The organism is Curtobacterium sp. 18060 (assembly GCF_902706105.1).
Taxonomy (GTDB): Bacteria; Actinomycetota; Actinomycetes; order Actinomycetales; family Microbacteriaceae; genus Curtobacterium.
In genome coordinates, this window is sequence record NZ_CACSJV010000019.1 from 1 (window position 1) to 57671 (window position 57671).

The following is a 57671-nucleotide window of genomic DNA, read 5'->3' on the forward strand; positions in this document are numbered from 1 at the left end:
CTACATCACCTGGTGGAACACCGACCGCTCCCAGGCACGACTCGAGGCATGAGCCCGGTTCAATACCGAGCTCACGCCCTCGCGGCCTAATCTGACTTCACGGTCCAACAAACCGGGACCAGTTCACCCGCACCGCGCCTCCAGACCGGTGTTTGGTCTCGCCCACGGCATCTGCTACTGTTCTCGAAGCCAAAGACCGCCGGATGTCGTGCTGCTCGCAACGTGGTTGTGAACACCGTGACCGAAGGTCCTCACTCGTGAGGCATCCCGCGCAGGTGTTCCGAACCACTCCCACCATCTGGTGAGAGCAGCTCCGAGCCTCTGCGCCGGAGCTTTTTTCGTTCGTGGACCTGGGGCTACCGGCAAGAAACCCCAAGGAGAACCATGGCGAACAAGGAAGCTGCGGTCGCCGAGCTCACGGAGTCCTTCCGTAGCTCGAACGCCGTTCTGCTCACCGAGTACCGCGGTCTCACGGTCGCGCAGCTCAAGGAGCTCCGCAACTCGATCCGTGAGCACGCCACGTACGCCGTGGTGAAGAACACGCTGACCAAGATCGCGGCGAACAACGCCGGCATCTCCTCGTTCGACGAGGAACTCGCCGGTCCGTCCGCTCTCGCCTTCGTCCACGGTGACACCGTCGCCGTCGCGAAGTCGCTGCGTGCATTCGCCAAGGCGAACCCCGAGCTCGTGGTGAAGGGCGGTTACTTCGACGGTAACCCGCTCACCGCGACCGAGGTGGACAAGCTCGCCGACCTCGAGTCCCGTGAAGTTCTGCTCGGCAAGCTCGCCGGCGCCTTCAAGGCCTCGCTGTTCGGTGCTGCGTACCTGTTCCAGGCCCCCCTCTCGCAGGCCGTCCGCACCGTGGACGCCCTTCGCGAGAAGCAGGAGTCCGCGGCCTGATCAGGCTCGCGTTCCACAACCACACGTATTACTGAGTAGTAGGAGAAAATCATGGCGAAGCTTTCGCAGGACGAGCTCATCGAGGCCTTCAAGGAGCTCACGCTCATCGAGCTCTCGGACTTCGTGAAGAAGTTCGAAGAGGTCTTCGAGGTCACCGCTGCTGCCCCGGCCGCTGCTGCCGCTCCGGCCGCCGCTGCCCCGGCCGAGGCCGCTGAGGAGAAGACCGAGTTCGACGTCATCCTCAAGTCCGCTGGTGACAAGAAGATCCAGGTCATCAAGGAGGTCCGTGGCCTGACGTCGCTCGGCCTCGGTGAGGCCAAGGCGCTCGTCGAGACCGCCGACGCCAAGATCCTCGAGGGTGCGAACAAGGAGACCGCCGACAAGGCGAAGGCGACCCTCGAGGCCGCTGGCGCCACGATCGAGCTCGCGTAGTCTCGACCGTTCGGTTCACGAAGGCCGCTGCCCCTCGGGGTGGCGGCCTTCGTCGTTGCCGGGGGTGTGGTGCGTGCGTGCGTGGCCCGAGACTCGGGGTGAGCGACACTTCTCGCGACGAAGAAGCCGAGATCGGTCGCTCACCCCGAGTCTCGATCTGCCGGGCCCGAGACTCGGGGGATCAGACGATGATCCTGTGCTGGCGGAACAGGGCGCGGAGTCGGTCAGGATCGACGAGATGCCACCAGGTCGGACGGACGACACTCCGGACCCCGGGTACCGAACGGATCCGGTCCTCTCGGACCTTCTCGTGCCAGACGGCATCACCCGGGGCGCGGCCAGCGAGCATTCCCCGATCGGTGTACTTTTGCTTGCCGTCGAACTCGACGACGACGCCGGTGTCCTCGAACCAGAAGTCGACCCGGTCCACTGCGCCGCTCGTGTGCCGGAACTCGTGCTGCGCGGCCGGACGAGGGAACCCGAGTTCGACCATCCGTACCGCCGCGTACGACTCTCCGACCGACTCGTGCAGCGGGTCGAGCGCCTCGTAGACCGTTCGGCACCTGACGGATCCGCGTCTGGGGCGCATCGGGAGTGCTGCCTCGAAGTCTTCGACCGAGAGCGTTCCTCGGCGAACCGCGTCGTCGATCGCCACCGCCGCCACGGACGGCTCGAGGGTCGTGGCGAGGTCGACAGCGGTGCGCAGCGCACTGGTGAGCCGCACGCCGGCGAACGAGGACGGCCTCGTGCCGGTCTCCGGAGGACCAGCGTGCCGCACGAGGTGGGCTCGGTGTTCCGTCTTGCGCGTTGCACCGTCGGTCACGTGGACGCGTTGCGGGGGAGAACCGATGAGTGGCCAGCCGTACGCGATCGCGGCCGTCAGGTGGGAGAAGGCAGCGTCGTCACGGAGCTGCGGCACCAGAGCGCGTGCGATCAGGAGGTGTTGTTCGGTGCTGCTGACCTCCCGCCAGACCTGCGCGTCGACGTAGACGCCATCGGTGATCCGGACGAGCTGGCCCGCGCGGTGTCGCCGCTGGAGCAAGCGGGATCCGGTCGGGTCGAGACTCGTCGCTCGGAGAAGGCGCGTTCGTTCGGTCGTCATGGCTGGAGCCTCGCGGCCCGACGTGCGTCAGGTGCTCCGCGCGAGCCGGCCTGTGGAGAGTTCTTCGTGGCGGGGGAATGTGGACGAGACTCGGTGCTGCCCCCGCGATACTCGCGGTGAACGACACTTCTCGCTTGCCTGAGCGCGAGAAGTGTCGCTCAAACCGAGTCTCGGGGCTGGGCCGGGCGGTCAGCGCAAGGTGCTGTGACGGCGGCCGTAGGCCAGGTAGAGCACGGCGCCGACGACCATCCAGATGCCGAAGGCGATCCACGTCGTTGCGCCGAGGAACACCGCCAGGAGGACGCAGCTCAGGGCACCGAGGATCGGCACGACGGGGAACAGCGGGACGCGGTACGAGCGCTCGAGGTCGGGCTGCGAGCGACGGAGCACGATGACCGACACGTTGACGAGCGCGAACGCCACGAGGGTGCCGATGCTGGTGGCGTCGGCGAGCTCGCCCAGGGGGACCAGGGCGGCGACGATCGTGACCGCGATGCCGATGATCAACGTGTTCGCGATGGGGGTGCCGGTGCGCCGCGAGACCCGACCGAAGACCTTCGGGACCAGGCCGTCGCGGGCCATGGTGAGCAGGATCCGGGTCTGGCCGTAGAGCACCGTCAGCACGACGCTCGCGATCGCGACGACCGCGCCGATCGAGAACACCAGCGCGACGAGGGGCTGACCCGTGACGTCCACCACGATGCGGACGAGCGAGGCCTCGGAGGACGAGAAGTCGGTCCACGAACGGGCACCGATCGCGGCGATGGCGACGAGGATGTACAGCGCCGTGATGAGCGCGATCGAACCGATGATCGCCCGGGGGAGGTCGCGGCGGGGGTCCTTCGCCTCTTCGCCGGCGGTGGAGGCGGCGTCGAAACCGATGTACGAGAAGAAGAGCCTGGAGGCCGCAGCGGTCACCCCGGCGGCACCCATCGGTGCGAGCGGTTCGAAGTTCTGCGCCTGGAAGGCCGTGAAGGCGACGACCACGAAGAACACGAGGAGTGCGATCTTCACGACGACCATGACGGTGTTCACCCAGGCGCTCTCGCGGGCTCCGGGGATCAGGACCACGGTGGCGAGCAGGACCAGGACGGCCGCCGGCAGGTTCACGACGCCGCCGTCCCCCGGAGGCGCGGACAGTGCCGTCGGCAGGTGCAACCCGAACACGCGCAGGGTCTCGTCGACGTACTCGCTCGCGCCGACCGCGACCGCGGCCACCGAGACGGCGTACTCGAGGACGAGGCACCATCCGCAGACCCACGCGATGCCCTCGCCCATCGTGGCGTAGGTGTACGAGTAGCTCGACCCCGAGGTCGGGACGGCTCCGGCCATCTCGGCGTAGGACAGTGCCGAGAGCAGGGCCGCGATCCCGGCGACGACGAAGGAGATCCACACGGCGGGACCCGCGAGCGGCACGGCCGTGCCGAGCACCACGAGGATGCCGGTCCCGAGGGTCGCGCCGACGCTGATCATCGTCAGGTGCCAGACACCGAGCGACCGGCGGAGCGGTTCGCCGTTGACGCCGACGGCCGCCTCGGACTGCAGTTGCTCGATCGGCTTGCGGCGGGCGAGCTGCTGGCGGAGGGACGTGGGACGGGACGGCGCGGACGTCATGGGACCTCGGTGGTGCGGGGGCGGGGACGGCACATGCTCGCACGCCCCCTGAACGGGGTCAAATACGGCCGGCGGACTGCACCGCGGAACGGCGGTCGTCGAGCGCGCGCCGATGTCCGACCGCGGGGATACGGTTGCTGCATGAGCATGGGCGGCGGGATGCGCGGGGGCGGCGGTGGCGGTGGTCCGCGCGGCGGCGGCCGGATCTCCAGCGGTGACTTCCGTGCGCAGAAGGCCGCCAACGCCGAAGCGCCGAAGATCCCGCACCTGGTGAAGCGGATCGCCGGGCTGTTCGTCCCGCACCGGCGGTCGATCGTCCTGACGGTCGTCCTCGTGCTGATCGGCGCGGCGATCTCGGTGATCCCGCCGCTGTTGACGCAGCAGGCGTTCGACCGGGGCCTGTTCCCACCCTCCGGCAGCCCCGACGTCCCGGTGCTGGTCGAGCTCGTTTCGGCGATGGTGTTCCTCTGGATCGCGAGCGCCGGGGTGGGCGTCTGGCAGACCTACCTGACGGCGACGGTCGGCAACAAGGTCATGGGTGCCATGCGGATGCGCCTGTTCGGGCACCTGCAGCGCATGGAACTCGCGTTCTTCACGCGCACGAAGACCGGTGTCATCCAGTCCCGCCTGCAGAACGACGTCGGCGGCGTCGCGAGCGTGCTGAACAACACGATCTCGTCGGTGCTCGGCAACACCGTCACGGTCATCGCCGCCATCGTCGCCATGCTGTTGCTGAGCTGGCAGATGACCCTGGTCGCGGTCGTGCTGCTGCCGTTGCTCGTCATCGCGCAGCGTCGGGTCGGGCAGGTCCGTGCCCGCATCGCCGGGCAGACGCAGGAGTCGCTGTCCGACATGACGGCGATCACGCAAGAAGCACTGAGCGTCTCCGGCATCCTGCTGGCCAAGAGCTTCAACCAGCAGCGCAGTGAGACCCGCCGCTACGGAGACGAGAACCGCAACCAGATCCAGTTGCAGGTCCGCCAGCAGATGTCCGGGCAGTGGTTCTTCGCGATCGTGCAGATCTTCCTGTCGATCATCCCGGCGATCATCTACCTCGTCGCGGCCTGGCTGATCATCGGCGACGTCCCGATCACCGCCGGCACCATCGTCGCGTTCACGACGGTGCAGTCGCGCTTGCTGTTCCCGACGGTCGGACTGCTCCGGGTGGTGCTCGACCTGCAGACCTCCGGAGCGCTGTTCGCTCGGATCTTCGAGTACTTCGACCTGAAGCCCGCGATCACCGACTCGCCCACGGCGAAGCCCGTCGACGACACCATGGTCGGTCACGTCGCGTTCGACGACGTGACGTTCACGTACCCGGACGGCGAGGCCGACAAGCCGACGCTCCGCGGGGTCTCGTTCGACCTCCGACCCGGGCAGTTCGCCGCCTTCGTCGGGCCGTCGGGCGCGGGCAAGACCACCGTGTCGTACTTGGTGCCACGGTTGTACGAGGCGACCAAGGGTTCCGTGCGGTTCGCCGGACAGGACGTCCGCGACCTCGTGCACGAGGACCTCATGCGCCACGTGGGGATCGTCAGCCAGGAGACGTACCTGTTCCACGCGACGATCGGCGACAACCTGCGCTACGCCAAGCCGGACGCGACCGACGACGAGGTCGAACGGGCGGCACGCGCGGCGAACATCCACGACACGATCGCCTCGTTCCCGGACGGCTACGACACGGTCGTGGGGGAACGTGGTTACCGACTGTCCGGCGGCGAGAAGCAGCGGATCGCGATCGCGCGGGTGCTCCTGAAGGACCCTCCCGTGCTCGTGCTCGACGAGGCCACGAGCGCGCTCGACTCGATCTCGGAGCGCGTGGTGCAGACCGCGCTCGACACCGCAGCCGCGGGGCGCACCACCATCTCGATCGCGCACCGGCTGTCGACGATCCGGGACGCCGACGTCATCTTCGTGCTCGACCACGGGCGGATCGTCGAGCAGGGGACGCACGACGAACTCCTCGCGCTGGACGGCACCTACGCGCTCCTGCACCGGCAGCAGAACACCCCGGCGGACGCCGTCGGCCGCTGAACCCGCCGATCACGGCCACCGACCTGCGGGCGGGCGCGCCGATCGGACACGCGCCCCCAGACCGGGCGGGAGGCCCGTGGCGGCCCCGCCACGGGCCTCCCGTCCGACACGGGGCACGACCAGGGCGAGGCGCACGTCACGACCCAGCAGAACGCGGTGTCGGCGTCCTAGACTCGGGCCCGTGCGTTACGCGAACTCCGTGGTCGACCTCGTCGGTGACACCCCGCTCGTCAAGCTCAACCGGGTCACCGAGGGGGTGCGCGCGACCGTCCTGGTGAAGGTGGAGTACCTCAACCCCGGCGGGTCGTCGAAGGACCGCATCGCCACGCGCATCATCGATGCTGCCGAGGCCTCTGGTGACCTCCGGCCAGGCGGGACGATCGTCGAACCCACGTCGGGCAACACCGGGGTCGGGCTGGCCCTCGTCGCCCAGCAGCGCGGTTACCGGTGCGTGTTCGTGCTGCCGGACAAGGTCGGCGAGGACAAGCGCAACGTCCTGACGGCGTACGGCGCCGAGATCGTCGTCACGCCGACCGCGGTGCCGCCCGAGCACCCGGAGTCGTACTACTCGGTGTCCGACCGGCTCGTCCGCGAGATCCCCGGCGCTTACAAGCCGAACCAGTACGCGAACCCGAACGGCCCCCGCAGCCACTACGAGACCACCGGTCCGGAGATCTGGCGCGACACCGAGCAGCAGATCACCCACTTCGTCGCGGGCGTCGGGACCGGCGGCACCATCTCGGGCACCGGGCGCTTCCTGAAGGAGGCGTCCGACGGCCGTGTCCGCATCGTGGGGGCCGACCCCGAGGGCTCGGTCTACTCCGGCGGCACCGGCCGGCCGTACCTGGTCGAGGGTGTGGGCGAGGACTTCTGGCCGACCGCGTACGACCCCGAGGTGCCGGACGAGATCATCGCGGTGTCGGACGCCGACTCGTTCGGGATGACCCGCCGCCTGGCGCGGGAAGAGGGCTTGCTCGTGGGCGGGTCCAGCGGGATGGCGGTCGTCGCAGCGCTGCGGGCCGCCCGCGACCTGACCGAGGACGACGTCGTCGTGGTGCTGCTGCCCGACGGCGGTCGCGGCTACCTCGGCAAGATCTTCAACGACCGGTGGATGCGCTCGTACGGCTTCGCCGAGACCGACGAGGCGCGCACCGTCGGGTCGCTCATCGCCGGCAAGGACGGCCGTCTGCCCGACCTGGTGCACGCGCACCCGGCGGACACCGTGCGCGAGGTCGTCGACATCATGACCAAGTACGGGGTGTCCCAGATGCCCGTGCTCAGCGCGGAACCGCCGGTCGTCATCGGCGAGGTCATCGGGGCCGTCGCCGAGAAGGACCTGCTCGAACAGGTCTTCACCGGTGCCGCGAAGATGACGGACGCCCTGACCGGTTTCGTGGGCGAACCGCTCCCGTTGATCGGCGTGGGCGAGTCCGTGTCCGCAGCGCGTCGAGCCCTCGAGACGGTGGACGCCCTGCTCGTCGTCGAGGACGGCAAGCCGGTCACGGTCCTGACCCGCCACGACCTCCTGACCTACCTCTCCGAGTAAGGAACGCAGCCAGCATGACCGAGTTCAGCACCCGCGCCGTCCACGCCGGCCAGGAGCCCGACGGCCCCACCGGCGCCGTCATCCCGCCGATCCACCTGACGTCCACCTACGTGCAGGACGGCATCGGCGGGATGCGGAACGGCTACGAGTACTCCCGTGCCGGCAATCCGACGCGCGACTCCCTGCAGACGCTGCTCGCCGACCTGGACGGCGGCGTGGCCGCGTACTCGTTCGCATCAGGTCTCGCCGCCGAGGACGCCCTGCTCCGGGCGGCGCTCCGTCCCGGGGCCCGCGTCGTGATGGGGAACGACGTGTACGGCGGGACCCACCGTCTGGTCAGCCGACTGCACGTGCCGTGGGGCGTCGAGCTCGTCGTCGTCGACATGAGCGAGCTCGACCAGGTCCGGGCCGCGCTGCAGGGCGCCCCCGAGGACACCGTGCTCTGGGTCGAGACGCCGACCAACCCGCTCATGAAGATCGCCGACATCGCCGGACTCGCGACCCTCGGGCACGAGGCCGGTGCACTCGTCGTCGTGGACAACACCTTCGCGTCGCCGTACCTGCAGCAGCCGCTGTCGCTCGGTGCCGACGTCGTCGTGTACTCGACGACGAAGTACCTGGGTGGCCACTCCGACGTCGTCGGTGGGGCCGTCGTGCTCGCCGACCAGGAGCTCGCGGCGAAGGTGCAGTTCCTGCAGTTCGGCGCCGGTGCGATCTCGTCGCCGTTCGACGCCTTCCTGACCACCCGCGGCATCAAGACCCTGGCGGTCCGGATGGAGCGGCACTCCACGAACGCGCAGGCCGTCGCCGAGGCGCTCGTCGCAGCGCCGGGCATCGAGCGCGTCTACTACCCGGGGCTCGCCGACCACCCGGGGCACGACATCGCCGCCCGCCAGATGCGCGGGTTCGGCGGGATGCTGTCCGTCGCACTGTCCGGCGGCCCGGACGCTGCCCGGCGCTTCGCGGAGTCCACGGAGCTGTTCGCGCTGGCCGAGTCGCTCGGGGGAGTGGAGTCGCTCATCGGGTACCCGAGCGAGATGACGCACGCCTCGGTGAAGGGCACGGAGCTCGCGGTGCCCGAGAACGTGGTGCGCCTGTCCGTCGGCATCGAGGACGCGGGCGACCTGATCGCGGACCTGCAGCAGGCGCTGACGCGCTGACGCGGACCTGCAGCACGCGCTGACGCGCATCGCGCGTGGTCCGCGCCCCGCGACGTCGGCGGTGTCGCCCCTCGCCCCTACGATGAGCGGGTGAGCACCACGGCGACGAGGACGGGCCTGCTGAGCGGGCGGTACGCCCTCGCGACGATCGGCATGGTCGCCATCGTGGGCGTCGCGGCGTTCCAGAACCTGGCGATGACGACGATCATGCCGGTGATCAGTCGCGACCTGGACGGCGAGGCCCTGTACGCCCTGGCCTTCGCGGCACCGCTCGCGGCCGGGGTGCCCGGCATGGTGCTCGCCGGCAACTGGACCGACCGCGCCGGCGGCCGGATCGTCGCCTGGGTCTCCGCGCTGCTGTTCGCCGTCGGGACCGCCGTGGTCATGCTCGCGCCGACGATGGAGGTCTTCCTCGTCGGTCGACTGGTCGAGGGCTTCGGTGCCGGCGCGATCGACGTCGTGCTGTACGTGCTCGTCGCCCGGATCTTCCCCGCCGAGCTGCACGGACCGGTGTTCGCCGGGTTCGCGGCCGCGTGGGTGGTCCCGGCGCTGATCGGCCCGGCGATCGCCGGCATCGTCACCGACACGTGGAACTGGCACTGGGTCTTCGCGGGGGCGCTCGTGATCGCCGTGGGTGCGTTCAGCGTGCTCGTGCCGACGCTCGGACGGCTGCAGGCACCGGCGGTCGAGCTGCGGCCGCCGTGGCAGCGGATCCGGATCGGGTGGTCGGTCGCCGCGGCCGTGTCGATCCTGCTGCTGAACGTCGCGCCGGACCTGACCCCGTGGGGGATGGTGGCCGCGGTCGTGGTCGGCCTGGTCGGGACGTGGTTCGCGCTGCGCCCGCTGCTGCCGACCGGCACCTTCCGCGCCGCCGCGGGCCTGCCCTCGGTGGTGCTGCTGCGCGGGCTCGTGGCGGCGTCGTTCTTCGGCAGCGAGGCGTACGTGCCGTTCCTGCTGCAGGCGAAGCACGGACTGTCCGCATCGGCAGCGGGGCTCGCGCTGACCGTCGCCGCGCTCAGCTGGGCGGCGTCGAGTTGGGCGCACGGTCGGCTGGGGGAGCAGCGCCTGACCGCACGTCGGACCTTCGGTGTCGGACTCGTGCTCGTCCTGGTGAGCCTGCTGGCGGCCTTCGCGGTGGCGACGCTCGACCTGCCGTGGTGGGTGCTCGTCGCCGGCTGGTTCGTCGGCGGCGCGGGCATGGGGGCGATCTACCCGCGGACGTCGATGCTCACCCTGCGGTTCTCGGGCGAGGGCGACGACGGCTTCGCGAGCTCGGCGCTCACCATCGCCGACGCCGCGGGCAGCGTCATCGGCCTGGCGGTCACCGGGCTGCTGTTCACCGCGACCGGCGGCGCCGAGGGCACGGTGTCCTTCCCGCTGGTCTTCGCGGCGATGATCTGCTTCGCCGCACTGGCGATCGCCGCGGTCCGGCGGCTCGGACCCGTCCCCGCGCCGGTGTCGTCGGCGTCGCCGGACCGCGCAGCCGGGTAGCGTGGCAGACCGGACCGAAGAGGAGACACCCGTGGTGCGCATCGTCGCTGCAGCCGTCGTCCTGACGGCCGCCCTCGCGTTGGCCGGCTGCCAGGGCACGACCTCCGCTGCGCCCACGCCGGTGCAGAGCACGGACCTGACCAGCTCCGACGGCGGGTTCGACAAACAGGCCGTCATCGGCGTCGTGCTGGTCGACGACGACGCGGCCCTGGGCGAGGACCTGCGGACCGGCCTGTCCGATGCCGGGTTCCGTCCCGACGTCCGGGTCGCACCCGCGTCCGGCGCGGCGGCGTCCCAGCGGACCGCGGTCGCCCAGCTCGTCCGCAAGGGCGCCAAGGCCCTGCTCGTGCACGCGGCTCGGCCGTCCGCGCTCACCGGGGTGATCCAGACCGCGCACGACGCCGGTGTCGTGGTGGTGTCCCTGGGCGATCCGCTGCCGGCGAGCGGTACCGGCGGCGACGGTGTGTCGGCCGACTACCGGGTGCCCGCAGCGGCGGACGACGCAGACCTGGCGGCCACCGCGGTCGAGGTCGTGCAGTCGTTGCAGCGCGGCGAGAAGCCGGAGACCGAACCGAGCGACGGCGAGTCGACCGACGCCGAGTGAGCCGAGGCGAGCCGCGTCACCAGGCCGGTCAGCGCCGCGCCAGCAGGCCGGTCAGCGCCGCGTCAGCATCCCGGTCAGTGCCGTGCCACCAGGCGGCTCAGCTCAGCTCCACCAGGCCGGGAACGACAGCGTGATCGTCTCGACCAGCGCCTTCCGCGACCGTCGGGGCCCGGCGAGCCACGCTTCGATCGCCCCGACGAAGCCCTGCGCGACGTAGCCGGCGGCCACGTCGTCGAGGAGCTCCGGGCGGCGGTCGGCGTCGAGTTCGCGGATGTGCAGGGCACTCGACTCGGTGAAGTGGCCCACGAGCAGCCGGTGCAGTGACGCGTCGTTCGGGTCCGGCAGTGCCTTGGCGTAGATGTCGCGGTGGGTGGTCACGTGCTCGACGACCGCGTTGATGCCCCGCCGTGTGATGGTCGCGAGCTCGGCCGCGTCGGCTCCGCGGGCGGCTGCGGCCCGTCGGTCGTCGGCGTCGTCCTGCCGGATGCGGTCGAGCTCCGGCGTCAGCACGTCGGCGAGCAGCGATCCGGGGGAGACCGCGTGCGAGTAGAACGTCGCGCGGTTGATGCCGGCGGCACGGGTGACGTCCGCGACGGTGATCTCGGAGACGGGGCGGTCGGCCGCCAGTCGCAGGATCGCTTCGCGCAGGGCGGCGGTCGTGTGCAGGATCCGGGCATCCACCATGACGCCCACCCCCTTCTGATCCGGTTCACCCGGAGGCCCCCGAGCAGTCCGACGGTACCGCATGGCACGGGATCGGCACGCTGACGGCGGGTGGCAACACGCGGGCAATCCGAGCCGACCGCGTCGGGAGCGCTCCTGCTGCCCGTAGGATGGTTCCGCGGACGAATCGATTCGATCGACGCCGCGATCACCTCCCCGCCCCTCACCGCCGAAGGACTCCTGCTCGTGACCGCGCCCGCCACCACCGGTTCGCTCCGGGTCGTCCTGCACCCCGGAGACTCCCTCTCCCGTGGGCAGCGACTCGTCTACGTCTTCGTCCTGGGCGCCCTGACGGCGCTCGGGCCGTTCACGATCGACCTGTACCTGCCGGCGTTCCCGGCGATCAAGGAGCAGTTCGGCGTCACCGACGGCGCCGTGCAGCTGACGCTCACGGCGACGACGCTCGGGTTCGCGTTCGGGCAGCTGCTCGTCGGTCCGTGGAGCGACAAGGTCGGCCGCCGGCTGCCGCTCATCATCGCGACGACGGTGCACATCGCCGCGTCGATCGGCGCGGCGACCGCTCCCGACATCGAGCTCCTCGCGGTGTTCCGCGTGCTCCAGGGCATGGGCGCGGCCGCCGGCGGTGTCGTCGCGATGGCCACCGTCCGCGACCTGTTCGGCGGCAAGCCGCTCGTCCGGATGCTGTCCCGCTTGGCGATGGTGAACGGGCTGGCGCCGATCCTCGCGCCGCTCATCGGCTCGCAGATGCTCCAGTTCACCAGCTGGCGTGGCATCTTCGTCTTCCTCGCCTGCTACGGCCTGGCCGTGGTGATCGCGTCGATCCTGCTCATCGTCGAGACCCTGCCCCCGGCCCGTCGTCGCGAGGCCGGGCACTCGACGATCGGTCAGCGGTACAAGGCGCTGTTCTCCGACCGGATCTTCGTGGGGGTCGCGCTCATCGGGGCGATGGTGTTCAGCGGGTTGTTCTCGTACCTCAGCTCGTCGCCGTTCCTGTTCCAGGGCGTCTACGGACTCGACGCCCAGCAGTACGGGCTGCTCTTCGCGGTGAACTCGGTGGGCGTCGTGCTCGGTGTGCAGATCTCCGCGCGGTTGGCGCAGCGCGTCGGGCCGCAGTGGATCCTGGCGTGCTCGACGGCGACGCTGTTCCTGGCGTCGATCGCGATCATCGTGCTCGACCAGCTCGGTGCGGGGCTCGTGGGCGTGCTCGTGCCCCTGTGGTTCTTCATCGCGGCGTGCGGGTTCTCGTTCCCCCTCGTCCAGGTCATCGGCCTGGCTGCGCACGGCAAGGAGGCCGGAACGGCGGCGTCGCTGCTCGGCGCCCTGAACTTCGGCGTCGCCGGCCTGATCTCGCCGATCGTCGGTTGGCTCGGCATCACCACCGCGACCCCGATGGCGATCGTGATGGCCTCGACCTCGGTGATGGCCATCCTGATCCTGTGGTTCGTGGTGCGGCCCCGGACGGTCCCCGAGCTCACGCACTGACGCGTTCTCCACAGCTGCCCGGATCAGCCGGACAGCGGCCCCCGCGCGTCCATAGGCTGTGCCCATGAGCGACGCGGTGGAGCAGGCACGGGCAGCGGCCGAGGCCGCCAGGCAGGCAGCGGACGAGGCACGCCGGCTGGCCGACGAAGCCGTGCAGCGGGCCGAGGAGCTCGCCGCCGCACTCGCCGGACAGGAGGCCCGGCTCGCCCCCGACGCGGAGCCCGCCTCCGCCACCCCACCGGCTCCAGAGCCCACCACCGCAGGACCCACCGCAGCCGTCCCGGACGACGCGACGGCGGCTCCCGACGCGGCCGTCCCGGCACCGGCGGACGCCCCGGCGGCCGGCACCGCGCCTCCCGGCAGTGGCGCAGCCCCGCTCGGGCCGGACGCCGTCGCCGCGATCCGCACCGGCTACACCGTCGAGGGGCAGGCGCTCGAACTCGGTGCCCTGGTGAACGGCGAGGCGCAGCCCGACGTCCAGGTCCGCATCCCGCTCGGCATGCTGAACCGGCACGGGCTGGTCGCCGGTGCGACCGGCACCGGCAAGACCCGCACGCTGCAGGTCCTCGCCGAACAGATCGCGGCGAACGGCGTGCCGGTCTTCGCGGCCGACATCAAGGGCGACCTGTCCGGGCTCGCGGTGGTCGGGCAGGGGAACGAGAAGCTGCTCGCGCGCACCGCGGGCATCGGCCAGCAGTGGCAGGGCGTCGCGAGCCAGGCGGAGCTCTTCTCGCTCGGTGGCCAGGGCACGGGCGTGCCGATCCGCGCGACGGTGTCCGGGTTCGGGCCGTTGCTGCTGTCGAAGGTGCTCGGCCTGAACGACACCCAGGAGTCCTCGCTCGGACTGGTGTTCCACTACGCGGAGCAGGCCGGGTTGCCGCTCGTCGACCTGGCCGACCTGCGGAGCGTGCTGACGTTCTTGGTGGGCGACCAGGGCAAGGGCGAGCTCGCCGAGCTCGGTGGTCTGTCGAAGCAGACCGCCGGGGTGATCCTGCGCGAGCTCATCACGTTCGCCGACAAGGGTGCCGACCAGTTCTTCGGCGAGCCCGAGATCGACACGCAAGTGTTCCTGCGCACGGCGGCGGACGGCCGGGGGATCGTGAGCCTGCTCGAGGTCCCGGGCGTGCAGGACCAGCCCGAGGTCTTCTCGACGTTCCTGATGTGGCTCTTGGCCGACCTGTTCAACGAACTGCCAGAGGTGGGCGACCAGGACAAGCCGAAGCTCGTGTTCTTCTTCGACGAGGCGCACCTGCTGTTCAGCGGGGCGTCGAAGGACTTCACGGACCAGATCGTGCGGACCGTGCGGTTGATCCGGTCGAAGGGCGTCGGGATCTTCTTCGTGACCCAGACCCCGAAGGACGTGCCGAACGACGTCCTGGCGCAGCTCGGGTCGCGCATCCAGCACCAGCTGCGGGCGCACACCCCCGACGACGCGAAGGCGCTCCGGGCGACGGTGTCGACCTACCCGTCGAGCGACTACGACCTGGGCGAGGTACTGACTTCGCTGGCGACCGGCGAGGCGATCGTCACCGTCATGAACGAGAAGGGTGCGCCGACGCCGGTCGCGTGGACCCGGTTGCGCGCGCCGCAGGGATCGATGGACCCGATGCCCGCCGCCGAGATGCTGTCGCGGGTGCAGGCATCGCCGTTGCTCGCGACCTACGGCACCCGGGTGGACCCGGACTCGGCGCACGAGATGCTCGCGCGCCGGATGGAGGCAGCTGCTGCCGAGGCCGCGGCGGCGGACGCGCAGAAGGACGCAGCCATCGCGGCGGCCGAGGCCGAGAAGGAAGCCGCGCGGGCGGCGGCGACCGCGGCCAAGGAAGCCGCGGCGCGGGCCAAGCAGGAGGAACGCGAGCGGGCTGCTGCGCAGAAGGAGTACGAGCGGACGCAGCGCGAGTTCGAGAAGGCCGAGCGGGCTGCGGCGTCGCGGCGTTCGGGCCGGTCGGGGCGGAGCACGCGGACGACGACCTCACGGAAGGCGGACGACCCGCTGTCGGACCTGCTCGGGTCACGGCTCGGCGGCACGATCGCGAAGGAGGTCGTGCAGGGGATCTTCTCGACGCTGCGCCGACGTCGGTGACGTCCAGCAGCTCCGAGCGTCAGCGACCGAGCAGACCGGTGAACTCGACGACGAGCAGACCCAGGACGACGAGTGCTGCCACGCCGCCGACGAGCAGGTAGGCCGGCCGCTGTTCGTACCAAGCGCGGCTCGACGGGTAGCGCTTCGCGAAGACCCGGGCCGAGACCGGACGTGCCTCTTCCGTCACCTGGACGCCCATGGCGTCGACGACCTGGGCGAGCCCGTCGTCGCCCCACACGTCGGCACGGATGCGGAACAGGTGCGCACCCGTCGCGTCGAACGCCACGAGTTCGCGCATGGTGCGGTCGACCGAGCTGCCGTAGGTGGTGGCGAGCACCAGACTGTGCACGCGGTCGCGGGGGATCCGACGGTGCGCGGTGACCACGCCCCGGATCGTCAGGCCGTCAGGGTCGATGCCGATGTACGCCGTGCTCAGTCGGACGAACACGACGCCCACGAGGACCGCCAGCGCGACGACCACGGTCGCGACCATCGCCCACGTCCGGAACGGGAACGACACCCAGACCAGGGCGACGGCGAGCGGCACGGCCGAGAACACGATGCTCAGCGCCGTCGAACGGACCAGGGACCGGCGGGGGCGGAGGACGACGTCGTACACGGTGGCACGCAGGTGCGGCGTCGCTGGCACCGTCATGTCCCCCATGCGCTTCTCCTGAACCCTCGGGTCTCCCGGGCACGCCGAATCGGCCGCCCTGCGAGCGACGCCCCTGCCGCTCGATGCACCGCGGTCGACTCGTCCCGGAGTCGTCCGCTCCGGCAAGCATAGGTGCACGACGGGGACCGGGGACAGCCCGTTCCACCCCGGATCGGCGTTTGACGGCCAGTCCTTGGCGAACAGGGGACAGGTGGGTCCGCCGCGTGGGGGACCGGCGACGAGGAACGCCGCGAACGAAGAAAGCCCCGCACCGGAGTGCGGGGCTTGCTCGGCGGAGAATGGGGGATTCGAACCCCCGAGGGCTTGCACCCAACACGCTTTCCAAGCGTGCGCCATAGGCCACTAGGCGAATTCTCCTTGTGCCGTCTCGCGACGGCGACACCCAATGGTACAGGTTCTCAGGGGTGCTCACGACCGTGTGTCGTCGAGGCGGGTGCTCCCAGTTGTCGTGACATGTCCGGCGACTACCCTGAGACGCGTGTCGACCCGCATCTACATCACGTCAGCAGAAGGGCACACGGGCAAGAGCACCGTCGCCCTCGGTGTCCTCGAGACCCTCGCGCGCTCCGTCGGCCGCGTCGGCGTGTTCCGCCCGGTCGCCCGCTCGGTCGCCGAACCCGACTACGTGCTCGAACTGCTGCTGCAGCACACCGCGGTCGGGATCTCGTACGACGACGCCGTGGGGGTCACCTACGACGACGTCCACGCGGATCCGGACGCCGCGCTCGGCACCATCGTGAACCGCTTCGCCCAGGTGGAGCGCCAGTGCGACGCGGTGGTCGTGCTCGGGTCCGACTACACCGACGTCGGCAGCCCCACCGAGCTGTCGTTCAACGCGAAGGTCGCCGCGAACCTCGGTGCCCCGGTGCTCCTCGTCCTCGGTGGTCGTGACGCCGCCGAGCGCGGTGCCCGCACACCCGAGGGGATGGCGCAGGTCGCGGACGTCACGACGAGCGAGCTCCGGGCGGCGCACGCGCAGCTGTTCGGCGTCGTCGTGAACCGCGCCGACCCGGAGGCCCTCGCCGCGATCGTGGCGAGTGTCGAGCGGGCCGTGCACGACGACCACCCGGACGTGCCCGTGTGGGCGATCCCGGAGGACCGCGTCCTCGTCGCCCCGACCGTCCGCGCGCTGCTGCAGGCGACCGACGCCACCCTGGTGCGCGGGGACGACGCCCTGCTCGACCGCGAGGCACTCGGCACCGTCGTCGCCGGCATGAGCATGGAGAACGTCCTGCCGCGCCTGATCGAGGGCGGCATCGTCGTGGTCCCCGGTGACCGCAGCGACGTGCTCATCGCGACCCTGCTGGCGAACCAGTCGGACACGTTCCCGAGCCTGGCCGGCGTGATCCTGAACGGCGGGTTCGAGACCGCACCGCAGATCTCCCGGCTGCTCGAGGGGCTGTCGAGCTCGCTGCCGATCGCGCAGAACGACCTGGGCACGTACGACACCGCCCTCCGCATCACGCAGACCCGCGGGCGCCTGGCGGCGGACTCGCCCCGCAAGGCCGACCTCGCGCTCGCCCTGTTCGAGCAGCACGTCGACGCCGAATCCCTGCGCGACCGTCTGCAGCTCACGCCGTCCGGCGTCGTCACGCCGCTCATGTTCGAGCACGGGCTGCTCGACCGGGCACGAGGGTACGGCAAGCACATCGTGCTGCCCGAGGGCGAGGACGACCGCATCCTCCGCGCGGCGTCGACGCTGCTCGCCCGCCAGGTCTGCGAGCTGACGATCCTCGGCGACCCCGTCGCGATCCGCACCCGCGCGACCGAGCTCGGACTCGACCTCGACGCCGCCCAGCTCGTGTCGCCGTTCGACCCCGAGCTCCGCGAACGCTTCGCCGAGGAGTACACCCGGCTCCGCGCACACAAGGGGATGTCGATCGAGCTCGCGCGCGACACCGTGACCGACGTCTCGTACTTCGGCACGATGATGGTCCAGCTCGGACTCGCCGACGGCATGGTCTCCGGTGCGAAGCACACCACCGCGCACACCATCCGGCCGTCCTTCGAGATCATCAAGACCCGTCCGGACACGTCGATCGTGTCGAGCGTGTTCCTGATGGCGCTCGCGGACCGCGTCCTGGTCTACGGCGACTGCGCGGTGATCCCGGACCCGACGAGCGAGCAGCTCGCCGACATCGCGATCTCGTCGGCCGAGACGGCGACCCAGTTCGGCATCGACCCCCGCGTCGCGATGCTCAGCTACTCGACCGGCGACAGCGGCACCGGCGCCGACGTCGACAAGGTCCGTGCCGGCACCGCCTTCGTCCGTGAGCGCCGTCCCGACCTGCTCGTCGAGGGCCCGATCCAGTACGACGCCGCTGCCGACCCGACGGTCGCGAGCACGAAGATGCCGGACTCCCCGGTGGCCGGCAAGGCGACCGTCTTCATCTTCCCGGACCTCAACACGGGCAACAACACCTACAAGGCCGTGCAGCGCTCCGCCGGCGCGGTCGCCATCGGGCCCGTCCTGCAGGGACTGCGCAAGCCGATCAACGACCTCTCCCGCGGCGCCCTCGTCAGCGACATCGTGAACACCGTCGCGATCACCGCGATCCAGGCCGGCACCGCGTCCGACGCGGCCTGACCTGCGCGACACACACCGCGCCTCCCGTCCGGCCGACCAGGCCATGAGCAGAAAGCGACACCACCCGTGACCGCAGCCCTCGTCGTGAACTCCGGATCGAGTTCGTTCAAGTACCAGCTCATCGAACTCGAGGGGGAGCGCACGCTCGCCTCCGGGCTCGTGGAGCGCATCGGCGAGTCGGCCGGCGCGTGGAAGCACACCAACGCGCTGACGGGGGAGTCGTCGTCGAACGACGCCGCGTCCGTGCCGGACCACGCCGCCGGGTTCCAGGCGATGATCGACGCGTTCGCCAAGGTCGGTCCGTCGTTCGACGAGCACCCGCCGGCCGTCGTCGGCCACCGCGTCGTGCACGGCGGCACCACCTTCGACCGCGCGACGGTGGTGACGGACGACGTCGAACGACAGATCGAGGCGCTCAACAGCCTCGCGCCGCTGCACAACCCGGCGAACCTCGAGGGGATCCGGGCCGCGAAGCAGGTGTTCTCCGACGTGCCGCACGTCGCCGTGTTCGACACCGCGTTCCACCAGACCATGCCGCCGCACGCCTACACCTACGCGATCCCGGCCGACCTGGCGTCGAAGTACTCCATCCGCCGCTACGGCATGCACGGCACGAGCCACAAGTACGTCTCCGAGCAGGCCGCGGTCTTCCTCGACCGCCCGCTGTCCGAGCTGAAGACCATCGTGCTGCACCTGGGCAACGGTGCCTCGGCCGCAGCGATCGACGGCGGGAAGTCGATCGAGACATCGATGGGCCTCACACCGCTCGAAGGTCTCGTCATGGGTACCCGCTCCGGCGACCTCGACCCCGCCGTCCTGCTGCACCTGCACCGCGAGGCCGGGCTGTCCTTCGACGAGCTCGACACCATGCTCAACAAGCAGTCCGGGATGCTCGGCCTGACCGGCAACGGCGACATGCGCGACGTCCAGGACGCCGCCCTCAACGGCGACGAGGTCGCCGAAGCGGCGCTCGCCGTGTACCGCCACCGCATCCGTCGCTACGTCGGCGCCTACACGGCGCAGCTCGGCGGGCTCGACGCGGTGGTCTTCACCGCCGGCGTCGGCGAGAACAACGCGCTGCTGCGCCGGCGCGTGCTCGCCGGGCTCGAGCACCTGGGCATCGAGATCGATGCGGACCGCAACGAGCTGGGATCCCGGGAGGCCCGGGTCATCTCCACGGACACCTCACGTGTCGCGGTGCTCGTGATCCCGACGAACGAGGAACTGGAGATCGCCCGACAGTCGGCTGCGGTCGCGCTCTGACGCGGAGCGCGCTGCGCGGTGCGCGCTGCGCTGCCTGGCGCCAGCACGGTGCGGCCTGGCTGGGCTGGTGCGGGGTTGGTCGCTGGGTGCGCGCTTGTAGCGCGGCACGGAGCGTGCAAGCTCGCACGGGGTGTCGAGGTGCGCACGGTGCGGACGGTGCGGACGGTGCGGACGGTGCGGACGGTGCGGACGGGAGGCGCGGGGCGGGCTGGCGCCGTGCCTCCCGTCCGGCGCTGGGTCGCGGTCGCCGCATGGTGCGGCCTGCGTGGGCTGGTGCGGGGTTGGTGGCTGGGTGCGCGCTTGCAGCGCGGCACCGGGCGTGCAAGCTCGCACGGGGTGTCGAGGTGCGCACGGTGCGGACGGTGCGGACGGTGCGGACGGTGCGGACGGGAGGCGCGGGGCGGGCTGGCGCCGTGCCTCCCGTCCGGCGCTGGGTCGCGGTCACCACACGGTGCGGCCTGCGTGGGCTGGTGCGGGGTTGGTCGCTGGGTGCGCGCTTGTAGCGCGGCACGGAGCGTGCAAGCTCGCACGGGGTGACGAGGTGCGCACGGTGCGGACGGGGCGCGCGCCTCAGGACAGGGCGTCGAGGGCCGCGGGGATCGGCGTGTTCCCGCTCGTGACCTCGAACTGGACCCCGACGGCCGAGTCGTCGAGCAGCGCGTGCAGCACGACCGTGGCGACGTCGGCGCGGGGGATCGAGCCGCGCGGCACGGTGCGCCCGACGTCGACCGTTCCCTGCGGCGGGGTGTCGAGCAGGCCTCCCGGACGCACGATCGTCCACCGCAGCCGTCGGGCGCGCAGGTTCGCGTCGGCCTCGGCCTTCGCCCGGAGGTAGACCTGGAACACGGCGGCGTCGTCCTTCGCAGGGACCACCGCGGCCTCCGGGTCGTAGGTGTCCGCCGCCATCGCCGACACCATCACGTACCGGTCGATGCCCGCGCGCTCCGCGGCGTCCGCGAGCAGGATCGCGCCGTCCCGGTCGACGGTGAGCTTGCGCTCCGCGCCGCTGTTCGGCCCGGCGCCGGCGGCGAAGACCACGGCGTCGACCCCGCGGAGGCGCAGTGCCAGGTCGTCGTCGCCGAGCTGTTCGAGGTCCGCGACGATCGCCGTGGCACCCTGCTGCTCCACGTCGGCGACGTGTGCGGGGTTGCGGACGATCGCGACGGCGTCGTGTCCGGCGTCGGTGATCTGGCGGGCGAGGAGCAGTGCGATCTGGCCGTGTCCTCCGGCGATGGCGATCTTCATGTGTCAATCCTGCCCGGTCGCATCCGGTAGAGTTGTCGGCGGCTCCTCACGTGACGCCATCCAGGTGAACTCCCCCAGGGCGGAAACGCAGCAAGGGTAGCCGGGCTCTGGCGGGTGCGTGGGGAGTCTTTTCTGTCTCCGCAAGGGTAGCCGGGGCTGTGCCCGTCTCCGGCGCGAGTGCGTGGGGAGTCTTTTCTGTCTCCGCAGGGGGAGCCGCGGCTGAGCCCGAGCAGCGTCACGCACCGCGCCTCCTGTCCGACCCCGAGTCGGCCGGGAGGCGCGGTGCCGTCCGTGCGCTCGGCCCACTCTGGGCAGGCGGTCCGGTCCAGTGCCCGTGGACCTGTGGAGGGGCACGCGGGTGTCGGTCGTCCCGGCTACCCTGGTCGCGTGGTCACCGCCCTGTATCGCCGTTACCGGCCCGAGAACTTCGCCGAGCTGATCGGGCAGTCGCAGGTCACCGACCCGCTCCGCACGGCGCTCCGCACCAACCGCGTCAACCACGCCTACCTGTTCAGCGGTCCGCGTGGCTGCGGCAAGACGACCTCGGCCCGCATCCTGGCGCGGTGCCTCAACTGCGCCGAGGGGCCGACCGACACCCCGTGCGGCGTCTGCCCGAGCTGTGTCGAACTCGCCCGTGACGGCAGCGGTTCGCTCGACGTCATCGAGATCGACGCCGCGAGCCACAACGGTGTCGACGACGCGCGCGACCTCCGTGACCGCGCCGTGTTCGCCCCCGCGCGCGACCGCTACAAGATCTTCATCCTCGACGAAGCGCACATGGTCACCCCGCAGGGGTTCAACGCGCTGCTCAAGCTGGTCGAAGAACCGCCGGAGCACGTCAAGTTCATCTTCGCGACGACCGAGCCGGAGAAGGTCATCGGCACGATCCGGTCGCGCACCCACCACTACCCGTTCCGGCTCGTGCCGCCCGCCGTCATGCTCGAGTACATCGAGCAGCTCTGCACGCAGGAATCGGTCACGGTCGCACCCGGCGTCCTGCCCCTGGTCGTGCGCGCCGGCGGTGGTTCCGTCCGCGACACCCTGTCCCTGCTCGACCAGCTCATCGCCGGCAGCGAAGACGGCGCGATCGCCTACGAGCGCGCGGTCGCCCTGCTCGGCTACACCGACGCCGCGCTGCTCGACGACGTCGTGGACGCCCTCGCCGTGGCCGACCCGGCCTCCGCCTTCGCTGCGATCGACCGGGTCGTGCAGACCGGTCAGGACCCGCGTCGGTTCGTCGAGGACCTGCTCGAGCGCTTGCGCGACCTGATCGTCGTCGCGGCGACGAACGAGAGCGCCGCGGCGGTCCTGCGCGGTGTCTCGCCGGACGAGCTCGACACCATGACCCGGCAGGCCGGTGTCTTCGGTGCCACCGGGCTGTCCCGTGGCGCGGACATCGCGAACAAGGCGCTGACCGACATGACCGGAGCGACCTCGCCCCGGCTGCACCTCGAGCTCATGACGGCGCGCATGCTCGTACCCGAGGCCGACGACACCCAGCGCGGTGCCCTCGCCCGGGTCGAGCGGCTCGAGCGCCGCGTCGGTGTCGGGGACGCCGGCGGACACCAGGCACCGTCCGGCGCGGTCGCGGCGCAGGGGTCCACCCAGCCGGCCGCCACCAGCACGGCGCCCGCACCGGCCGCGTCGTCGGCTGCGGCACCGCGTCGGCAGGAGCCCGCCGCGCAGCAGGGCCCCGCCGTCCAGCAGACCCCGGCGGCGCAGCAGGCTCCCGCCGCGCAGCAGGCTCCCGCCGCGGCGTCGGCGAACGCGGCTCCGGCGGCGCAGTCCGACGCCGGCAGTGCGGCACGTGACGCCGCAGCCTCCTGGGCCGCAGCCGTCCCGAGCGCTCCCGAGCCCGCTGCTCCGACCACCGAACAAGTCAGTGCTTCGTCCACGGGCCAGGGCACGACGATCGGTGACGAGCCGGCGGTCCGGACCGTCGGCGCCGTGGGCTTCCAGCAGATGCGCGACGCCTGGCCGCAGATCGTCGAGCACGTGCAGCACGCCAAGCGGTCGGCGTGGTCGGTGGTCGTCACCGCACAGGTGACCGCGCTGCGCGACGACGTGCTGACCCTGACCTTCCCGAGCCAGCAGGACGTCGCCTCGTTCAAGGAGATGTCCGACCCCTCGGCCAGTGTGAGCGAACTGCTCCGCGCCGCGATCATGGACGTCATCGGGCTCCGCGTGAAGTTCGTCGCCCGCGGTCCCGGGGGGCCTGGTCAACAGCGCACCCCGGTCCCCACGCAGCAGCCGTCCGCCCCGGCCGGCCGTCCGGCGCCGGCGAGCCAGCCCGCTGAGCAGGCGCAGCCGCAGTCGCAGCCGCAGCCGCAGACGTCGTCGGCGCCGCAGTCCGCCGCGCCCGCTCCGACGTCGGCCCCGGCCCCGGCCTCCGAGGCCGCTGCAGCCACCGGGGACGGTCCGGCCGCCCCTGCTGAGGCCGCCGCCTCCGCAGCGCCCGACACGACGGCGGCACCCGAACCCGCGGCGTCCACGCCGGAGTCCGGTCCCGCCGCCACCGAGCCGGAGCCCCGTCCGGCGCAGGCACCCGCTCCGGCGTCGGCGCCGGCTCCCGCTGCTGCGTCGGCACCCGCTCCGACGCAGGCACCCGCTCCCGCGCAGGCGCCCGCACCGTCCGGCGCACCCGTCACCGACTGGGCGGTCGCGACGATCCCCGCGAGCGACCCCACCGCCGACGCCGTGCCCGAGTCCGTCGAACCCGGCTGGGCGGCACCCTTCGGCACCGCTCCGGCCGCCGCGCCCGTCGCCCCGGCCGAGTCCGTCGACCCGCAGCAGCCCCGGTCCGAGGCGCCTGCGCAACCCGCCGGTGCCACCGCACCGCAGGGGGTGCAGCCGACCGACGGCGGACCGCAGGCGGCGTCGTCGACGGTCGCCGCGCCTCCCGGAGGACCCGTCGTACCGGGCGTGCCCGTCGACGACTACCCGCTGGACGACGAACCGTACGACGACGGCGCGCCGTTCCCGGACCCCGGTCACGGCCGATCCGCCGCAGCGCCCGCGCAGGCGCCGGCCGCCCCGCGCGCACAGACGGCTCCTCCGGCCGCGCCGCGGACCGCACCACCGGCGCGTCGTGCGCCGGTCGCCGGTCGCTACGGCGAGGCCGTCGTGCGTGAGATCCTCAATGCCCAGTTCATCGAGGAGACCGCTCTCCACCAGGACGGTGCCTGATGTACGACGGGATCGTCCAGGACCTCATCGACGAGTTCGGTCGCCTGCCGGGCATCGGCCCGAAGTCGGCGCAACGCATCGCGTTCCACATCCTGCAGACCGAGTCGTTCGACCCGTCGCGGCTGTCCGAGCTGCTGGCGGACGTCAAGGAGCGCGTGCGCTTCTGCGAGATCTGCGGCAACGTCACCGAGAACGTCCAGTGCAGCATCTGCCGCGACCCGCGCCGGTCGCCGGCCACGATCTGCGTGGTGGAAGAGGCGAAGGACGTCGCGGCGATCGAACGCACCCGTGAGTTCCGCGGGCTCTACCACGTGCTCGGTGGCGCGATCAGCCCGATCGACGGCATCGGCCCGGACGACCTGCGGATCCAGCAGCTCATGACGCGCCTGGCCGACGGCACGGTCGAAGAGGTCATCATCGCGACCGACCCCAACCTCGAGGGCGAGGCGACGGCGACCTACCTGAGCCGGCTGCTCGTCCCGATGGGCATCCGGACGACCCGGCTGGCCTCGGGCCTGCCGGTCGGCGGCGACCTCGAGTACGCCGACGAGGTCACGCTCGGCCGTGCGTTCGAGGGCCGTCGCGTCGTCGGCGGCTGAGCCCCACGCAGGATAGTTGCGTGTGGGGCGGCTCGCACGCAACATCCTCGAAACACCGACTACCATTGTGAGACCGCGTGACCTCGCGGTGTCGCCGTCTCCGGGAGTACCAGCCAGTGGCCTTGATCGTGCAGAAGTTCGGTGGATCCTCCGTCGCGGACGCCGAGAGCATCAAGCGCGTGGCGAAGCGGATCGTCGAGACGAAGAAGGCCGGCAACGACGTCGTCGTGGCGGTGTCGGCGATGGGCGACACCACCGACGAGCTCGTCGACCTGGCGCACTCGGTCACCCCGATCCCCGCCGGCCGTGAACTCGACATGCTCCTGACCGCGGGGGAGCGCATCTCGATGGCGCTGCTCGCGATGGCGATCAAGAGCCTCGGGGTCGAAGCCTCGTCGTACACCGGCAGCCAGGCGGGCATGCTCACCGACGCGCAGCACGGCAAGGCGCGCATCGTCGACGTCACCCCGAAGCGCGTGCGTGAGGCGCTCGACTCCGGCCACGTCGCGATCGTCGCGGGGTTCCAGGGGTTCAACCGCACGACGGGCGAGATCACCACGCTCGGCCGGGGCGGCTCGGACACGACGGCCGTCGCCCTCGCCGCCGCGCTCGACGCCGACGTCTGCGAGATCTACACCGACGTCGACGGCATCTTCACCGCCGACCCTCGTGTCGTGCCGAAGGCCCGCAAGGTCGACCGCATCACGAGCGAGGAGATGCTCGAGCTCGCGGCGTCCGGCGCCAAGGTCCTCTACATCCGTGCCGTCGAGTACGCCCGCCGGCACGGCGTCACCCTGCACGTCCGGTCCTCGTTCAACAACACCGAGGGCACCATCGTCTACAACCCTGCCGAGGGGGAAACCGTGGAAGAACCGATCATCACCGGGATCGCCGGAGACCTCTCCGAGGGGAAGATCACCGTCGTGGGCGTCCCGGACCAGCCGGGCAAGGCCGCCGAGATCTTCACCAACGTCGCACGCGCCGGGGCGAACATCGACATGATCGTCCAGAACGTGTCGGCGGCGTCGACCGGGCGGACGGACATCTCGTTCACCCTGCCGAAGGACCAGGGCCAGACCGTGCTCACGGCGCTCGAGGTCGCGAAGTCCGACATCGGCTACGAGAGCATCCAGTACGACGACCAGATCGGCAAGCTCGCCCTGGTCGGTGCCGGTATGCGCACCAACGCCGGCGTCTCGGCGAAGCTCTTCCGCGCGCTGCACGACGCATCGATCAACATCGAGATGATCTCCACCTCGGAGATCCGCATCTCGGTCGTCACCCGCGCCGACACCCTCAACGAGGCGATGCGGGTCGTGCACAACGCGTTCGACCTCGACGCCGATGCCGAAGCCGTCGTCCACGCCGGCACCGGCCGCTGACCCACGCTGACCCGCTGAACCAGGAGCACCGCATGAGCACCCTCACCGTCGCCGTCGTCGGCGCCACCGGACAGGTCGGCGCCGTGATGCGTCGTCTGCTCGAAGAGCGCGCGTTCCCGGCCGACCAGGTCCGGTTCTTCGCGAGCGCCCGGTCCGCCGGCACGACCCTGCCGTTCCGCGGCGAGCAGATCGTGGTCGAGGACTCCGAGCTGGCCGATCCGTCGGGCATCGACATCGCCCTGTTCTCGGCCGGTGCCACCGCCTCGCGGGCCCTCGCGCCGAAGTTCGCCGCAGCCGGGGCGCTCGTCGTCGACAACTCGAGCGCCTGGCGCATGGACCCCGAGGTCCCGCTCGTCGTGAGCGAGGTCAACCCGCACGCGATCGACCAGGCCCCCAAGGGGATCATCGCGAACCCCAACTGCACCACCATGGCGATCATGCCGGTACTCAAGGTGTTGGACACCGAGGCCGGGCTCCGCCGTCTGGTCGCCACGACCTACCAGGCCGTCTCCGGCTCCGGGCTCGCCGGCGTCGAGGAGCTGCTCGGCCAGGCGCGTGCCGCCCTCGAGCAGGACACCGCAGCGCTCACCCACGACGGTTCCGCGGTGACGTTCCCCGAGCCGGTCAAGTACGTCCGCCCGATCGCCTTCGACGTCGTGCCGCTCGCCGGCAGCATCGTCGAGGACGGCCTGGGGGAGACCGACGAAGAGAAGAAGCTCCGCAACGAGAGCCGCAAGATCCTCGAGCTCCCCGACCTGCTCGTCGCCGGCACGTGCGTGCGTGTGCCGGTCTTCACCGGCCACTCCATCTCGGTGCACGCCGAGTTCGAGCGTCCACTGTCGCCCGAGCGTGCGACCGAGATCCTGTCGAGCGCACCGGGCGTGGAGCTGTCGGACGTGCCGACGCCGCTGCAGGCCGCCGGTCAGGACCCCGCGTTCGTCGGGCGCATCCGTGCCGACCAGTCCGCGCCCGAGGGGCGTGGGCTCGCACTGTTCGTCAGCAACGACAACCTGCGGAAGGGTGCAGCGCTCAACGCGGTGCAGATCGCCGAGGCGATCGTCGCGCGTCGTACCGTCGCCGCGTAGCGGCAGAGTCGCCGCTCAGCGGCGCGGCCGCGCGCAGCGACTCGGTCACCGCGCGCGGCTGACCGGCCTGTCGGTCGACGCCGGTAGGATCGACGGGTGGCAGTGAAGCAGGTGGACCCGATCGATGTCGTCCTCGTCGGGGGAGGCATCATGAGCGCCACCCTCGGCGCGATCATCCACCGGCTCGAGCCTTCGTGGAAGATCCGCGTGTACGAGCGTCTCGGCGCCGTCGCGCAGGAGTCCTCGAACCCGTGGAACAACGCCGGCACCGGGCACTCCGCGCTCTGCGAGCTGAACTACACGCCCGAGCTCGCCGACGGTCGCGTCGAGATCGCGAAGGCCGTCACGGTCAACGAGCAGTTCCAGGTCTCGCGGCAGTTCTGGTCGCACCTGGTCGAGACCGGTACGCTGCCCGACCCGTCCAACTTCATCAACCCGACCCCGCACATCTCCTTCGTCTGGGGTGCGGACAACGTCGAGTACATGCGCAAGCGGTACGAGGCGATGCGGGGACACCCGCTGTTCGCCGGGATCGAGTTCTCCGACGACCCCGCTCAGATCCGCAAGTGGGCGCCCGCACTCATCCCCGGCCGCAAGAAGGACCAGCCGATCGCGGCGACCTACTCGGCGGCGGGCTCCGACGTCGACTTCGGGTCGCTCACCCGGCAGCTGTTCGACCAGCTCGAGCTCGACGGGCTCGAGTTCGAACCGAACCACCAGGTCAAGAACATCTCGCGGGGCAAGGACTTCGACGGCTGGGCGATCGACGTCCTGAACGAGGTCGGTCGGTCGACGCAGAAGATCGCCGCGAAGTTCGTCTTCGTCGGTGCCGGTGGTGGGGCCCTGCAGCTGCTGCAGAAGTCCGGCATCCCGGAGATCCGCGGGTACGGCGGCTTCCCGGTCTCCGGCGAGTTCCTGCGCACAGACGACCCCGAGGTCGTGCAGAAGCACGCAGCCAAGGTCTACGGCAAGGCCAGCGTGGGGGCGCCGCCGATGTCGGTGCCGCACCTGGACACCCGCATCGTCGACGGCAACGCGTCGCTGATGTTCGGGCCGTACGCCGGGTTCAGCCCGAAGTTCCTGAAGCAGGGGTCGATGCTCGACCTGTTCAAGTCGATCCGACCGCACAACCTGCGCCCGATGCTGAGCGTCGCGTTCTCGAACTTCGACCTGGTGCGCTACCTGATCGGCCAGCTGCTCGCCTCGAAGCAGACGAAGTTCGACGCGCTGCGCGACTTCATGCCGAGCGCCGAGCCCGAGAACTGGCACAAGATCATCGCGGGCCAGCGGGTGCAGGTCATCAAGCCGGACAAGGACAAGGGCGGGGTGCTGCAGTTCGGCACCGAGGTCATCACGGCTGCCGATGGTTCGATCGCCGGGCTCCTCGGAGCCTCGCCGGGGGCGTCGACCGCCGTGCCGATCATGCTCGGCCTGCTCCGGAAGTGCTTCCCCGACCGGTGGGACGGCTGGCAGGACGCGGTCCACGAGATGGTCCCGACCTACGGGCAGGACCTCGGTGACGACGCCGCCCTGGCCGACGACACCCTCGAGCGCACGGCGAAGGTGCTCGGCCTGCACCACTGACCAGCTCCGGCTTGCGGCCCGTTCGAACATGTGTTCGAATGACGGCATGCGGTGGAGTGGACAGGCGATCGATGCCGAGCAGAGCGACGCACTGCCGGGCATGGAGTCGAACAGCGGGTTCGTCCGGAGTGTGACGACGCCCGAGTTCGCGGGTGTCACGTTCCACGAGGTGCTGGCGAAGAGCGCGCTGAACCGGGTGCCGAGCGCCGACGGTTCCGGCACCTACGGGTGGACCATCAACCCGTACCGGGGGTGCAGTCACGCGTGCGTGTACTGCTTCGCGCGGCCGACGCACACCTACCTCGAGTTCGACGGCGGAGCCGACTTCGACCAGCAGATCGTCGTGAAGACGAACGTGGCCGACGTCCTGCGGCGTGAGCTCGGCAAGCCCACGTGGGACCGTCACCCGATCGCGCTCGGCACGAACACCGACCCGTACCAGCGTGCCGAGGGTCGGTACCGACTGATGCCCGGGGTGATCCAGGCGTTGGCAGACAGCCGCACACCGTTCAGCATCCTGACGAAGGGCACGCTGCTCCGGCGCGACCTGCCGCTCCTGGCCGAGGCGGCGAAGGTGGTGCCGGTCGACCTCGCGATGTCGATCGCCGTGTACGACGACGACCTGCAGCAGTCGGTGGAGCCCGGCACCCCCACGACGGCTGCGCGGCTCGCCACCGTGCGGGCGATCCGCGACGCCGGGCTCGACTGCACAGTGTTCCTCATGCCCGTGCTGCCGTACATCACCGACACCCGTGCACACCTCGACGACGCCGTCGGTCGGGCGGCGGCGGCCGGTGCCACGAGCGTCATGTACTCCGCGCTGCACCTGCGGCCGGGCGTGAAGCCGTGGTGGTTCGAGTGGCTCGGACGCGAACGGCCCGACCTGGTGGCGCGCTACCGGGCGATGTACCTCGACAACACCTTCGCGCCGAAGGACTACCGCCGCTGGCTGTCGGAGCGCATCCGACCGATCCTGGCGGCGCACGGCGTCGGCCTCGGGCGCGTGGACCCGGCGACGGGGTCGATGGGCTTCTCGGACCCCTCGACGGTGCCGCAGGAACAGTCGATCCCCACGACGTCGCCGCTCAAGCGCGCGGATCCGGGCTTCGACCGCCGTCTGCTCCGACCGGTCGCGCCGCAGACGTTGTTCTGAGCAACGAAGGTTGCGCGTTCGGGGGACATCGGTGCGTGGTGGGGGCCGGTATCATCGACCGGGTCGCCGAACGGACGCTGTTTCGGGGTACACGGTCAGCACCGAGGTGTTTGATCGTGGGCGGCATTCCCGCCACCCGGAAGGACCCATCTCGTGCTCGGCATCCCCACGCACCTCGCTCCGCGAGTAAACGCGTGGTCGACGGTGCGGGCCTTCCACGCCGGTGCGATCGGATCGTTGGTGGCGGCGGCGATCGCGCTGCTGCTGTACCGGCTGTCCGAGCCCGACGTGCAGGTGATCAGTGCGGTCCTGGCGCTCGTCCCGATGCTCGGCATGATCGGCGTGCGCGTGCAGTTCGGCACCTGGCGCTCCGCGGTCGCGTTCCTGATCGTCGGCGGCGTCTGTGCGTGGTGGTTCGCGATGGTCGTGCAGCAGCAGGTCCCGTTGGGCTGGGTCACCTCGTACCTGCTGTCGTTGGCGGTCATCCCGCTCATCCTGGTCGGCGGTGCCGGCGCGGTGCCGAGCCGCGTCGTGCTGTGGTCCTTCCTCGGCTTCCTGACCGGACGGGTGGCGACGTGGATCGCGGTCGTCCAGGCCGACGGCCCACCGCGTCCGCTCGTGCTCGCCTGGGTGACGCTCGGCTTCGTGGTCGTCCTGGTGCTGTTCACGAGCCGGAGCACCGGTCGGTCGGAGCGGGTGCAGCCGGAGCTGCTGCGCTCGGCGCGTGAGGAGCACGTCTCCGCGTACCGTGCCGGGGTCGAGGCCGAGGCGGCTGCGATCCTGCACGACACCGTCCTGAACCACCTCAACGCGATCGCCCTGGCGCCCGACGGACCGATGGACCCGCACCTGGCACGGACCGTCGAAGCCGACGTCGCCGTCCTGACCGGCAAGGGGTGGCTGGCACCGGCCGCCCGGCAGCGACCGGGTGCAGCCGTCGACGCGTTCGCCGTCATGGTCGACGAGCACCGTGCGGCCGGTCTCGATGTCACGGTTTCCGGTGATCCGTCCGCCCTCGACCGGCTCGACCAGCGTGCCGTCACCGCGCTCGTCCGCGCCGTGGGGCAGTGTCTGGCCAACGTCCGCAAGCACGCCGGTGTCGACGCGGCCGAGGTCAGCGTCTTCGACGACGGTGCGTCGTGCACCGTGATGGTGGTCGACGACGGTCGCGGTTTCGACGAGGACTCCACGGGCTCCGACCGGATGGGCCTGCGTGGCTCGGTCCGCGACCGCATCGGGCGGGTGGGCGGCGACGTCCAGATCTGGTCGTCGCCCGGTTCGGGGACGAGCGTGATGATGACGGTGCCGTTCGGACCGGTCACCGCCACGACCGACGCCGTGGCCACCGACCACGTCGGCACCGTGGTCCCCGACGAGGTCGGCGGCGTGCACGGAGCCGACCGGTGAGCGCCACGACCGAGGCCCGTCGGACCGCGCAGCAGTACGACCCGCTCGGTGCGATGGGGTCGCGTCCGCTCGCGATCGGGCTCGGCGCCGCCAGCATCGTCTGGGCACTCCTGGTGTCCGTGTTCGACCGTGACGTCGTGGGCAGCCCCACCCTCAGCGCGCTCACCGTCATCCTGGTCGCGGCATCGGCAGCGGTCGTGTTCACCGCCTCGAGTCCGTTCCGCGCACCGTTCCCGCGGTGGGCGTTCGTCGCGCACGTCGGGCTGCTCGGCCTGGCGTCGGTGACGAGCGTCGCCGCGCAGTGGGGACCCGACCGCAGCGCCCTGAACGACTTCATGTCGCTCATCACGGCGACCGGCATCGTGATGGTCGCGCCGTACCGGCCCTGGACGGACCTGACCATCGGCGGCGCCCTGCTCGCCGTCGTCAACGCCGCGACCTGGGGCGTCGGTGCAGCGACGTTCCCGCACGAGATCCCCGTCGCCGTCGCGGCCTTCCTGGCGGCGGCACCGACCCTGGTGCTGACCGCTGCGTCGGCCGTCTTCGCGTGGACGTTCGCGGGTCTGGCCGAGCGGGTGCAGATCCGGGCTGGTTCCTACTCGGTCGAGCGTGCGGAGCGGGACGGCATCGCGGCGAGCGTGCAGCAGGACCGGTCGACGATCCTCGCCCGCGACGTCGCACCGTTCTTCGCCGAGCTGCGCACGCGCGAGGTCATCACCGATGCCGACCGCGAGCGGGCACGACTGATCGCCGACGGCATCCGCCGGGCGATGGTCGCCGACGCGGACCGCACCTGGTTCGAGCAGGCCGTGCGGGTCGAGGGCGGGGACGCCCCGGTCGTCGACGACCCGGACGGGCTCGCCGCGATGCTCGACGCCGACCAGCGCTCCGTGGTGCGGACGTTCCTGCGGGCCGCGTTCCGTGCCTCGACCGTCGACCCGGCCGGGTTCCGGGCAACGCTCCGACGCGCGGACGGGCAGGACGACGCGGCCACACGCGGCGATCCAGCGCGCACCGACCCGGCCCGCACCGACCCGGCCCGCGATGCCCGCGTGCTGCTCGAACTCGACCTCGCCGTGGCCGACTCCGACATCGGGATCCACCGCACCTTCGACCCCTACTTCGCCGTCCTCCGTGTGACGTTCCCCGACCTCGACGTCGCGGTTCGTCCGTCCGCCCTCGCACTAAGGTTCTCCTATGACCAGCACTGACCCGAACAGGCTCTCGGAGGGGTCCCCGTCCCTCCCGAACCCGGGGGCACGACGTGTGCGGTTGGCCATCCTCGACGACCACGAGGTGCTGCTGGACAGCCTGTCGAGCTGGATCGCGGTGAATGCGTTCGACTTCGACCTGGCCCTGACCGCGCACACCTGGCTCGAGATGGTCCACAGCGACAGCTTCCCGACTGACCTGGTGTTCCTCGACTTCCAGCTCAAGGAACCCGTCTCGATCGAGGCCCGTGTCCGCACCTGCCGTGCCGCCGGCGCGAAGGTGATCGTGCTCTCCAGCGTCGACAGCCGCGAGTCCCGCGATCGTGCCCTGGCAGCAGGCGCCGCGGCGTTCCTGTCGAAGTCCCTGCCGATGCGCGAGGTCATGGACGTCGCCCGCGAGATCATGGGCGTCGCACGCGAGACCCCGCAGCCGCGGGAGTGGCGTCCGCTGCCCACCGGGGCGGCTGCGCACCAGCGTCCGAAGCTCAGCCACGGCGAGGAAGAAGCGCTCCGGCTGTACGTGTCCGGCTACTCGACGAACGAGGTCGCCGCGCAGATGAACGTGCAGTACGAGACCGCGAAGACCTACCTGCGCCGGGTCCGCGAGAAGTACAGCAAGGTCGGCCGTCCCGCCTCGAAGAAGTCCGACCTGATCCGGCGGGCCGCCGAGGACGGGTTCCTCGCGTAGTGGCGAAGCTCTACTTCCGCTACGGCGCGATGAACAGCGGCAAGAGCACGGGGCTCCTGCAGGCTGCCTACAACTACGAGGAGCGCGGCCACCGGGTCCTGCTCGCGAAGCCCGCGGTGGACACCAAGGGCGACCGGGAGATCGTGTCCCGCCTCGGCGTGACCCGCACCGTCGACCTGGTCTTCGCCCCCGACGCCGACGTCCGGTCCGCGGTCGCCGCGGCCGGCGCCGTCGACCCCGAGTCCGACCGCCTCGACGGCATGGTCCGCGCGGTCAGCTGCGTCCTGGTCGACGAGGCGCAGTTCCTCACTCCGCAGCAGGTCGACGACCTGCTCCGCATCGCGGTCCTCGACGAGATCCCGGTGATCACGTACGGCATCCGCACCGACTTCCGCACCGAGGCGTTCCCGGGCAGCGCCCGCCTGCTCGAGGTCGCGCACTCGCTCGAAGAGCTCAAGACGATCTGCCGGTGCGGTCGCAAGGCCGTCTTCAACGCCCGCACCGTCGACGGCCGGTTCGTGTTCGACGGCTCGCAGGTCGCCATCGACGGCGTCGACGTCGCCTACGAGTCGCTCTGCGCCAACTGCTACCTGACGGAGTCCGGCGGCCGGCTCGACGGCGCCTGACCCGCTCTGCCGGCAGATCATCACACATCGCTCGCGTTCGCCGAGCGGACACGTCGCGTCGCCGGTGCGCCCGTCGGGCGACCGGACGCGACCAGTCCGCGAGGTGCGCGCGGCAGGTCGTGACCGCTCGGCGCTCGAGACGCGACCGCAGACGGCCTGGAGGCCCGGTGCAGCCCCGCCACGGGCCTCCCGGCCGTCGCGCCTGACGTCCAAGGCGCGCCGCATGCGTCCGCCGTTCGGTCGCGAACCGTCGCTTGTGCGACGTCCGGGCGACGCCTGGTGACCGGTCGGCCGGCGGACGACGGCGTGTCCTGACCGGTGGAGGAGGCGGTCTCGTCGTGGAATGCGTGCGCCGCGGCGCGCGTTGGTGACCACATGAGCGACGACACCCTGCACCTGTCCGTCCTGGACCTGGCGACGCGCGAGTACGGCCAGTCCAACACCGAAGCCCTGCAGGGCTCGATCGACATGGCGGTCCACGCCGAGAAGCTCGGCTACGAGCGCTTCTGGGTCGCCGAGCACCACGGCATGCCCGGCATCACCTCGTCGGCCCCCGCGGTCCTGCTCAGCGCCGTCGGCGCGGCCACCTCGACCATCCGCATCGGCTCCGGCGGCGTCATGCTGCCGAACCACGCACCCCTCGTCATCGCCGAGCAGTTCGGCACGCTCCGAGCCCTGTACGGCGACCGCGTCGACCTCGGGCTCGGCCGTGCGCCGGGCACCGACGGCGCGACCGCGATGGCGCTGCGCCGCACCGATCGGCTCGACGTCGACGACTTCCCCGACCGCCTCGCCGACCTGATCGGGTTCTTCACCGGCATGTCCTCGGACAACCCGTTGTCGGGCATCCGGGCGGTGCCGGGCTACGGCGACGTGCCGGAGTTCTGGCTGCTCGGGTCCTCCGGGTACAGCGCCCAGGTGGCCGGGGCGCTCGGCGTCTCGTTCGCCTTCGCCCACCACTTCGCGTCGGACAACACCGAGGCGGCGCTCGCGCTCTACCGCGATTCGTTCCGGCCCTCGCGGTTCCGCCAGACGCCGAACGCGCTCATCGGCGTGCAGGTCGTCACGGACGAGGACTCGGCCGTCGTCGACGAGCAGAGTGCTCCCGGGATGATCTCGTTCATCCGGATGCGGCAGGGGGCGAAGCCCGAGCCGGTGTCGATGGACGAGGCCCGCGCGTACGAGTTCAACGACCTCGAGCGTCGGTTCATCGCCGCTCGCACCGAGCGCCAGGCCTACGGCACCGCTGATCAGGTGGCGGACAAGATCAACGCGCTCGTGGAGTCCACCGGGGCGGACGGCGTGATCGTCGCTCCGGGTGCGGCGCAGGCGCGGTACCGGCACCAGGCGCTCGACGTCGTGGCGGGGCTGCACGCCGCCGGGCGGCTCGTGCCCGCGGGGGCGGCGGCGGCGTCCGCGTCCGCGTCGGCGTCCGCGTCGGTCTAGTTCGAGTTCGAGTTCGCTTAGTGAGCAGAAATGGTCGGGTCGCCGTCGGGCACCCGACCATTTCTGCTCACCGAGTGGAGCGGAGCCTCAGGTGAGCAGGCCCAGGCGCGTCGCTGCAGCCACGGCGCCGACCCGCGAACCGACGTCGAGCTTGCGGAACACGTTGTAGACGTGCCGCTTGACCGTGCCGATCGCGAGCTGCAGGTCCGCCGCGATCTCGGCGTTCGTGCGCGCAGCCGCCAGCAGCCGCAGGACCTCGAGCTCGCGGTCGCTGAGCGGTGATCCGGCACGAGCCTCGGTGACCAGGTCGACCGGGAACGTCACCGGCGCGGCGTCGGCGTGCGCGGCCCGGGCGATGCGGTCGACGAGCTCGCGGCTCGGGGTGTCCTTCGTCACGAAGTCGACCGCGCCGGCGTCGAGCAGCGTCCGGCGCAGGACAGCATCGCGGTGCATCGTGAGCACCACCACGCGGACGTCCGGACGAGTGCGGCGCACCGTGGCGATCGTGGTGCGCGCCGGCGGACCGTCGAGCTCGACGTCGAGGAGCAGGACATCGATGGCGGCAGCCTCGGGGGAGTCGAGGACGTCGGACGGACGCTCGCCGTGTGCGACCACGCGGATCGTGGGGACGGCGGCGAGGATCGTGGCCAGTCCTTCGCGGAACAGCTGGTGGTCGTCGACGATGGCGACGTGCGTGATGGTCACAGCACGCCCCTCGGGATCGTCAGGCGGACGGTGGTACCGGTGCCGGGTGTGCTGTCGACGTCGAGCCGCGCGCCGATGACCGCGGCTCGCTCGCGCATGGTCTGCTGACCGAGGCGCCCATCGGTGTCGGCGGCGGGGTCGAAGCCCGGTCCGTCGTCGGAGACCGTCACGACGAGGGCGGCCGGTGTCCACGCGAAGTGCACCTCGGCGGCGGAGTCCGCAGCGTGCTTCCGCCGGTTCGTGAGCGCCTCGAGCAGGATCGTGAGTGCTTCCTCGGCCTGCCAGTTCGGCAGGTGCTCGGGCGTGCCCGTGGTGCTGAACGACAAGCGGTCGTCGTCGGAGAACAGGTCCCTTGCGTGCCGGGCGAGCGCATCGTCGAGCAGGGCGGCGCCGACGCGGGCGTGCAGGCTCACCGCCAGGTCCTGCACGTCGCCGAGTGCTCCGCGCAGCAGCCGTGCGGCGTCGTCGAGCTGGTCGGCCCGTTCGCCGGCCGGGGGATCGGTCAGCAGCACCAGGTCGAGTCGCTGAAGCCCGGCGAGTATGCCGTGCGCCACGCGGTCGTGCAGGTCTCGCGCGATCTGCGTGCGGGAGTCCAGGTGCGCCGTCGTGACGCGCTGGCGCAGCGCCTCGGTGTAGGCGACGGCTCCGGCGGGGAACCGGCTCCAGATGCCGGCGTGGAGCGCCCTGGTGGCACGCAGGACCTCGGCGGTGGACTCCGCGCCGACCTCGTCCACGAAGAGCGGCAGGTAGGCGTCGAAGAGCATCTCCGCGGCGAGCATCGCGCCGGCGGGATGCTGGGACTGCTCGGCGTGCAGCGATCCGGTGGCCAGGTGCTCCGGATCGAGGTAGGCATTGCTCACGACGCTGTCCTCGGCACCGGTGGCGTAGCGCTCGTGCGCCTCGGCGATCATCGACGTCACGTTGTCGACGAGGTTCTGCGTGAGGACCGGGTCGTCGGCGAGCTCGGGGAACTGTGCGGCGATCCGTTCGAGGACCGGGCGGAGGTGGTCGGCGGGTGACATCGCTGTCGAGGCTATCCGCGTCGTCGCGGCCGGGGGAACGGCCGCCACGACATGTGTCGCAAGGTGGAGTGCCGAGCACCGACCACGGAAAAGCAGAAGGCCCCGGTTCCGGAGAACCAGGGCCTTCTTCGTACTGTCTCAACACAGTGTCGGGGTGACAGGATTTGAACCTGCGACCTCCTCGTCCCGAACGAGGCGCGCTACCAAGCTGCGCCACACCCCGCGGTGTGATCACTCCGTACCGGAGCAACCCGACAATACTATCCGATGATCCAGGGTGCTCACGACCATCCGGCGAACTCCCGGGCGCGTCGGCTCAGGAAGCCCGTGCAGTCAGGGTGACGACGACGGCTTCGGGCCGGCAGGCGAACCGCACCGGCGCGTAGATCGAGGTGCCGAGACCGGCCGAGACCTCGAGCCACGACCAGTGGTTCCGGTGCTCCCACTTGTGCAGTCCGCTGACGTACCGGCGGGGCAGGTCGCTGTTCGTGACGAGCGCACCGACGCCGGGCACCTGGACCTGGCCGCCGTGGGTGTGCCCGGCGAAGATGACGTCGGCGCCCTGGGTGACGAAGGCGTCGAGCACGCGGCGGTAGGGCGCGTGCGTCACACCGATCGCGACGGGAGCGGGTCCGTCCTCGTCCTCGGCCCAGGGAACCTCGCCGCGCATCTCGTCGACGTTCGTGGGGAGCAGGTCGAGGCGGTCCCAGTCGCGGTGGGCGTCCGAGGTGCCGAACAGCTCGAAGCGCGAGCCGCGGAGCTCGACGGCGTGGGCGTGGTCGTTCAGGTCGAGCCACCCGAGGGACTCGAAGAACGCCGTCTGCCGGTCGATGTCGAGCTCGACGGGCTTCGCCGCGCTGTGCGTCCGGCTCGGACCGGCGAAGTACTGCAGCGGGTTGCGCGGCGACGGCCCGAAGAAGTCGTTCGACCCGTACGCGAACACACCGGGCACACCCCGGAACGGCTCCAGCGCGTACTCCACCGCCGCGTTCGCCGTGGGGTGCCCGATGTTGTCGCCGGTGTTGACGATGAAGTCCGGCTCGACCAGGGACAGGTCGCGCAGCCACTGCTGCTTGTCGGCCTGCCACGGCGCCATGTGGATGTCGGACAGGTGCAGGACCGTGACGTCACGGGACCCCGGCGGGAGGACCGGGACGGTCTCCCACCGGATGCCGAAGCGTCGGCGTTCGACCAGGGAACCCCAGGCGAACGAGGCGGCGCCGACGGCCGCTCCCGCTGCGAGGACCCCGAGTGCTGCGCGACCGCGCGTCACTTGCACTCCTTGGGCGCCTTGCCGTCCTTGTCGCCGTAGAGCTTGATCCGCACGTCGGTGTTCTTGTCGGCTGCGGCTCCGATCGCCGGGTCGACGGCGGCGACCTTGCAGGTCTTGTTGCCACCGCCCTTGGCGTAGTCGTCCGTCACGGCGACGTTCCCGAAGCCGGCGTCGTTGAGGGCGGAGCGGGCGTCACCGAGCGAGTCCCCACCGATCTCGGGGACGGTCCCCTGTGAGCCGTCCGACGTGTACACGGTGACGGCGGAGCCCGACGACAGGAGCGAGCCCGCTGCCGGCGAGGTCGTCGTCACGGAGCCCGCCGAGCCGCCGCCGGTCTGCTGCCCGCCGTCGACGTACGAGAAGCCGGCGCCCGAGATGGCGGCACGGGCTTCGTCGGCGCTCTTGCCGCGGACGTCCGGGAGCGCCTTGGCGTTGCCACGGAGCGCGGACGTGTTCGGGTCCGTGAACGGACCCGCCGGGTAGGTCGCGTTGATCGGGGTCATCGCCTGCCGCCACACGTCGGCACGGACGCCGGCGTAGGTGCCGTTCACGCCGTTGCTGTAGTGACGGAGGTTGTTGAGCTTGCCGTCGGTGTTGCCCTGCCAGTACGCCGTGGCGACGCGCGAGCTCGACCCGACGAGCCAGATCTGGTTCGCGGTGTCGGTGGTGCCGGTCTTCGCGAACAGCTGCGTGCCGTCCGGCGTCTGCGCCCCGCGTGCGGTTCCGCTGGTGATCGTGCCCTTCATGGCGTAGACGGCTGCGTGTGCGACCTCGGGGTCGATCGCCTGCTTGCAGTCCTTGGTCTGGCCGCCGAGCTGCTTGCCGGACGGCGCCGTGATCTGGTCGATGGCGATCGGCTTGCAGTAGATCCCGTTGTTGGCCACGGCAGCGTAGGCCGCGGCCATCGTCATCGGGGCGATGTCGTTGGTCCCGAGGACCGCGGACGGGTTGTACTGCAGCTCGCCGCCGTCGGCACGGTGGACGCCGAGGGACTCCGCGGTGTCGCGGATGTCGCAGAGGTCGAGCTTCTGCGCCATGTTCAGGAACGCGAGGTTGATCGATCCGGCGGTCGCAGCGGCCACGGTGTAGTTGCCGCTCTCGCCGGGGCTGTCGTTCTTCGGGTTGTAGTTGCCCGCCGTGATGGGGGCGCCACAAGCGGTCCACCCCGTCGACATGTTGCGTGGAGCGCCGCTCACGACCTCGTTCAGACCGTGTCCGGCCTTGAGCCATGCGAGCAGGGTGAAGAGCTTGTAGGTCGAGCCGGTCTGGAACCCGCCGGAGTTGCCGTACTTGTAGTCCACGCTGTAGTTGATCGACGTCGACGTCGGCGCGGACTTCAGCGACTGGTCGTAGTCCTTGTTCTGCGCCATCGTCACGATGCGGCCGGAGCCGGCCTCGATCGAGTTGAGGGTCGCGCCGAGCGCGAGGTTGGTCTCGGCCTTGTTGTCGTAGGTGTTGACGAGCTGCTTCTGCTCGGCGTTGAGGTCGATGTTCAGCGACGTCTGGACCTTGTAGCCGCCGTTCCGCCACGCGGTGTCGCGCGCCTTCTGCGACGAGCCGAGCTGGGACATCTCCTTCACGACCTTGACGGCGTAGTCGCAGAAGAACTGCGAACCGTCGCCGACCGATGCCCGGCAGCCCTGCGACGGCTCGGTCAGGTGGACGTAGTCCTTCGGGCTCGCCGCGATGGCCTGGTCGTACTCGGCCTTCGTCAGGTTCTCCTGCGCGTACATCGACTTGAGGATGACGTTGCGCCGGGCGACGTTGGCCTCGTACTTCTTCGGGTTCGACAGGTTGCGTGCCTCGGGGTACTGCACGATGGCCATGAGCGAGGCGGCTTCGGCCGGGGTCAGCTTCGTCGCGCTCTTGTTGTAGTAGTGCTGAGCGGCGGCCTGCACACCGTAGGTCTGGTCGCCGAAGTAGGCGATGTTCAGGTAGGCGGTGAGGATCTCCTTCTTGGAGTACTTCTTCGCCAGCCCGATCGCGAGCTTCATCTCCTCGAGCTTGCGGGGGATGGTCTGCTCGACGGCCTCGTTGTAGGCCTTCTGCTGTTCCTTCTTGGTGGGGAGGTTCAGCGCTTCGTTCATCTTGATGTTGCGCACGAGCTGCATGGTCAACGTCGACCCACCACCCGACTCGCCGAGCCCGCCGGCGACGCTGCCGACGCCCGCGCGGATGAGTGAGGTCATGTCGACGCCACCGTGGTTGTAGAAGCGCTTGTCCTCGCCGTCGATGGCGGCGTTCTTGAGCTGCTCGCTGATCTGGTCGAACTTCAGTTCCTGCCGGTTCTGGTCGTAGACGGTCGCGAAGTGCACCGACTTGCCGCCCGAGTACGCGTACAGCTCGTTGCGCTGCGGCAGGTCACCGATCTCGATGTACTCCGGCAGGGACTCGAACACACCGATCGTCGACGTCGTCGTGACACCGGCGACCGCGATGGCCGGGGTGACCCCGATCGTGACCAGCAGGCCGGCGAGGGCACTGAACCCGACGAATCCGATGAAGGCGCCGACTGCTGAGACGGGCTTGGTCCGCGAGGCAGACGTCTTCTGGGCAGACATAGGATGCAGCCTAAACGACACCCACGACTGAAAGGCTGGCAAGGAACCGCATGACTCGCTGGGAGTACTTCACCACGCCCCTGATGATCCACAACACCACCGCCATCCTCAACAACTACGGGGACGAGGGCTGGGAGCTGGTCCAGATCGTCACCGGCCCCGAGGGTGGGCTCGTCGCGTACCTCAAGCGCCCGAAGGCCGACGCATGAGCATCGCGGACCGCCTCGCCGAGCTGGGGCTGACCCTCCCGCCGGTCGCCGCACCCGTCGCGGCGTACGTCCCCGCGGTCGTCACCGGCCAGTACGTCTACACGGCCGGCCAGCTGCCGTTCGTCGACGGCGCACTGCCCGTCACCGGCAAGGTCGGGGCGTCGGTCGACGCCGAGACCGCCACCGCGCAGGCCCGTGTGGCAGCCCTCAACGCCCTCGCCGCCGTCGAGTCGGTCGCCGGCTCGCTCGACCGCGTCGCCCGGGTCGTCAAGGTCACCGTGTTCGTCGCGTCGGAGCCGTCCTTCACGGGCCAGCCCGGGGTCGCGAACGGCGCCTCCACGCTGGTCGGCGAGGTCTTCGGCGACGCTGGCGTCCACGCGCGCAGCGCGGTGGGCGTGGCGGTGCTCCCGCTGGACGCTCCTGTCGAGGTCGAGCTGGTGGTGGAGCTCACCGCCTGACGGCAGCGACCGACGGAACGAACGTGAGCAGGGCCTCCAGTCCGAGACGGACGGGAGGCCCTGCTTCCGTTACCGGGACTCCATGAGTTCCGCGATGGTCGCCATGATCGTCGGGTCGGCCAGCGTCGTCGTGTCGCCGATGCGGCGGCCCTCGGCCGCGTCGCGGAGCAGGCGCCGCATGATCTTGCCGGAGCGCGTCTTCGGCAGCTCGGGGACGATGACCACCTGGCGGGGCTTCGCGATCGCACCGATGCGCTTGCCCACCCAGTTGCGGAGTTCGGTCGACGCCGATTCGCGGTCGACGTCGGCGGCGGCTTCGGCGGTCAGGATGACGTACGCGACGACCGCCTGTCCGGTCGTCTCGTCGGCGGCCCCGACGACGGCGGCCTCGGCGACGCCCTCGTGCCCGACCAGTGCGGACTCGATCTCGGCCGTCGACAGGCGGTGGCCCGAGACGTTCATGACGTCGTCGACGCGGCCCTGGATCCAGATGTCGCCCTGGCCGTCGAGCCGTGCACCGTCGCCGGCGAAGTACCGGCCGGGGAACCGCGACCAGTACGTCTCGACGAAGCGGTCCGGGTCGCCCCAGATGCCGCGCGCCATCGACGGCCACGGTTCCGTGATCGTGAGGTAGCCGCTCTCGCCGGGATCGGCGCGGTTGCCGTCGTCGTCGACGATCTCGGCGACGATGCCGGGCAGCGGCGTCTGCGCGGCACCGGGCTTGAGCTTCGTGACGCCGGGCAGGGCGGAGATCATGATCGCGCCGGTCTCGGTCTGCCACCACGTGTCGACGATGGGCGTGCGGTCGTGGCCGATGACCTGGCGGTACCAGTTCCACGCCTCGGGGTTGATCGGTTCGCCGACGCTGCCGAGCAGACGGAGGGTCTCGAGACTGCGGGCCTCGGGGATCTCACGGCCGGCCTTCATCGCCGCACGGACCGCCGTCGGCGCGGTGTACAGGACGGTGACGCCGTAGGAGTCGACGATGTCCCACCAGCGGCCGGGCTTCGGCTCGTCGGGCGTGCCCTCGTAGAGCACCTGCGTCACGCCGTTCGCCAGGGGGCCGTAGACGACGTACGAGTGCCCGGTGATCCAGCCGATGTCGGCGGTGCACCAGTAGACGTCCTTCTCCGGGTGCATGTCGAACACGTTCTTGTGCGTGTACGCGGCCTGGGTCAGGTACCCGCCGGAGGTGTGCACGATCCCCTTCGGCTTCCCGGTCGTGCCCGAGGTGTACAGGATGAAGAGCGGGGTCTCGGCGGGGAACGCCTGCGGCTCGTGGGTGGCGTCCGCCTTCGCCAGTTCGTCGTGCCACCACAGGTCGCGGTCGTTCCAGGCGATCTCGTTGCCGCCGCGCTTGACGACCAGGACGTGCTCGACGCTCTCGGTGCCCTCGCCCTCGAGTGCCTCGTCGACCGCGGGCTTGAGCGCGGAGACCGCGCCGCGCCGCCAACCGCCGTCGGCCGTGACGACGAGCTTCGCGCCGGCGTCCTCGATGCGCGCACGGAGACTCTCGGCGCTGAACCCGCCGAACACGACGGAGTGCACGGCGCCGATGCGGGCGACGGCGAGCATCGTCACGACGGCCTCGGGGATGAGCGGCAGGTAGACGACGACGCGGTCGCCCTGCCCGACACCGAGGTCGGTGAGCATGTTCGCGGCGCGCTGCACGTCGGCGGTGAGTTCGGCGTAGGTGATGCGGCGGGTGTCGCCGGGTGCGCCCTCGAAGTGGATCGCCACCCGGTCGCCGTTGCCCGCGCGGACGTGCCGGTCGAGGCAGTTCTCGGCCACGTTGAGCGTGCCGTCGGCGAACCACTTCGCGAACGGGGCGCCGGACCAGTCGAGGGTCTGCGTGAACGGGGTGCGCCAGTCGAGCAGGCTGCGGGACTGCTCGGCCCAGAAGGCCTCGCGGTCGGCGGCGGCGGCCTCGTGCAGGTCCTCGTGCGCGACGGCGTCGGCGACGAACTCGGGTGTCGGCGGGAAGGTGGCGCCGTCGTCCTCGCGGTGGTCGGTCTGGGTCGGAGTGGACATCGATGTCCTTTCGCGTCGTTGCGTCCTCAGGGTGCGCCACGGAGACTACCCCTCGGCCGGTGCGCTGCGTGGTTCCGTGACCAGCGGCGGCCCGGGTGCGGGCCAGCCGGGCCGCGACGGTGGGGCCGGCGGTGTCCTCGTCGCGGCGGCACGTCGGGCGGGGTCGGCTGTCCCGGTCGCGGCGGCACGCCCGGCGGTCGTGTCGGGGGTTGCCCCGGGGGGCGGATCGTGGGGTACAGTAGTTCCTGCTGGACTCGTTTCCGGCGGCACCGAATCGGATTCCCCCCAATCCTTCGGTGTCCAGGCGGCACCAGTTCCCCCCAACCGGTGCCGCCTCTTCTTTTGTCCGGGTCCGGCTCGAGCGGTCAGCGCTCGCCGACCGCCGACGATCGGCGGCGATCCGCACGGGGAAGCCGGTCGAGTGGACAGACCGGTACATGCTCACGCATGGAACGGTCGGCGGGCTCGTAGCAATTGCTACTCCGTCTCGGCGCCCGCGATCGACGGGACCTGCTCGTGTGGTCTGCCGTCGCGCCGTGTCGGGTACTCCTCACTGAGTGGGGTACGGCTTTCCGTTTCGGGGGACAAATCGGTCCGTTGGTACCATCGGCGCTTACCTCTCCACAGGCTGGTTGTGGCACCGGATGCCGAAAACGGCTCTCCTCCTACGCTCTGGCGTCATGCGCCGTCACCGTGCCACGCCGTCCCTGCCCGGGTCCGGGCCCTTCCTGCCGGGGGCCGGGCCGTCCCCGCCCGGGGCGGGGGCTCTTCCGCCGGGGGTTCGTCCGCCGGGGGCTGCCGCTGCCGCCCTTCGGCGCCGGACGCACGGTGTCGTCGAGTTCGAGGAACTCGCCGGGCTCGTGACGGACGCCCGGGTCACCGACGTCCTGGTCGTCGGCGGCGTCGGCACCTGGATCGACCGTGGTGGCGGACTCGAAACCGCCGCGCCGCGCCTGACCGAGACGCGCACCCGCGAGCTCGCCACGCGCCTGGTGGCGCTCGGCGGACGCCACGTCGACGAGACCACGCCGTGCGCCGACGTCCGCCACGGCGACGGGATCCGGGTGCACGTCGTGCTCGCCCCGGTCTCGGTGGGCGGCACGGCGATCTCGATCCGGCTCCCACACCCCGCCCGGCCGACCCTCGCCGCGCTCGAGCGCGCCGGCACCTTCGAGCACGTGCCGCGTTCCGTCGTCGAGGACGCCGTGCACCGGCGCCGCAACGTCCTCGTCACCGGTGCAACCGGCAGCGGCAAGACCACCCTGCTCGCCGCGATGCTCGGCGCCGTCCCGGTCGACGAGCGGATCGTCACGGTCGAGGACGTCGCCGAGCTGCGCATCGCCCATCCGCACGTGGTCACACTCGAAGCGCGGCAGGCGAACGCCGAGGGCGTCGGCGCGCTCGGCCTCGACCGGCTCGTGCGTGAGGCCCTGCGGATGCGCCCGGACCGGATCGTCGTGGGGGAGTGCCGCGGTGCCGAGGTCCGCGAGCTCGTGTCCGCGCTGAACACGGGCCACGACGGGGGCGCCGGCACCGTGCACGCCAACGGTGTCGCGGACGTCGCCGCCCGGCTCGAGGCGCTCGGCGCCCTCGCCGGGCTCGGCGTCGAGGCGCTGGCCCGACAAGCGGTCAGCGCGTTCGACCTGGTGCTCCACGTCGAGCGTCGGGCAGGCGGACGACGGCTCGTCGCGGTGGGCGCGTTCCACGTCGGGTCGGACGGGAGGCTCGTGGTGCGCCCGGTGGACGGAGCACCGTGAGCACGGGGTCGCTCCTGGGGCGTCGGGCCCGGCGTCCTGTGCGGTTCGACCCGGCGCGCGTGGCCGGCACCCTCGACCGGGTCGCGACGCTCGTCGCCGCCGGGGTCCCGCCGCCGCGCGCCTGGGAACTCGTCGGCCGGCTCCCCGCAGGGACCGCTCCCGCGTCCGCGGACATCGCCGTCGTCCTGCGGGTCGCGGACCGGACCGGCGCCCCCGTCGCCGAGACGCTCGGGGCCCTCGCCGGAGCGCTCCGCCGATCGGCAGCGTCGGACCGGGCGATCCGGGTCGCCCTCGCCGGCCCGCGCACCAGCGCCCGCGTCGTCCTGGCGCTGCCGTTGTTCGGCCTCGGACTCGGGGCCACGTGGGGCTCCGGAGCGGTGCAGGTCCTCACGAGCTCACCGCTCGGCTGGGTCTGCTCGGCGCTCGCGGCCGTGCTCGTCCTGTCCGGGCGTGCCTGGACCGCGCGGCTCGTCCGGTCGGCGACGCCGGACGGACGCGTGCCCGGAATCGTCCTCGACGCCTGGGCGGTGGCCGTCGCGGGCGGCGGTTCGTGGATCGACGCCGGCGAGGCGGTCCGTCGTGCCGCCGACGGGATCGTCCCGCCGGCTGCCGACGTGGTCCGCCTCCGCGAGGTCCTCGACCTGGCCAGGCGAGCGGGCGTGCCCGCGGCGGGACTGCTGCGCCGCGCCGCCGAGGACGTCCGTGACGACGCTGCTGCCGCAGGCCTCACCGCGGCCGAGCGCCTGGCCGTCCGACTGGTGCTGCCGCTCGGTGTCTGCATCCTGCCCGCGTTCGTGCTCGTCGGGGTGGTCCCCGTCGTGGTCGGCGTCCTCTCCTCCACCGTCGTCGGTGCGCGATGACCTCTCCACAGATGCCGATCGAGGCCCTGATCGCCCGGTCGCCACGCGCCACGCTGGGATGACCGCAACAGAAGGGACGAACCCATGAGCACCACCTCGAACCGAATCCGTCGGGCCAACCGCGTCGTCGAGCGGCTCCGCGCCGTCGCACAGGACGACCAGGGGTCCGCGACCGCCGAGTACGCGGTCGTCATCCTCGCCGCCGTGGCGTTCGCCGGCGTGCTCGTCGCCGTCATGCGCTCGGGCGAGGTGCAGACCATCCTCACCGAGCTCGTCCGCGGTGCCCTGTCGCTGTGACCACGAGCGGCGCTCCGACCGGGGCTCCGACCGGGGATCGGTCACGGTCGAGTTCGCGGTCGTGCTGCCCGCCGTCGCGCTCGTCCTCACCCTGCTCGTCGCGGCCGTGCTGGTCGTCGACGGACAGGGACGCCTCCAGTCGGCCGCCGCGGCGGCTGCGCGGGGCGTCGGGCGTGGGGACGACGCCGTCGGACTCGCCGCCGCCGAGCAGATCGCGCCGGGATCCTCCGTCACGATCCGGCGTACCGACGACCTGGTCTGCGTCGACGCCACGCGCGGCAGCACCGGTCCGTTCTCGGCGCTGCCGCTCCGGGCGACGGCGTGTGCTGCGGCCGGGGGACGCTGACCCTGAGCGCGGCTCGGTGACCGTGCTCGTCGCCGCCGTCCTCGGCGTCGGGGTGCTCGTCGCGTCGTCGGCGCTCGCCGCCGCCGGACACCGCACGCAGGCGATCCGGGCCGGGGACGCCGCCGACGCCGCCGCGACCTCGGCCGCTGCGACGTCCATCGGACTCCTGACGGGGTCGCCGTGCGACGTCGCCGAGCGGGTCGCACGGGCGAACGGCTCGACCCTCGTGGCCTGCGACCTCGCTGCCGCGACGGCCCGGGTGCGGGTGGTCGTCGGCTCCGGACCGTTCGCCGTCGGCGCATCCGCGGTCGCCGGTCCGGCGGACGACCACCCCGACCACGGTGTGTATGGTGTGCCTGTCGGCCACCGGTCACCGATGTCCCGGGCGACCCGGACACGCTCGTGTCCAGGGCCGACCAGCACCACGGATCAAGGAGACACGTGCCAGGCACGAAGAAGCTCGTGATCGTCGAGAGCCCTGCGAAGGCGAAGACGATCGCGCAATACCTCGGTGACGGATACGAAGTCCAGGCCTCGGTCGGACACATCCGCGACCTCGTCGAGCCCAAGAACCTGCCGGCCGAGCTCAAGAAGGGCTCCCTCGGCAAGTTCTCGGTGGACGTCGACAACGGCTTCGAGCCGTACTACGTCGTGTCCGACGCCAAGAAGAAGACGGTCGCCGAGCTCAAGCGTGCGCTCAAGGATGCCGACGAGCTCTACCTCGCAACAGATGAGGACCGCGAGGGTGAAGCGATCGCCTGGCACCTGCTCCAGGTCCTCAAGCCGAAGGTCCCCGTCAAGCGGATGGTCTTCCACGAGATCACGAAGGAGGCGATCCAGCGTGCGCAGGAGGCCACCCGTGAGCTCGACACCGCCCTCGTCGACGCGCAGGAGACCCGCCGCATCCTCGACCGCCTCTACGGGTACGAGGTCTCGCCGGTCCTGTGGCGCAAGGTCGCTCCCGGCCTCTCCGCCGGTCGCGTGCAGTCCGCCGCGACCCGGCTCGTGGTCGACCGCGAACGCGAGCGTCTCGCCTTCGTCTCGGCCAACTACTGGGACCTCTCCGCTCGGTTCGAGAAGGCGGGGGAGTCCTCCTTCTCGGCGCGACTCGCCCGGATCCAGGGCACCCGAGTCGCCTCGGGGCGCGACTTCGACGACCGCGGTGCGCTCAGCGGTGACGTCGTGCGTCTGGACGAGGCCGCAGCCGCCTCGCTGACCACCGTGCTCGAGCGCGCCGGGGACGCCACCGTCCGCAGCGTCGACTCGAAGCCGTACACCCGCCGTCCGGCGGCACCGTTCACCACGTCGACCCTGCAGCAGGAGGCAGCGCGCAAGCTGCGTCTGTCGCCGCGGCAGACGGCGCGTGCGGCGCAGACGCTGTACGAGAACGGGTACATCACCTACATCCGTACCGACTCGGTCTCGCTCTCGAAGCAGGCGATCGACGCGGCCCGCAAGCAGGCGGCCGACCTGTACGGCGCCGCGACCGTGCCGGACAAGCCCCGTCTGTACGCGAGCAAGAGCAAGAACGCGCAAGAGGCACACGAGGCGATCCGTCCCTCGGGCGACACCTTCCGCACCCCGCAGGAGCTCCAGGGCACGCTCACCGGTGTCGATTGGCGGCTCTACGACCTCATCTGGAAGCGCACCGTCGCCTCCCAGATGGCGGACGCCAAGGGGTCGACCGCATCGATCGTGCTCGGCATCGCATCGACCGAGTCGGTCGAGGGCATCACGTCGACCGCGAACGGCACGGACGCCGAGTTCACCGCGTCCGGCACCGTCATCACCTTCCGCGGGTTCCTCAGCGCCTACGAAGAAGGCCGCGACGAGGACCGCCACGAGTCGAGCGAGCGTGCCGGTCAGGACGTCGCGCTGCCCGACGTCAAGCAGGGCGAGCACCTCGAGGTGCACGACGTGCTGGCGAAGGGGCACGACACGACGCCGCCGCCGCGCTTCACCGAGGCCAGCCTCATCAAGACGCTGGAAGAGCTCGGGATCGGGCGTCCGTCGACCTACCCGACGATCAGCCCGACGATCATCGACCGCGGCTACGTGTCCCTGCGCGGCACCCAGCTCGTGCCGAACTGGATCGCGTTCAGCGTGGTCCGGCTGCTCGAGGAGTACTTCGGCGAACTGGTGGAGTACGACTTCACCGCCGAGATGGAAGAGGACCTCGACCGGATCGCCCGCGGCGACGCCGACCGGGTCGACTGGCTCAAGGGCTTCTACTTCGGTGGCGGCGACGACGACCAGCGTGGCCTGCGGACCGTCATCGACAACCTCGGTGAGATCGACGCGCGTGAGATCAACTCGGTCGAGCTCGCACCGGGCCTCACCCTGCGGATCGGTCGCTACGGCCCCTACATCGAGGTGCCGAGCGACGACCCGGAGAAGCCGCGTCGCGTCAACGTCCCCGAGGACCTGGCACCCGACGAGCTGACCGTCGAGAAGGCCAAGGAACTCGTCGACGCCCCCGTCATCGGCGACCGCGTCGTGGGCATCAACCCGGACACGGGCAAGGAGGTCCTGGCGAAGGACGGCCGCTTCGGTCCCTACGTCACGGAGCGCACTCCGGAGCCCGAGCCCACCGTCGACCCGAAGACCGGCGAGGTCGTCGACGCCGCAGCCGCCGCCCCGGAGCCCGCAGCGGCCGAGCCCACCGTCGACCCGAAGACCGGCGAGGTCGTCGACGCCGCAGCCGCCGCCCCGGAGCCCGCAGCGGCCGAGGCCCCCGCCGAGACGACGACCGGCAAGAAGGCCCCAGCGAAGAAGGCCCCGGCGAAGAAGGCCCCGGCGAAGAAGACGACGAAGAAGGCCGCGGCGCCCAAGGAACGGACCGCCTCGCTCTTCAAGTCGATGGACCCGGCGACCGTCGACCTCGAGACCGCGCTGAAGCTCCTCGACCTGCCCCGAGTGGTCGGACAGGACCCGGAGACCGGCAACGACATCACCGCGCAGAACGGTCGCTACGGCCCGTACCTGAAGAAGGGGACGGACACCCGGACACTCCCGGGCGAGGACGCGATCTTCGACATCGACCTCCCCGGTGCGCTCGAGATCTTCTCGCAGCCGAAGTACGGCGGCAACCGTGCCGCGAGCTCCGCGCTCAAGGAGTTCGAGGCGGACCCCGTGTCCGGCAAGCCGATCAAGATGAAGGACGGCCGGTTCGGCCCCTACGTCACCGACGGCGAGACGAACGCGACGATCCCGAAGGGCGAGGACGTCGAGGCGGTCGACCACGCCCGTGCGGTCCAGCTCATCGCGGACAAGCGCGCCAAGGGCCCCGTCAAGAAGAAGACGCCGGCCCGACGGGCACCGGCGAAGAAGAAGTGACCGGACGGTTCATCACGCTCGAGGGCGGCGACGGCGCGGGCAAGACGACCCAGGCCGAGCTGCTCTCGGCGTGGCTCGTCGAGCACGGCCGCACGGTCCTGCGCACCCGCGAGCCCGGCGGCACCGACCTGGGTCTCCGGATCCGTGAGATCGTGCTGCACGAGCGCGGGCACGTGTCGCCCCGCGCCGAGGCGCTGTTGTACGCGGCAGACCGGGCACACCACGTCGAGACGGTGGTCCGTCCCGCGATCGCCCGTGACGAGGTCGTGCTGCAGGACCGGTACATCGACTCGTCGGTCGCCTACCAGGGCGTCGCGCGCGGTCTGGGCTCCGAGCACATCCGCTCGGTGTCGGAGTGGGCGGCGGACGGCCTGGCGCCGGACCTGACGATCCTGCTCGACCTCGACGTGACGGTCGGACGCGCCCGGGTCGCCGCGGCCCGTGGTGACACGTTCGACCGCCTGGAGTCCGAGGCCGAGGCGTTCCACGAGTCGGTGCGACGAGCGTTCCTGGACATGGCGGCGGCCGAACCCGACCGCTTCCTGGTGGTCGACGCCGGCGGCTCCACCGAGGACGTGCAGCGTGCGATCCGTGCCGCGGTCGCTCCACTCGTCGCGATCGACCCGGCATGACCGTGGACGCCCGCGTGACGGTGGTCGCCCGCGTGACGGTGGTCGCCCGCGTGACGGTGGTCGCTGACAGGATGGTCCCGTGAGCGTGTGGGACGGCCTGACCGGGCAGGAAGAAGCAGTCGCCTCCCTCCGGAACGCCGCGGAGTCGACCGGCGGCACCGGCGGCATGACGCACTCGTGGCTGATCACGGGTCCCCCCGGGTCCGGACGGTCGAACGTGGCGACGGCGTTCGCGGCGGCCCTCGTGGGCAACGGTCCCGACGACGACCACACCCTGCAGCAGATCACCGCGAAGACCCACCCCGACGTGTCGGTGCTCACGACGCAGCGCGTGATCATCACCATCGACGAGATCCGGCAGCTCGTGACGTCGTCGTACTACTCGCCCTCGGTCGGGCGGTACCGCATCGTCATCATCGAGGACGCCGACCGCATGACGGAACGCACCTCGAACCTGCTGCTCAAGGCACTGGAAGAACCTCCGGAGCGCACGGTCTGGATCCTCTGCGCCCCGAGTGAAGCGGACCTGCTGCCCACCATCCGGTCGCGCGTCCGCTCCGTCCGCCTCCGGGTCCCCGGGATCGAGTCCGTCGCCGACCTGCTCGTCGCCCGCACCGGCATCGACCGTGCCCTCGCGATGGACGCTGCGCGGCAGGCACAGAGCCACATCGGCATGGCGCAGCGCCTGGCGACGAGTGCGGACGCCCGCGATCGTCGCCGCCGCACCCTGACGACCGTGCTCGGCGTCCGGAGCGTCGGTGACGCCGTGATGGCCGCTGCCGACCTGCTCGCCGTCGCCGACGAAGACGCCAAGGCCATCACGCAGCAGCGCGACTCCGAGGAGCGCGACGCCGCACTGCGATCGCTCGGCATCGAACCCGGCGGCACGATCCCGCCGGCCCTCCGCTCGCAGCTCCGGCTGCTCGAGGACGACCAGAAGCGCCGTGCGACCCGCAGCCTGCGCGACGGTCTCGACCGCATCCTGGTCGACGTGTCCTCGCTGTACCGCGACCTGCTCCTGCTCGGTCTCGGTGCCCCGGCGGAACCCGTCAACCTGGCGATGCGCGACCACCTCGACCAAGCCCTGCAGTCGGTCACGCCGGCCGCGGCGCTCGAGGTGCTCGACGCGATCGCCCTCGCCCGGCAGCGGATCGCCGCGAACGTGGCGGCGTTGCTCGCGCTCGAGGCGCTGCTCGTCACGATCGCCCGCGTCCGGCACTGACCGTGACGGACTCTCCCCGCGGCGAGTGGGGCATGGGACAATCACGGCATGCCCGACGCTGAACCCGGCCTGCGCGAACGGAAACGCCGCGCCACCCGCCGCGCCATCCAGGCGGCGGCGCTCCGCATCGCGATCGAGGACGGCCTCGGAGCGGTCACCGTGGACGAGATCTCGCGTCGAGCCGACGTCTCACCCCGCACGTTCTTCAACTACTTCCCGAGCAAGGAACAGGCGATCCTCGGGGACGACCCGGAGCTGCCCGACGACGCCGCGCTGCAGGAGTTCGTCGACGGCGGACCGGACGGCGACCTGCTGTCGGACCTCGGTGCACTGCTCGTGCACTCGACGCAGGAGCTCATCGAGGAACGTGGACTCATCGAGGAACGGCAGCAGGTGCTCCGGGCGAACCCCGAGCTGTTCAGCCGGCGCATGGAGTCGATGAAGGAGTTCCAGGCCGAGATCCAGGCGGCGGTCACCCGGCGGCTCGAGCGCGAGGACCCCGAGCTCGCTGCGGACCCCGATGCGCTCCGCCGTCGGGCGCGCCTGGCGTCGATCGTGGCGCTCGGTGCGCTCCGGCACGCATGGTGGGAGTGGTCCGGGTCCGAGGCCGGTTCGCACCTGGTCGACGAGCTCCGCAGGTCCTTCGCCGAGCTCGGCGTGCTCGTTTCGCGTTCGCTCGTCTGAGCCTGTATAGTCATTGATCGTGCCGCTCCGGGTTCGGAGCGAGCGCGCCGCCTTAGCTCAGTCGGTAGAGCGATTCACTCGTAATGAATAGGTCGTCGGTTCGATTCCGACAGGCGGCTCCGAGGAAAAGCCCCGTTCAGCACGCCCATCCAGGCCTGCCGAGCGGGGCTACTTTCTTTGCCAAGTGCACACAGCAGTGCACACAGCGTTCGCTCCGCGAGGATGCGTACCGCGCCGTCAGCTCGCATTCCATTGCAGACGCGAATGGCCCCCTCGCGACGCGCAGCGTATGAGGGGGCCATTCGATGTCCGGTCTGCCTGACTACTGCGTCAGGTTGTCGGCAGCTCCCTGTAGCCCTGCAGCGTCTGCGGGGGCTGGTTGCTGTACTCGGGGATACCGATGTTCCTGCGGAACGTCAGCTGGGTACCGTTGTAGATCCGGGCCTTGGTGTTGTCGCCAAGATTGACCGACCACCACACCTGCCCTGTGCTGCCGTCGGGCACGGAGACCGTGATCACGTTTGCCATGTCGTCTTCCTCTTCGTCTGTCGGTACGTCGATGGGTTGTGCTGTGCCGGTCGCAAGCGGAGCAGCCTTCAGAATCGCTGTCGGGTCGACGCTCGACCCGTTCTGGTGCATGAGCAGGTGCAGGTGCGGTCCAGTCGAGACTCCGGTGCTGCCGCTGCGACCGATGAGGGTCCCGGCTTGTACGTTCTGCCCGTTTGCCACGTCGATGTACTGGAGATGTCCGTACCCGGTTTCGTAGCCATCGGCGTGCTGGATCCGGACGTAGTTGCCGAAACCCTCGCTGACGGTCGCGCCGTGTAGCCCGGCGAAATTCACGGTGCCGTCCCGCATGGCGTAGACGGGCGTAAGCATGCTCGCTCGGATGTCGACGCCGTCGTGGAACGACCTGACCCCGGTGACCGGATGCGTTCGCCATCCGTACCCGGAGGAGTAGCTCTTAGCCGTCGCCAACGGAAACCACCAAACGGTGGCTGCCGCTGCCGGCCTGGCGCCATAAGCTGCGTCGGCGACGAGGCCAGCAGCCACGATCGCTCCGACCCCTCCGATGAGTCCCCTTCGTGATAGCCCACTAGGTGGATCGATACTGCGTTGTTCGTTCACATCGCTTCCCCTTCCCCAGAGGGTGTCAGCACCGCCCCTCGGTGCTGCCCGCCCCCGAGGGGAACGCTATGGGCATCCTGAGTGCCGCCCTAGCCCCCGAACGGGGGTGCGCCGCCGGCCGGGGTTGAACACGATCGGCCGCACCCCGAGCATCAGGGCGGTCCCCGTCGCGGAGGAGTTTGCGAACCTCTGACGGCCATCCGCGGGGCGCGGACCGGACGGGGCCCGGCCGGAAGTTACAGAACCGTTACTGCCTTCGATCCGCGTAAACGCGCGGAAGTAGCACTAGTGACATTTGACTCCGAGGTGCTTGTGGCACGACGCTCAGGGCATGACTTGGCAGGCGCTCGTGAGCGGACTCAGCGCCGAGAACCGCGCTGAGTTGGCTGCCGCGCTTGCCGACGTCGGAGTAGACGACGGCGAGCCGCTGGAGACGTGGCTACGTCACTGGTTCGCGCACATCCACTCGAAGAAGATCGCCCCGAAGACCATCGCTTCGTACCGGACCAGCATTGAGCAGTACATCGTGCCGGCGATCGGAACCGTAGGACTCCGTGCGCTCACGCCGACCCACGTCGGGCAGGTTGAGGAGTTCATCCGCGGCCGAGGACTGGGTGGCGCCACCGCGCAGCAGGCACACCGGGTGCTGTCCCTCGCCCTTCGTGACGCGATGCGCGACGGACGTGTCACCCGGAACGTTGCACCGCTCGTCGACCAGCCGAAAAAGAAAGCCCCGACGATGACGGTCCTCGACGCGGCCGGTGGAATCCGGCTGCTCGAGACGGTGCAGCATGACCGGCTCGGGTCTCGCATCGCCGCCGCCCTTCTCACCGGCGCACGTCAGGGGGAACTCCTCGGCATCGAACTCGACCGCGTCACCGACGAGCTCGACCTGTCGTGGCAGTTGAAGCGGTTCTCGTGGTCGCATGGCTGCAACCGAGCGAAGCCGTGGGAGGCGGTGTGTCGTGCGAAGCAGGGGGCGAAGTGCCCCGAACGGCACCTGGACGCTCCGGAGGATCAGGAGTTCCGCCACCTGACGGGTGGGTTGTGGTTGTCCCGGCCGAAGTCCGCGGCTGGGTGGCGTGTAGTACCGCTGGTAGAGCCGCTGCGGTCGATCATCGAACGCCGCGTGCAGGTTGCCGCGGAGGAACCCAACCCGCACGGTCTGCTGTGGAGTTCCGATCCGAAGCGAGCCCGAAGCGGCACGGCCCTCGATGGCTCTCCGGTCGACCCACGTGTGGACAACGAGTACTGGCACTCCGTCCTCGACCGTGCCGGCCTTCCAAACGCAACGCTGCACTCGGCACGGCACACCACTGTCGACCTGCTGTACGCAGCGGAGAGCGTCGACGAAGTGACGATCGCGGAGATCGTCGGCCACTCCACGTACCTCATGTCCCGTCGCTACCGCTCGCGGGGGAACCGAGCGCTGCTCCGGGTTGCCCTGGAACGAGCTTACGAACCGCTCATCCGTCGATCATCGGCGTCAGCGGACGTGGCCCTCAACTGAGGGTTACCGACACATGCTCAGCATGGCTAGGCTCACAGCGTTTCGCTCAGCACACCTACAGGAGGACCCGATGCGCAAGTTCGCTCCGGCTATCGCCATCACAGCCGCTCTTCTCGCCGCCTTCGCCCTGGCAGGGTGCGGCGACGCGAGCTCAACGACGAGCTCGGAGAGCGGCGACTCACCCACCACAGCGGCGAAGTCCGAGAACGGCTTCTACAGTGACTTCGGCTCGTTCAAAGCCGTCGAGAAGACGGGCACCACTGATGGTGTGATCACGCTTCCCGACGCGAAAGCAGGCATCGTCACCTCGACGTTCACTGGCGAAGGGAACTTCGCCATCCAAGCACTCGATGCCTCCAATCAGCCCACCACGGACCTGATTGCTAACACAATCGGGAACTACAATGGCACCGCTGCCTACGGCCTCGCGGGACTTGGCGAAGCCCCGAAGACCTTGAAGGTGACGGGTACCGGCCAGTGGACTATCAAGATCAGCCCGGTCAGCTCAGCCACCACACTCCCGAAGACCGGTAGCGGGGACGGCGTCTTCAAGTACGCCGGTCCAGCCGCAACGTGGAAGATCGCGAATGCCGGTGGCGAGGGGAATTTCGCCGTCACACAGTACGACGAGAGCGGCATGCCAAACCTCGCCGTCAACGAGATCGGCGCCTACACGGGGTCAGTCCCAGCGAACGCAGGCCCTTCGATCGTGACAATCATCTCCGACGGTAACTGGTCCCTCGGCTGAGACGAGTTGCGTTAGGGCCGGGTCGGGAGGATACCAATGAACGAAGCGAAAAACACAGTCGACGGGGGCACGATCACGGCGTCGGAACTCCGTGCCAGCCCCCGGTTGCAAGAGATCAGGGTCGGTCTTCGATGCATCGCATGTAACGCCGAGGCCTTCTTTCGCAATCGAGCGAAAAACGGTCGGACAGAGTGCTTCGGTGCGCGTCCTCACCGACCAGGCTGCACCTTGGGTACCACCAGCGAGGGCCGGGAAGAACGTAGAGCGCTCGTCCTCCAGGACAGGCGTGACATGTCCGAGGATGAGTTTTCCCTCATCCCGGTCCAGCGGACCGCGCAACAAGGCTTTGCCCATGTCACGCACGATCCAGACGCCCCGCTGGATCCAGATGGACGCGCAAAGCGATCGGCCAAGGATGGACCTGCCTCCGGCCCGGCGTCGGTACCCCGTCGAAGCCTCAGCACCGTCCACAGAATGCTCCGCCGGGACGGAAGTTTCCGGAACTCACGGAAGTCGATCGACCTGCCAGACGGATCGCATCGTTCCGTGCGCGCTGCATGTGTCGAAAGCAGCGACGTGATCGAACGCCACCGTAGGAACTACCGTATCTACTGGGGAACAGTGCGGTATGCCCAGGCCAAGGACGGGGCCTACTGGCTCAACACCGCGCGAGGCAAACCGCCGACGGTCGTCCTCAAGCCGGATCAGATGGCGGTGCTGATGAGGCAGAAGGGTTTCGAGGCCACCGAGGACCTCGAAGGTGCTTCGTTTGCGACTTGGGCGAAGATGGGTATGCAGGATTCAACGGGGAGATTCTTCCTGCATGTCAATGATCTGGAGTGGTTCGATCTTCGGCTCAATGATGAGGACGACGGCTTCGACGAGTGACGTGACTCTGCGGTGCATCAAAAGCGCATGGCGATGTCTAGAGAAGCGGCCCGACCTGCGCTCACCCGAAGAGCAATAGGTCGGGCCGCCCTGACCCCTGTTACAGCAGGCATTCGAAGCCGACCTCAACTCAGATTGCTGTGAGGTAGAGATCGAGGGTTCGGGGTGCCCTTGACAGGTTCGGGTCTCCGTCCGGGGCACCCCGGGTGCGCACGATCCGATGTAGCCGTAGCGATCAGGCATGCAGTCGAATTCGCCACTCAACGGGGGCGAGTGTCACGCAGCCAGGGTCGCCGCGGAGCGCACCCGCCGAATGTACCGCTCTGACTTGACCTGCTGTCAGGTTTCGCCCCGAAGGTGGGGTGCCGACGCTTTCCCTGGCCGTCGGCACCCCTGGCGGACCTGACCCGAACAGACCCGCCACGTCCTACTGTGCACCGTGCGACACGTGTTGTTCTAATCCGGGACCGGCTGACGTGGCGCGTGGACTGGCTGTGACTACAGATGCGGGATACAGCGGGCGGCTGCTCTTCCACCTCGGCAAGACGGGGTCTATCGTCGGGTCAAGCCCGGTTTGAGCTTGCTCCTGGGTGAGGGTCCGCGGTCCTCGCGGGCCCGGGGGAGTGGTGCCGACAGTGATCGATCAGGGTGGCGGCACCACTCCCACAACACGTCGCGAAACTCCGTGACAGGCCGAAACGACCTCCACTTCTGCAGCTCGGCCCTCCGTAACA

The 57671-nt window shown here is 70.5% G+C and carries 47 protein-coding genes, 3 tRNA genes and 1 other RNA gene; 38 read left to right on the forward strand and 13 right to left on the reverse strand.

What is annotated here, in order from left to right; translation table 11 throughout:
- Window positions 1–384: 384 nt before the first annotated feature.
- Both rplJ and rplL read left to right on the forward strand, forming a co-directional pair.
- Window positions 385–900, forward strand: coding sequence for a 50S ribosomal protein L10 (rplJ, locus tag GVL05_RS10685; RefSeq protein WP_123292121.1), 516 nt, complete (start codon window positions 385–387; stop codon window positions 898–900).
- A 51-nt stretch (window positions 901–951) separates the two neighbouring features.
- Window positions 952–1332, forward strand: a complete 381-nt coding sequence (gene rplL, locus GVL05_RS10690; protein WP_017888664.1) for a 50S ribosomal protein L7/L12 — start codon at window positions 952–954, stop codon at window positions 1330–1332.
- Between the two features lie 181 nt (window positions 1333–1513).
- Here rplL and GVL05_RS10695 read toward each other — a convergent pair whose 3' ends face one another.
- Together GVL05_RS10695 and GVL05_RS10700 are read right to left on the reverse strand one after the other, a co-directional pair.
- Window positions 1514–2434, reverse strand: coding sequence for a hypothetical protein (locus GVL05_RS10695; protein WP_159573134.1), 921 nt, complete (start codon window positions 2432–2434; stop codon window positions 1514–1516).
- Between the two features lie 189 nt (window positions 2435–2623).
- The gene (locus tag GVL05_RS10700) at window positions 2624–4048 is read right to left on the reverse strand and encodes an APC family permease (protein ID WP_159573135.1); all 1425 of its coding nucleotides are present in this window, start codon (window positions 4046–4048) and stop codon (window positions 2624–2626) included.
- Window positions 4049–4189: 141 nt separating this feature from the next.
- On the opposite strand from GVL05_RS10700, the gene GVL05_RS10705 reads away from it, so the two are divergent.
- The 5 genes from GVL05_RS10705 to GVL05_RS10725 all read left to right on the forward strand — a co-directional run bounded on the left by GVL05_RS10705 (window position 4190) and on the right by GVL05_RS10725 (window position 10883).
- Window positions 4190–6082, forward strand: coding sequence for an ABC transporter ATP-binding protein (locus GVL05_RS10705; protein WP_228505410.1), 1893 nt, complete (start codon window positions 4190–4192; stop codon window positions 6080–6082).
- Between the two features lie 181 nt (window positions 6083–6263).
- Window positions 6264–7628 (forward strand): cystathionine beta-synthase, encoded by a 1365-nt coding sequence (locus GVL05_RS10710; RefSeq protein WP_159573136.1) that lies wholly within the window; start codon window positions 6264–6266, stop codon window positions 7626–7628.
- A 14-nt stretch (window positions 7629–7642) separates the two neighbouring features.
- Window positions 7643–8788 carry a cystathionine gamma-synthase gene (locus tag GVL05_RS10715; protein WP_131845685.1) on the forward strand — a complete coding sequence of 382 codons (1146 nt, stop codon included), beginning with the start codon at window positions 7643–7645 and terminating at the stop codon, window positions 8786–8788.
- Window positions 8789–8878: 90 nt separating this feature from the next.
- Window positions 8879–10279 carry an MFS transporter gene (locus GVL05_RS10720; protein WP_159573137.1) on the forward strand — a complete coding sequence of 467 codons (1401 nt, stop codon included), beginning with the start codon at window positions 8879–8881 and terminating at the stop codon, window positions 10277–10279.
- A gap of 31 nt (window positions 10280–10310) precedes the next feature.
- A complete protein-coding gene (locus GVL05_RS10725) occupies window positions 10311–10883 on the forward strand; it encodes a substrate-binding domain-containing protein (RefSeq protein WP_159573138.1) in 573 nt (190 codons plus the stop codon).
- A 102-nt stretch (window positions 10884–10985) separates the two neighbouring features.
- Here GVL05_RS10725 and GVL05_RS10730 read toward each other — a convergent pair whose 3' ends face one another.
- Window positions 10986–11567: a TetR/AcrR family transcriptional regulator gene (locus GVL05_RS10730; RefSeq protein ID WP_159573139.1), complete on the reverse strand. Its 582-nt coding sequence runs from the start codon at window positions 11565–11567 to the stop codon at window positions 10986–10988.
- Window positions 11568–11792: 225 nt separating this feature from the next.
- Here GVL05_RS10730 and GVL05_RS10735 point away from each other — a divergent pair, with 225 nt between their 5' ends.
- Window positions 11793–13049 (forward strand): multidrug effflux MFS transporter, encoded by a 1257-nt coding sequence (locus GVL05_RS10735; protein WP_111084464.1) that lies wholly within the window; start codon window positions 11793–11795, stop codon window positions 13047–13049.
- A 64-nt stretch (window positions 13050–13113) separates the two neighbouring features.
- Window positions 13114–15132, forward strand: coding sequence for a helicase HerA-like domain-containing protein (locus GVL05_RS10740; RefSeq protein WP_159573140.1), 2019 nt, complete (start codon window positions 13114–13116; stop codon window positions 15130–15132).
- 19 nt (window positions 15133–15151) lie between these two features.
- On the opposite strand, the gene GVL05_RS10745 is transcribed toward GVL05_RS10740, so the two are convergent.
- Together GVL05_RS10745 and GVL05_RS10750 are read right to left on the reverse strand one after the other, a co-directional pair.
- Window positions 15152–15796, reverse strand: a complete 645-nt coding sequence (locus GVL05_RS10745; RefSeq protein WP_159573141.1) for a hypothetical protein — start codon at window positions 15794–15796, stop codon at window positions 15152–15154.
- A gap of 284 nt (window positions 15797–16080) precedes the next feature.
- Window positions 16081–16165 (reverse strand) — tRNA-Ser (locus tag GVL05_RS10750).
- A gap of 121 nt (window positions 16166–16286) precedes the next feature.
- Here GVL05_RS10750 and pta point away from each other — a divergent pair.
- Together pta and GVL05_RS10760 are read left to right on the forward strand one after the other, a co-directional pair.
- Window positions 16287–18395 (forward strand): phosphate acetyltransferase, encoded by a 2109-nt coding sequence (gene pta, locus GVL05_RS10755; RefSeq protein ID WP_159573142.1) that lies wholly within the window; start codon window positions 16287–16289, stop codon window positions 18393–18395.
- Between the two features lie 66 nt (window positions 18396–18461).
- Window positions 18462–19658, forward strand: coding sequence for an acetate/propionate family kinase (locus GVL05_RS10760; protein WP_159573143.1), 1197 nt, complete (start codon window positions 18462–18464; stop codon window positions 19656–19658).
- 570 nt (window positions 19659–20228) lie between these two features.
- Here GVL05_RS10760 and GVL05_RS10765 read toward each other — a convergent pair.
- On the reverse strand, window positions 20229–20903 hold the full coding sequence (locus GVL05_RS10765) for an SDR family oxidoreductase (RefSeq protein ID WP_131845678.1): 675 nt from the start codon (window positions 20901–20903) through the stop codon (window positions 20229–20231).
- A 37-nt stretch (window positions 20904–20940) separates the two neighbouring features.
- Between GVL05_RS10765 and ffs the strand changes: the two genes are divergently transcribed.
- The 12 genes from ffs to GVL05_RS10825 all read left to right on the forward strand — a co-directional run bounded on the left by ffs (window position 20941) and on the right by GVL05_RS10825 (window position 35270).
- Window positions 20941–21037: signal recognition particle sRNA small type (gene ffs, locus GVL05_RS10770), an RNA gene on the forward strand.
- A gap of 253 nt (window positions 21038–21290) precedes the next feature.
- Window positions 21291–24089, forward strand: a complete 2799-nt coding sequence (locus GVL05_RS10775) for a DNA polymerase III subunit gamma and tau (protein ID WP_159573144.1) — start codon at window positions 21291–21293, stop codon at window positions 24087–24089.
- Window positions 24089–24688, forward strand: a complete 600-nt coding sequence (gene recR / locus GVL05_RS10780; RefSeq protein WP_111084231.1) for a recombination mediator RecR — start codon at window positions 24089–24091, stop codon at window positions 24686–24688. Before GVL05_RS10775 ends, recR begins: the two co-directional genes overlap by 1 nt.
- A gap of 116 nt (window positions 24689–24804) precedes the next feature.
- A complete protein-coding gene (locus GVL05_RS10785; RefSeq protein ID WP_133938455.1) occupies window positions 24805–26070 on the forward strand; it encodes an aspartate kinase in 1266 nt (421 codons plus the stop codon).
- Between the two features lie 32 nt (window positions 26071–26102).
- Entirely contained in the window at window positions 26103–27155 is a 1053-nt protein-coding gene (locus GVL05_RS10790) for an aspartate-semialdehyde dehydrogenase (RefSeq protein WP_123292140.1), read from the forward strand.
- A 96-nt stretch (window positions 27156–27251) separates the two neighbouring features.
- Window positions 27252–28739 (forward strand): malate:quinone oxidoreductase, encoded by a 1488-nt coding sequence (locus GVL05_RS10795; RefSeq protein WP_159573145.1) that lies wholly within the window; start codon window positions 27252–27254, stop codon window positions 28737–28739.
- 46 nt (window positions 28740–28785) lie between these two features.
- The gene (locus GVL05_RS10800) at window positions 28786–29892 is read left to right on the forward strand and encodes an Rv2578c family radical SAM protein (protein ID WP_159573146.1); all 1107 of its coding nucleotides are present in this window, start codon (window positions 28786–28788) and stop codon (window positions 29890–29892) included.
- 153 nt (window positions 29893–30045) lie between these two features.
- A complete protein-coding gene (locus tag GVL05_RS10805; RefSeq protein WP_159573147.1) occupies window positions 30046–31299 on the forward strand; it encodes a sensor histidine kinase in 1254 nt (417 codons plus the stop codon).
- Complete coding sequence (locus GVL05_RS10810) at window positions 31296–32510, forward strand: hypothetical protein (RefSeq protein ID WP_159573148.1); 1215 nt, start codon at window positions 31296–31298, stop codon at window positions 32508–32510. Before GVL05_RS10805 ends, GVL05_RS10810 begins: the two co-directional genes overlap by 4 nt.
- Window positions 32497–33198, forward strand: a complete 702-nt coding sequence (locus GVL05_RS10815; RefSeq protein WP_235035937.1) for a response regulator transcription factor — start codon at window positions 32497–32499, stop codon at window positions 33196–33198. The genes GVL05_RS10810 and GVL05_RS10815 overlap by 14 nt, the downstream gene beginning before the upstream one ends.
- A complete protein-coding gene (locus GVL05_RS10820; RefSeq protein ID WP_123292145.1) occupies window positions 33198–33824 on the forward strand; it encodes a thymidine kinase in 627 nt (208 codons plus the stop codon). The genes GVL05_RS10815 and GVL05_RS10820 overlap by 1 nt, the downstream gene beginning before the upstream one ends.
- Before the next feature lie 375 nt (window positions 33825–34199).
- A complete protein-coding gene (locus tag GVL05_RS10825; RefSeq protein WP_159573149.1) occupies window positions 34200–35270 on the forward strand; it encodes an LLM class flavin-dependent oxidoreductase in 1071 nt (356 codons plus the stop codon).
- 87 nt (window positions 35271–35357) lie between these two features.
- Here GVL05_RS10825 and GVL05_RS10830 read toward each other — a convergent pair whose 3' ends face one another.
- From GVL05_RS10830 to GVL05_RS10850, 5 genes are all read right to left on the reverse strand, one after another.
- Complete coding sequence (locus tag GVL05_RS10830) at window positions 35358–35975, reverse strand: response regulator transcription factor (protein WP_159573150.1); 618 nt, start codon at window positions 35973–35975, stop codon at window positions 35358–35360.
- Window positions 35972–36997: a sensor histidine kinase gene (locus GVL05_RS10835; protein WP_159573151.1), complete on the reverse strand. Its 1026-nt coding sequence runs from the start codon at window positions 36995–36997 to the stop codon at window positions 35972–35974. Before GVL05_RS10835 ends, GVL05_RS10830 begins: the two co-directional genes overlap by 4 nt.
- 149 nt (window positions 36998–37146) lie before the next feature.
- Window positions 37147–37220, reverse strand: a tRNA-Pro gene (locus GVL05_RS10840).
- Window positions 37221–37313: 93 nt separating this feature from the next.
- Window positions 37314–38270, reverse strand: coding sequence for a metallophosphoesterase (locus tag GVL05_RS10845; RefSeq protein ID WP_159573152.1), 957 nt, complete (start codon window positions 38268–38270; stop codon window positions 37314–37316).
- Entirely contained in the window at window positions 38267–40831 is a 2565-nt protein-coding gene (locus GVL05_RS10850; RefSeq protein WP_159573153.1) for a transglycosylase domain-containing protein, read from the reverse strand. The genes GVL05_RS10845 and GVL05_RS10850 overlap by 4 nt, the downstream gene beginning before the upstream one ends.
- Window positions 40832–40881: 50 nt before the next feature.
- On the opposite strand from GVL05_RS10850, the gene GVL05_RS10855 reads away from it, so the two are divergent.
- Window positions 40882–41040: a DUF4177 domain-containing protein gene (locus tag GVL05_RS10855; RefSeq protein ID WP_017888699.1), complete on the forward strand. Its 159-nt coding sequence runs from the start codon at window positions 40882–40884 to the stop codon at window positions 41038–41040.
- Window positions 41037–41498, forward strand: coding sequence for a RidA family protein (locus tag GVL05_RS10860; RefSeq protein ID WP_123338890.1), 462 nt, complete (start codon window positions 41037–41039; stop codon window positions 41496–41498). Before GVL05_RS10855 ends, GVL05_RS10860 begins: the two co-directional genes overlap by 4 nt.
- 69 nt (window positions 41499–41567) lie before the next feature.
- Here the strand turns inward: GVL05_RS10860 and acs are convergent, their stop codons facing one another.
- Window positions 41568–43529 carry an acetate--CoA ligase gene (gene acs / locus GVL05_RS10865; protein ID WP_159573154.1) on the reverse strand — a complete coding sequence of 654 codons (1962 nt, stop codon included), beginning with the start codon at window positions 43527–43529 and terminating at the stop codon, window positions 41568–41570.
- 860 nt (window positions 43530–44389) lie between these two features.
- Between acs and GVL05_RS10870 the strand changes: the two genes are divergently transcribed.
- From GVL05_RS10870 to GVL05_RS10915, 10 genes are all read left to right on the forward strand, one after another.
- A complete protein-coding gene (locus GVL05_RS10870) occupies window positions 44390–45286 on the forward strand; it encodes a CpaF family protein (protein ID WP_200849202.1) in 897 nt (298 codons plus the stop codon).
- A 59-nt stretch (window positions 45287–45345) separates the two neighbouring features.
- Window positions 45346–46146, forward strand: a complete 801-nt coding sequence (locus tag GVL05_RS10875; RefSeq protein WP_159573156.1) for a type II secretion system F family protein — start codon at window positions 45346–45348, stop codon at window positions 46144–46146.
- Between the two features lie 84 nt (window positions 46147–46230).
- Window positions 46231–46443 (forward strand): DUF4244 domain-containing protein, encoded by a 213-nt coding sequence (locus GVL05_RS10880; protein ID WP_159573157.1) that lies wholly within the window; start codon window positions 46231–46233, stop codon window positions 46441–46443.
- Entirely contained in the window at window positions 46427–46789 is a 363-nt protein-coding gene (locus GVL05_RS10885) for a TadE family protein (RefSeq protein WP_159573158.1), read from the forward strand. The genes GVL05_RS10880 and GVL05_RS10885 overlap by 17 nt, the downstream gene beginning before the upstream one ends.
- 16 nt (window positions 46790–46805) lie before the next feature.
- A complete protein-coding gene (locus GVL05_RS20000) occupies window positions 46806–47255 on the forward strand; it encodes a hypothetical protein (RefSeq protein WP_194672757.1) in 450 nt (149 codons plus the stop codon).
- Window positions 47231–50125 carry a type I DNA topoisomerase gene (topA, locus tag GVL05_RS10895; protein ID WP_159573159.1) on the forward strand — a complete coding sequence of 965 codons (2895 nt, stop codon included), beginning with the start codon at window positions 47231–47233 and terminating at the stop codon, window positions 50123–50125. Before GVL05_RS20000 ends, topA begins: the two co-directional genes overlap by 25 nt.
- Complete coding sequence (gene tmk, locus GVL05_RS10900; RefSeq protein ID WP_159573160.1) at window positions 50122–50757, forward strand: dTMP kinase; 636 nt, start codon at window positions 50122–50124, stop codon at window positions 50755–50757. Before topA ends, tmk begins: the two co-directional genes overlap by 4 nt.
- Window positions 50758–50836: 79 nt before the next feature.
- A complete protein-coding gene (locus tag GVL05_RS10905) occupies window positions 50837–51979 on the forward strand; it encodes a DNA polymerase III subunit delta' (protein ID WP_159573161.1) in 1143 nt (380 codons plus the stop codon).
- 48 nt (window positions 51980–52027) lie between these two features.
- Window positions 52028–52663, forward strand: coding sequence for a TetR/AcrR family transcriptional regulator (locus GVL05_RS10910; RefSeq protein WP_159573162.1), 636 nt, complete (start codon window positions 52028–52030; stop codon window positions 52661–52663).
- A gap of 46 nt (window positions 52664–52709) precedes the next feature.
- A tRNA-Thr gene (locus GVL05_RS10915) sits at window positions 52710–52782 on the forward strand.
- A 211-nt stretch (window positions 52783–52993) separates the two neighbouring features.
- Here the strand turns inward: GVL05_RS10915 and GVL05_RS10920 are convergent.
- Entirely contained in the window at window positions 52994–53716 is a 723-nt protein-coding gene (locus GVL05_RS10920) for a M23 family metallopeptidase (RefSeq protein WP_123939266.1), read from the reverse strand.
- 406 nt (window positions 53717–54122) lie between these two features.
- Between GVL05_RS10920 and GVL05_RS10925 the strand changes: the two genes are divergently transcribed.
- From GVL05_RS10925 to GVL05_RS10935, 3 genes are all read left to right on the forward strand, one after another.
- The gene (locus GVL05_RS10925; RefSeq protein ID WP_159573163.1) at window positions 54123–55301 is read left to right on the forward strand and encodes a hypothetical protein; all 1179 of its coding nucleotides are present in this window, start codon (window positions 54123–54125) and stop codon (window positions 55299–55301) included.
- 70 nt (window positions 55302–55371) lie between these two features.
- Window positions 55372–56049 carry a hypothetical protein gene (locus GVL05_RS10930; protein ID WP_159573164.1) on the forward strand — a complete coding sequence of 226 codons (678 nt, stop codon included), beginning with the start codon at window positions 55372–55374 and terminating at the stop codon, window positions 56047–56049.
- A gap of 576 nt (window positions 56050–56625) precedes the next feature.
- Window positions 56626–56937, forward strand: a complete 312-nt coding sequence (locus tag GVL05_RS10935; protein ID WP_159573165.1) for a hypothetical protein — start codon at window positions 56626–56628, stop codon at window positions 56935–56937.
- The last annotated feature ends 734 nt before the right edge of the window (window positions 56938–57671 follow it).

Coding starts and splice junctions, on each gene's coding strand:
- GVL05_RS10925 (WP_159573163.1), top strand. CDS start 54,123: ATGACTTGGCAGGCGCTCGTGAGCGGACTCAGCGCCGAGAACCGCGCT.
- GVL05_RS10800 (WP_159573146.1), top strand. CDS start 28,786: ATGCGGTGGAGTGGACAGGCGATCGATGCCGAGCAGAGCGACGCACTG.
- GVL05_RS10705 (WP_228505410.1), top strand. CDS start 4,190: ATGAGCATGGGCGGCGGGATGCGCGGGGGCGGCGGTGGCGGTGGTCCG.
- GVL05_RS10790 (WP_123292140.1), top strand. CDS start 26,103: ATGAGCACCCTCACCGTCGCCGTCGTCGGCGCCACCGGACAGGTCGGC.
- GVL05_RS10715 (WP_131845685.1), top strand. CDS start 7,643: ATGACCGAGTTCAGCACCCGCGCCGTCCACGCCGGCCAGGAGCCCGAC.
- acs (WP_159573154.1), bottom strand. CDS start 43,529: ATGTCCACTCCGACCCAGACCGACCACCGCGAGGACGACGGCGCCACC.
- GVL05_RS10730 (WP_159573139.1), bottom strand. CDS start 11,567: ATGGTGGATGCCCGGATCCTGCACACGACCGCCGCCCTGCGCGAAGCG.
- recR (WP_111084231.1), top strand. CDS start 24,089: ATGTACGACGGGATCGTCCAGGACCTCATCGACGAGTTCGGTCGCCTG.
- GVL05_RS10765 (WP_131845678.1), bottom strand. CDS start 20,903: ATGAAGATCGCCATCGCCGGAGGACACGGCCAGATCGCACTGCTCCTC.
- GVL05_RS10910 (WP_159573162.1), top strand. CDS start 52,028: ATGCCCGACGCTGAACCCGGCCTGCGCGAACGGAAACGCCGCGCCACC.
- GVL05_RS10930 (WP_159573164.1), top strand. CDS start 55,372: ATGCGCAAGTTCGCTCCGGCTATCGCCATCACAGCCGCTCTTCTCGCC.
- GVL05_RS10835 (WP_159573151.1), bottom strand. CDS start 36,997: ATGTCACCCGCCGACCACCTCCGCCCGGTCCTCGAACGGATCGCCGCA.
- GVL05_RS10700 (WP_159573135.1), bottom strand. CDS start 4,048: ATGACGTCCGCGCCGTCCCGTCCCACGTCCCTCCGCCAGCAGCTCGCC.
- GVL05_RS10850 (WP_159573153.1), bottom strand. CDS start 40,831: ATGTCTGCCCAGAAGACGTCTGCCTCGCGGACCAAGCCCGTCTCAGCA.
- GVL05_RS10695 (WP_159573134.1), bottom strand. CDS start 2,434: ATGACGACCGAACGAACGCGCCTTCTCCGAGCGACGAGTCTCGACCCG.
- GVL05_RS10815 (WP_235035937.1), top strand. CDS start 32,497: ATGACCAGCACTGACCCGAACAGGCTCTCGGAGGGGTCCCCGTCCCTC.
- GVL05_RS10740 (WP_159573140.1), top strand. CDS start 13,114: ATGAGCGACGCGGTGGAGCAGGCACGGGCAGCGGCCGAGGCCGCCAGG.
- rplL (WP_017888664.1), top strand. CDS start 952: ATGGCGAAGCTTTCGCAGGACGAGCTCATCGAGGCCTTCAAGGAGCTC.
- rplJ (WP_123292121.1), top strand. CDS start 385: ATGGCGAACAAGGAAGCTGCGGTCGCCGAGCTCACGGAGTCCTTCCGT.
- GVL05_RS10855 (WP_017888699.1), top strand. CDS start 40,882: ATGACTCGCTGGGAGTACTTCACCACGCCCCTGATGATCCACAACACC.
- GVL05_RS10825 (WP_159573149.1), top strand. CDS start 34,200: ATGAGCGACGACACCCTGCACCTGTCCGTCCTGGACCTGGCGACGCGC.
- GVL05_RS10745 (WP_159573141.1), bottom strand. CDS start 15,796: ATGGGGGACATGACGGTGCCAGCGACGCCGCACCTGCGTGCCACCGTG.
- GVL05_RS10880 (WP_159573157.1), top strand. CDS start 46,231: ATGAGCACCACCTCGAACCGAATCCGTCGGGCCAACCGCGTCGTCGAG.
- GVL05_RS10860 (WP_123338890.1), top strand. CDS start 41,037: ATGAGCATCGCGGACCGCCTCGCCGAGCTGGGGCTGACCCTCCCGCCG.